Raw genomic sequence first — 52,491 nt, forward strand, 5'->3', positions numbered from 1 at the left:
GCTTCGGCACGTCGTCGATGCTTGAACGCCAAGGCCGACAGGTGTCAATAACGGCCTTCGACGGACTATTACCCTCTTTCCCCGGTGGAGAGAATGTAATCCGGTTCATTCTTCTTTTGGTCCGATGCCCCGGCCAGGTGGATGTAGCCAGTGATGCGAATCCCCAGCTGGTAGGAATCGCGCGACACGGTCATGAAATGCTGTTTAGCTTCGCCGATGCTTCTGCACTCCATTGAAGTATCGGGCACATGATCAGGGATCTTGATGGTGCAATGTGTCATGTGAATGTGCTCCTTGGTTGGTTAATGAAGTCGTGCGTTTCCCTCCATCGCGCAGGCGTAGAAAGGCCTGCGACCGTGGATCGCAATTTGGTTTTGGCGTGGTGCCGGGTGAGATCTGCGCGGGGCAGAAAGGCTGTTGGGCGAGTGGTCGCCCGATGAGAAAAAGAGAAGCTGAGACAGGTGGATCGGCCGCTGACTGATCCGGAACATGCTTGGATATAGCGGTCGAAAAAAAAGGTCGCACGAAGGCGACCTTTCTGGAATCAGCGGCTGTTAGGCCGGGGTTGCGGACAACTCCTCCAATTGCTTCAAACGAGCGTCGATTGCATCGAGCACCTGCTGCTTCTGCTTCAGATCTGGAAACAAGGCATGAGCCTTGGTCCGAGCTTTGCGCAGGCGATCGCCATCGGTCAGTCGGTTGATCTCGACGATGGCCACGTCAACGGTCGGACGCGCTGCAACTGCTTCAGGTGCCGGCTGTGCTGGCCCTTCATCGACCACGGGATCGGGCGCCTTTGGCGCCTCTTCTGCCGGTTGCGTCGCCTCGCTCGCTTGCGCGGGTGCGGGGGTGTCAATCGGTGCCAGCGGCGCCGTGTCTTCGACAGGCGTGGCTGGAACAGGATCCGCCTTCACCATCTCGGGCGTGGCCTGCTCTCTCGGCGGCTTGTCCTTTACTGGTCGCAGGAACCAGATCTGGTTCAGGCAGTCATCGACAGCAGCAGCCGGCGACGGGCCGACGCCGTAGGCCTGCCTGGTCTGCCGCAGCTCGCCATGGCCAACCCAGAGGTCCATGGCCACCATGACGGCGCGCCCATCGGGTGAGAACGATGCCTGGTGGGTATACCCCCACTCGCCATCGAACGCTCCGTACTTTCGCGTGAAGTTGCTGTGGTTAGATTCGCTTGGGGTGATCATTTGACTCTCCAAAAATTGTTGTAGATGCCGAGGGAGCTGCTGACGCCAAAACCGAGGTTGAGCAGCAGCAGGCCGAAGTAAGAATGAATCGCCGCAAAAGCAGCGAGGGACACGTTCGAGACCGCGAACAGCAACCACGCGTAGCGTGAATGCCTGGTCGTAGAGGCCAACAAGAAGGATCCGCTCAGGCCGAAAGCGGCGCCGAGCCATTCGAGATGCACAGGGTTCATGGCAGATCGCTCCGGCGCCAAGTAAGGGAAGGGGAAAAGCCGCACGAAGGCGGCTTGTGATTCAAGTGGTCAGTCCGGCAAGCGGGACCATCCAGCAGCAGCGGGAACCGGCGCTGAAATCGTGCGAGCAACGAAGCCGTAGGGTTTGGAAGCCCTGCGGATCAGATCGAGCTCTTCGGTAGCGGACACGAGGCGCGGGTTAATTGCGACCGGCGTGTTTTGGACAATTTGCATGCCTTGAACCAGTTTCGAGAACAGGTTTTGTGCGAACGCGATGATCATGGTTGACTCCGAGCCCAGTGGGCGAATGACCGGCAAGCCGATCGGTTGAACATGCTCGGAGATGGCAACCGCGAAAAAGTCCGTGGCTCGGGCCCGTTGCCGGCCGGTGCCAGGGCAAATCGTGGAGATATTGCGAGATCGTGGGGATATTGCGAGATCGGGCGATGGGCCGGGTCGGCTAAAGTAGGAATGCAATCAATCGTTCAACTTCGGCAATTTGGAGACCCCCCAGTGCAAGCTCAACGTCACGCTCACACACCCTCCCTGTCTCGATTGATGGCTCTGGCGGCCCTTTGCGCGCCGTTGGGCAGCGCCTACGCTTAGAAGGCAGGTGACTTCGTCGTTGGCGCTGGGGTGCTGCACTACGCGCCGCAGGACAAGAGCTCCACGCTGCGCTTCACTTCGCCGGTGGAGCGGGAGATTCCTGGCTCGGGTTCGAGTCTGCGCAGCTCAACCACGCTGGGCTTCAGTGGCCACTACTTCATCACCGACCAGGTCGCGATCGAGGGCGTGCTTGGCGTGCCGCCGCGTTTGAAGCTGTACGGCTCGGGCACGCTTGCTCCCCTTGGGCAGCTGGGCTCCGCGCGCCTGTACGGGCCAACGGTGCTGGCCAAGTACTTCTTTGGCGAGCCAGAGGACAAGCTGCGGTTCTCCGCCGGCGTAGGCCTGACCTACGCATACTTTGGCAACACTCGATTGAACGGTGGCTTGCAGCAGGCGCTGGGCGGTGCAATTGGGTTGCCACCAGGCGCGTCGACCACGTCGGCCAAGATCAACAACAAGTTCGGCCCGGTGTTGAACGTGGGCGTGAACTACGCGTTTACCAAGAACCTGGGAATGACGTTCTCGGTGTCGTACATCCCCATGAAGACGACGGCGACGATGACCACGCGCGTCAATGGCAATGCGGTTGCCGTCTCCAAGGCCAAGCTGACGCTCGACCCCATCGTGCCGTTCCTCTACCTGACCTACAAGTTCTGAACGCCCGCCGGCGCGGCCGCGGGCGGTGCTGCCCTAGTCCAGAACGGTGAGCTCGATGCTCTTTCCGGCGCGCCAGCAGTACTTCACAAGCGAATCGATCGAGAACAGCTCCAGCCTGTCGTTCAGGAGGTTGGAGACGCGAGGACGGCTGGTTTGCAGCTTTGCTGCAACCTCCTCGGTGGTGAGCCCGCTATCGCGGATCCAGGTGCACAGCTCTTTGGCGAGTGCGTCACGCACCGAGTCGACGGATGTGTAGGTGGCCATGGCTCAAATAAGAAAACCCCCTTACGCAAGAAGCGCAAGGGGGTTGTGATCAGTGCAGGGCGATAGCGAAGCGCTTGCCCGTTCTGAAAGCCATCGAGAACAGGTCACCGATGGAGAACTCGTTGAGGTGCTGACGCACCACTTTCGAAATCACCGAGAGATCGACACCGAGTTGGCTTGCGGCCGACTCATGCGTCAATTGGCGCTCGGTCATCCAGCTGGTGACAGCACCGGCGAGCTTTTCCTTTAAGGCGATCTCCTCACCGATGCGGCGATCAGCCTCCGCCAGCAGCTCTTCTGCTTCGTCCGGCGGAAAGCCGAATGTGGCGAAGATGTTGTCGGTCGGCAGCATGGCCTCCTGGCTGCTTGCTTTCGTCATTTGCGTCCTTTCGTTCGTTCGGCGTTGAGATCCGACAGTCTCTTGCGAGCGATGTCGATGTTGCGCTGAGGCGTCTGATTCGTCTTCTTTTGGAAGAAGTGCAGCGCGTAGATGGCCTCCGGATAGCTCTGGATATACATGGCGCGATACCAAGAATGGGCGTCTCGGACGCCCATCTGCAGGACCTTGGGCCCTACGGTCTCAAACCACTCGACGCGATCGGGGAGTTGACCCCACTGCACGCGTCGGAACTGCTCGCCGAAAGCCTTGCGGATGTCCACGGGCAAACTCATCAGCTCATCCCGTGCAGCGTCGCAGCAGAACTTCAACTCCTTCTTGGGTTTGACTGTATCAGTACTGGTACGCATAAGCAACGATGCCTCCATAGAAAAGGCCACTCAAAGAGTGGCCTGTGGGTTGAGCGAGCCAGTTCAGAAGAACGCGGTTTCGCTTGTCGACTGGGGTTTGGCGTCCATCTTGAAGCGCTGAACGATGCCGTCCAGCAGCTGGCGATGAAAGTCCAACTTCGATTGCGCCTTGGTGAGGTTGATCAGCTTGGCTTCCTTGATGCCCATGTCCATGAGCTTCTTCGCTGCCTCATCAGCACCGGCCTGGGCCTGCTTCCACAGACCCGGTATGGGACTAAGCAGCTGGTCTTGGTCGTCTTTGACGATGCAGTTGTGGTTCGCGAACATGCGGCCGTTGCGCTCGACAGGCGAGATCGTTGGTCGGATGATGAGCCACTGGCCAGGCTGCACGCTTGTGATGCGCTGGATCAGCTGCAGCGTCATCTCATGCGCCAGTTCGAGACTGATGACATGAGGATCTGAGCTGTTTTCCGAAAAGGCCAGCCGCATCTTGGGATACACGTTGCCACGCGCATCCTTCGTTTCGGCGTAAAAGACACCCGTCAAGCGCCCGGAGAACACTTCGACGATGCCATCGATGGCTTCCAGTGCTTCGCGTGCCAGGACCGTGGGCCCTTGCGGCTCGTCGAAGCTGTGGCCAGCCTTCCAGCGCTCATCCGTGGTCATTTTGCGAGCCGAGTTGAGTGCTTCGTTCGTGGCCCTGGCCATCGGGTCATTGCCCGTGTGTACCAAGCAGCCAGCGACGGGGTTGTAGGTTAAAAACATGTGAATCTCCTGCGAATGGATCGCACAGCGGCCGTGAGGCCAGGTTGAACATGCGTGGAAATGGCGGGCGTGGGAAATGCGCCGCCGGCGTGGCTCCGGTGTTCGCGCGCGCGAAACGGCCGCGCACCCCTACGGCCGACCTGGCCGAAAAAAATGGAGCCCTGCGTGAACAGGGCTCCATTGGGATCAGTCGCTGATGGCAGCTTCAACGGCCTTGACCGTGTAATCGACCAGGCTTGAGGTGGTCAAACAGCGCTCGGCCTTACCCTCGTAGTACAGCGAGTGGGCATCACCTAGTAGCAAGGTCACCACGTCGATGCCGAGTTCCGCCGCATCTTGATAGGCAGCGTCCAAAACGCCCGTGTCGTTGGTGTCACCGTCGGTGATGAGAACGACAAGGCGTCGCTGCTGCGTTAGCTGCGACGCTTCTGCAACCGCCTGGTACAGCGCTGCGCCGGCACTCGTCCCACCGCACGGGTATGGCACTAGCAGCTTTCGCCGATTCGTGCTCCAGTCCTCATCGGTCAGTTTGATCGACTTCGGGCTGTTGTTGAAAGCGAAAGCAGAGAACGGCACGCCGTACTCGTCCAGCAGATCAGCCAATCCGACGTAGAGTCCATTCGCCGCAGTTGCCCGCGAGGTTGGATCCTGGCGTGAGATCGGATCATTCATGGACGTGGAGAAGTCGCACATCAGCACCACGCCGGTGTCGATGCCTCGCGCATGCGACTTGTTGGTGAACACCCGCAAGTCGCAAGTGGGAACGCGATTCAAGTGCCGACTGCTCAGTCGCTTGCCCACCAGTCCAACATGGCGACCAGCGTGGGTCATGGTTTTGAGCACGTCGATGATGTCTTCCGAACGACTTGCGATTCGATTCGCAAGAGCCAAGGTTGCTGGCTGGGGAGGCAGCAACGTCGGCCATTCACCGCAAGTCGGATCGCTGACAGCCTTGCGGGTGTGCTTGGAATCGTTCATCTCTTGCGAGGCCGCCTCCGTGATTTCCACCACTGGCATTTCATCGTTCGACTGCTCCAGGAGCTTTCGAGCGGCTGACTGGATCTGCTCTCCGTCAGCGCATCCAGCGCCGGCGCCGCGGCCTTTGCTGGGTTTGCTGCCCTTGCCTTTGCCTTTGCCTTTGCCTTGGTCTTCGGGCTGACCATCGCCGGCGCCATCCCCATCACCACCCTGCTCTTCGGCAGATTCGGCCTCGCCTTTGCCCTTCGCTTTGGCTTTACCTTTGGCTTTGCCTTTGCCCTTCCCCGTCCCTTGGCTTTCGCTTTGGGCAGAGTCGGGCTCACCAGCTTCCCCGTTGGGTTCGCCGTCCGACGGTTGCGGTAGCTTGCCGACGGCCGCGGCTTCGACGAGCCGCTTGATCTGCAGGGTCAGCTCCAGCGTGTCCTGTGTGGACTGCGCCGAGGCGGACTTGGCTGCAATCGCGTAGATCTGCGTCCACAGCGGGCCAAAGGCCTGCTGGCAGAGCTTTTCATAGGCAGCTGCGCGCGAGCCCAGGTATTGAGCCTGGCCTGGCAGCAAGTTCGACCGACAGACGATGAGCAGTGCGTTGACGAGCATGGTTGCTCCGTCTTCAGGCTGGAGGTGTTGTGGCTCGGGCCCGAAGAAGTCTTCCGTGTCGACCAACACCCGAACAAGCTCGCTGAGGTTGTTTTTCGTGCCCGGCTTGCTGGCCATCGCCATCGTCTCGATGAAGATGTCCTCCAGGATGTTGTGAATGGCTGCGTCGAGGTTGGTGATCTTGTGATCGGCGAACTTCTGCACCCAAACCTTGAAGTCGGTGAACCGACCGTGGCCGAGAGCTTCATGGTCCATCATTCCGCGAACGATGATCTCGTCTTTGGGATCATTGGACAGTCCCCAGTGCTGGGGTATGCGAATGCACTTGCCATCGCAGCTTGCTGTGGAGACGGCCTCGAAGGCCACGTCCATGTGCACGCTGTTGGCGAGGATCTTCGCCAGGATTTTGAGGTTGCGCATTTTTTTCTCCAGTGTTCCGATCGGTGATCGGGGTTGAACATGGCTGGAGATGGCGCGGCGGAGAAACGCTTGCGCTGAGGGAGCGCATCCCTATAATCGAAAGCGGAGAGTTGAGGAGACTGTGCGAGGCCACTCCGCCTCGGTTGAACAGCCAGTCGCCGTCAATGATCTGAAGGGCCGCTCCATGAGCGGCCCTTTTTATTGGCCGAACCAAAAAGAAAACCACCGCCCGCGGATGCGGGAACGGTGGTGTGGATCAGAACCAGCCCTGCTCTTTGCCCGCAGCCAGGAACCGATCTCGCCAGTTCGGAGATCTGAGGTTGAACACGGGTACCTGGTGATGGGACGCGATCGAGATGGCCTGGCCAGTGCCGCCGGTCGCCCTTGTACGGGTCGCGTGTGACTCGCATCCGTCCTGTGTCCAGCACAACACGAACAGCGACGGCGTGGCCATCTCGTGGCCCAGGATCTGCATGGCGTTTCGCGCCATCAGGGCGCGTGCGCCGCGGCTCAATGACTGCGGTGCTGGGTGAAACTGATCGACGCTTGCCAGCGCGGCCGGCGGCGTCTTGAAGACCTGTGGACGGCCTTGGAAGCCATCCCAGGGCACGAAGATAACCTTGGCGTCAGCTCGGTCGACGCCGCTTTCAAAAGCGGTGTCAGCGCCAGGTGCTGCGCCGCTGCGCAGGACCAGGCCGCGATCGGCCAGCCAAGTCATCCCACGGCCAGCGCTTGCGGACCAGAACCGGAATGCAAATCAGCTTGCCTGTGGAAGGCAATGTAAAACAGACTCTCATGGCGTTCCTCGCAGGGATTGGGTTGTCGGCCCGCGCGCCGCGCGGGGTGGCTCGCAGGCAAATTGCTGGAGCAGGGATACGGTATATTTTTTTTGGAGCGATTCGCGCATCCATCCTGCGAAGGAAGGGCCGTCAGCAAAAGAAGGCACCCGCCATCGGTAGGGTTTCCTGGAGCGCCTACATAGTCTAAAGTTCTAATGGGCGCGCAAGCGCCCCGCGCCTCTCCTCCCTGAGCGCGGTTGGCTCGGCAACTTGGGCTCCCGAGTGGAGCCCTTTTTTTGGTGCGAGGTTCACGACAGGCTTGCCGCTCCCTTGCGCGCTTGAGCGACGGGTTGTAGCGGCATGTATTTGCCAGCAGAATAAGGGAATGCAGGAAGATCAAAAACAGGCTTGGCCGCCCGACAATTGCACCAGAGTAGACGACGGAAAAGTCAAATGCTCTAACTGCGGCCATGAATACCCGGAAGAACCGCCACACTGTGTGACCAATCACGTCCCCAAAGGAAGTGGCGCGGTCAATTGCCTATGCACTTGTCCGGAATGCGGCGTAAAGTGCGAGTGTGGACACGACACGCCAAAACCCCAACTTGTACCGCCGAGGGGCCGTGGGCCGGGCATGTAAACGATCAGCACCCGTACTGCTTGCGCCCATCGGGTAGCAAGCGATAGCGCCCCCCCTTCGGGCCGGTGATGCAGCCGCTGGCATCGGCCAGCAGCGGCTGCGGCGTGTGCCGGAAGTGCCACGGCGAGGTCTGCGCCGCCGGTGTGCTATCGGCCCACATGCCGACGCCGGCCTGGCGCGCCGCCAGCTCGGCGCGGGGAAACGCGGGGTCGGTCTGGTACTTGGTATAGGCCCAGGCCAGGCCGACCTTCACCATTTCCATGTTGGCGTCCATACCCCGGCACTCGACCTTGGCCACCATGCGGCCGTAGCGGTCGCTGGCGGTCTGCCGGATCGTGGCCTGCGCCTCATAGCAAAGCGCGGAAAGGTGTTCCTTGGCGCGGCGCCCGTAGGGCTGGCCGGACTCCGGCGCGTCGATCTCGGCCAGGCGCACCTTGACCTGGCTGAACGGGTGCGCCACGTCGTCCGTCGGGCAGCGCGCGGTCAAGGTATCTCCATCGGAGATCCCGACCACGAGACAAACCAGCACAACAGCAATCATCCAGTGATATTACGAGAGCATCATCGGAACCAGGGCAGGTTCCGCTAGGTTGACCTGGAAAAAAACCCGCACATGGCGGGTTAAGTCCTGTTGGCAGGCAGGATGCTGTTCACTTGCTCAGACACTCTTTCATGAACGCCTTGCGGTGGTCACCCTTTTTACCGGCTGCATCCGCATTGCAAGTCTTCATCTTTTCCCGCTGCGCCATGCGGCCATCGGATAGACAACCCTTCATGAAGTCTTTCCGCTCCTGTCCCTTCTTCCCGTCAGCAGCCACATTGCAAGACTTCATCACCTCCTGTTGCGTGTTCTTCGCTAAAGCAGGCACAGAGACGATCGCCGCAAGGCTCACCAGCAAGATTGATTGACGCATGAAGCTCTCCAAAAAAGTCCATTGGTGATGCGAAGCATCACCTCTATCCCACACGACACATCAATCGCCATGAGCATGGGCCCTGAGTAGCGCGCTAGGCTTGCGTGACATTACCTCAACCTATGCGCAGCTTCCATCACAAACCGCGGCAGCACTCGCGATGCTCTCAACGAAGCTGCGGAGATCGATATCAGCTTGGCTCCCTGCAGATTCTCAAGCCGAGCATCGAGTTGGGGGTCGGCTACGCCGTCTTCAGCGTCAGTCGCATTGCGGACGACAGCCATCAGCCAAGGCCCGACGGACATGGGAATATTCACCTGAAACGGAACAACCTGGGCGAAGACTTTGTTCAACGTTCGAAGGTACTGAACGCAAGTGGACAGTTGTGCCCACGGTGCCGCAAGGTGCAAACTCAACGCCGCGTGTGGCGCCATGACCGAAGAACACAGGTCATAAAACTGCTGCGTGTAGAGCGTTGCCGACGGCCCCCCCGAATCCGTCAAGTCCAGGATCACGACGTCGTACAGCGGCGATTCTTTGGGACGTTGTCGCAGCCAATTGACTGCATCATCGATGTACAGGCGCCACCGCGGGTCCTGGCCGTTCAGGACCCCTCCGTGCACATTAGGCAGGTGGCGGCGCGAGAGTTCGATAACGCCAGCGTCTATCTCGACGTGATCCAACGCCTCCACACTCGGCCACTTCAGCACTTCCTCGGCAGCACCTCCGTCGCCGCCTCCGATGAGCAGTACCCGCCGTGGGCAGGGGACGCTGGCCATGGCCATGTGCACCAACGGCTCATGATAGAGATGTTCATCCCTTTCACTGCACTGCATCGCGCCGTCGATGCGCAAGACTTTGCCGAACGATTCGGTTTGAATGATCTCGACCAGCTGGTAAGGGGTTTGCTGCCATTCGATGAGCGAGCCGAGCACCCCATACTGAAAATCTTCAGCCAGAGATTCCCTCCACCATGAGCGATCCTGAAACTGCGCGGGATTCCCTACCCGGTTCTGTCGAGAAACCTGCTTGCGATCTGACGCGCGTGGCCGGAACGAAGCGGTGAGCACTTGTACAAGTCGCGCTCCGCGGTCTGTGTTGTCTCGATCATGATTGCAAACATAGACGTCGACCGCCGCGAATCGCTCTGTTGGCCAGGTGTGCACGGATACATGCGACTCCGAAAGTGCAATGATCCCCGTCACACCGCCACCGTCAAACTGGTGGAAAACGGAGCCCAGTCTGGTCATACCCGCGTTGTCGCAGGCGGACTCGCACAAAGCCTTGAGATGTTCGGAGTCAAACAGAAGTTCAGAAGGGCACTGGCACTCGGCAAAGTCTAGGAGCCAATGCTGACCTTCTACAAGATCAAGGTGCGCCGTACCGCTCATACAGTGCCCGCAGAGCCAGACTGCGCATGCTCACGAATGAGCCTGGCGGTCGAATGCAAGGGTAACCTGAGGGCCGTCGAGCCCGGCAGCACGCCCAAGCACCGAAGGTGACGGTTGCAAATAAACCAAATCTCGTCGCGATCATTGGCAAAAATAAAGTAAGCATCCGACGTTTCAGACGGATTAAACATGCCCAAAGCTCGATAGGCAGTTTCGGTGTTAAAACCGCTCTGTAGAGGCAACGGTGTAGGCGCACCGCTCGGCAGCTGCTCCACTCGCATATAGATTCCGGTTTCCAGCGTTAGCAAGTTGTCAACCTTTCTGATCGCAATGTGCTCGGCAATGGGTGAACGGTAGCCGCGCTGTTAACGCGGCTTCAAGTCAGAAGCTTGACGCTCGGCGTCATCCGCGGCGGAGCAGAGCCGCTCTCCGGTGAGGCGAGCGACCTCTGGCGTCATCGTTAAAGATGTGCTGGCAGGCCCGTCCATCACCACCATACCTTCTTCAGCGCTGACCTCGCCAGCCTCGTTGTCGACGGAGGTCCCAGGCGCCGAGCCTCTCTCGAGCGAATTCGGTTCCTGCTCCATTTCGCATCCTCCATGAAAAGAGCTCCAACCAGGTGAGCTAGACGCTCGCCGGTAATGGAACGATGAAACCATTGTGCGGCGATTACCCTCCCAACACACCAACGTAGGTTAGTCTGCGAGATTATGGATAAGATCACAATACAGAAGCCCCAACTCGCCGATGTTCGACGTTCCCCCCACCGTGTCGAGGGTTGATCGTTCTTGGCACCGTTCGCTCTCAACCTCAACAACAGTTTCGAAGGATTCAAGAAATGGCTACATCCTCTGCGAATCGCGGCAAAACGAAGGCCGTACCGTCCAACGAAGCAGATGTTCTGCGCGGCTTAGGCAACGAACTTCAGCAGCAGGCAGATGGCAGCCACCCAGTTCTCACCACGCAGCAAGGCATCCCTGTTCCAGACAATCAGAATTCTCTGCGCGCTACGCCGCGCGGGCCCACGCTGCTGGAAGACTTCATTCTGCGCGAGAAGATCACGCACTTCGATCACGAGCGCATTCCCGAGCGCATCGTGCACGCGCGCGGCTCGGCCGCGCACGGCACCTTCGAGCTGACCGAGTCGCTGGCCGAATTCACCACCGCGCGCATCCTGACAGAAGTGGGCGTCAAGACGCCGGTGTTCACGCGCTTTTCCACAGTGGCCGGGGGCGCCGGCAGCGTCGACACACCGCGCGACGTGCGTGGCTTTGCCGTCAAGTTCTACACCCAGGAAGGCAACTGGGACCTGGTAGGCAACAACATCCCTGTGTTCTTCATCCAGGATGCGATGAAGTTCCCCGACCTGATCCACGCGGTGAAGATGGAGCCGGACCGCGGCTTTCCGCAGGCCGCTAGCGCGCACGCCACGTTCTGGGACTTCATCTCGCTGATGCCGGAGACGATGCACACATTGATATGGGCCATGAGCGACCGCGCCATCCCGCGCAGCCTGCGCATGATGGAAGGCTTCGGCATCCACAGTTTCCGGCTGATCAATGAGGCCGGCGAATCCACCTTCGTCAAGTTCCACTGGCGCCCGCGTCTGGGCGTGCAGTCCACGGTTTGGGATGAGGCCGCCAAGCTGCAAGGCGCCGACAACGACTTCCACCGGCGCGACCTGTTCGAGGCCATCGAGGCCGGCGCGTATCCCGAGTGGGATTTCGCCGTGCAGCTGTTCACCGAGGAGGAAGCGGCCGAATTCCCGTTCGACCATCTCGACCCGACCAAGCTGATCCCCGAAGAGCTGGTGCCGCTGCGCGTGATCGGCAAGATGACGCTCGACCGCTGGCCCGACAACCTGTTCGCCGAAACCGAGCAGGTCGCCTACTGCCCGGCCAACATCGTGCCCGGCATCGACTTCTCCAACGACCCGCTGCTGCAGGGCCGTCTGTTCAGCTACCTCGACACCCAATTGTCGCGCCTGGGCAGCCCCAACTTTACGCAGTTGCCGATCAACGCGCCGAAGTGTCCGTTTGCCCACAACCAGCGCGACGGCCATATGCAAATGCAGGTGCCACGGGGTCGCGTGGCGTATGAGCCGCAAAGCCTGACGCCCGAGGCGCCACGCGCATCGCTGGCGCTAGGCTATCGCAGCTTCGCCGCACAAGACGATGATGGCGCCAAGGGCCGCATCCGTGCCGAAAGCTTTGCCGATCACTACAGCCAGCCCCGCCAGTTCTGGATCAGCCAGAACGAAACCGAGCAGGCGCACATTGCCTCGTCCTACGTTTTCGAGTTGTCGAAAGTGGAGGTGGCGCACGTGCGCGAGGCCGTGGTGGGCCACCTGCGCCACATCGACGAAAACCTTGCCGAGCGCGTCGCCGATGGCTTGGGTATGCCTAAACTGCCGCCTGCCCCACCGAAAGCTGTGCAAACCCAGGAATTTCCGCCTTCCCCTGCGGTGGGCTTAATCCCCAAAATGAAGGACACGCTCGAAGGCCGTTGCATTGCAATTCTCGTCTCCGATGGCAGCGATGGCTCCACACTTGATCGTCTGCGCAACGCGGCTGAGAAGGAGGGGGCGATGGTCAAGGTGGTGGCGCCCAAGCTCTCGATCAGGCTCAAGGGTGGTCAGCGGCTGGACGTGGATGGTCAGCTGGCCGGCATGCCTTCTGTCCTTTTTGACGCCGTGGCCTCGATTCTGATGCCCGAGGAAGCCGACAAGCTGAAGCAGGACGCCGGCGCGGTTGGCTGGTTCTCTGACGCCTACGCGCACTTGAAGGCGATCGCAGCCTGCGGCGGCACGCGGCCAATCCTGGAGAAGGCGAACGTGGAGCCTGACGACGGCGTGGTGCCCATCGAAGACGTCGCTGGCTTCCTACGCGCAGCGAAGACGCGGCAATGGGGGCGCGAGCCTGGCGTACGCACGTTGGCTTGACCGGCACTGGAAAGCGAGATTACCGGCCCCATCTTCCAGAAGTCCTATCAGCTGATCTAAGGAGCGGGACGCACGCATTTCAGGGACGAAAGTTTTAAGGATTTCTCAAGCAGAGCCAATTTCCATGCATGGCATCCTCGTAGTGGCGCACGGTGCGCAAGATCCGAACTGGCACAAGCCAATCGAATTCATCGTTGACCGTATTCGCGAGTTGCGACCCGACTCCGTGGTTCGTGCCTGCTATATCGAGCACACCCATCCGAGTTTTCGCGAAGCCGTTCGCGACATGAGCGCCTGCACGTACATCAAGGTTTGCCCCCTTTTTTTTGGCGATGGCTCGCACATGAAACGGGATGTGGAAGCGATGCGATCGATTGCTCAGCGCGAGTTTGTCGAGATTGAATTTCAATTCGTCGAGTCGTTGGCCCGAGACGATAGGGTGGTTGACGCGCTGGCGGCCACCGCGGCGGATCAGTAAGGCATATGGACCTCAAGCAGAAGCTCTACATCCTCGCCGATGCGGCGAAGTACGACGCTTCTTGCGCCTCCAGTGCGGCGCCCAAACGGAACTCCAAGGATTCGGGCGGACTGGGCTCAATCGAGGGCAGTGGAATTTGCCACAGCTATGCACCTGACGGTCGTTGCATCTCCTTGCTGAAAATATTGCTGACGAACTGGTGCACTTACGATTGTCTGTATTGTGTCAATAGGGTCTCCAGCAACGTGGAGCGCGCGCGGTTCCGGGTCGAGGAGGTGGTCCAGTTAACACTGGATTTTTACCGCCGCAATGTGATCGAAGGTCTCTTTCTGAGCTCAGGGATCATTCAAAGTCCCGACTACACGATGGAGCAGGTGATCGAGGTAGCCCGTCAATTGCGGGAAGTTCATGGCTTCAAAGGCTATATCCACCTGAAAACGATCCCTGATGCCAGTGACGATCTAATCGAGCGGGCCGGCCGGTATGCAGATCGACTTAGCATCAACATTGAACTGCCGACGCCGGCGGCGATGTCGCAGCTAGCGCCGGAGAAAGACAGCGTCGGGATCAAGCGTTCCATGGCTCGCATCCGACTCAAGCTGGAGGACGCGAAGGAGCAACGTCAACAAGCGTCGAAGGTGGTGTCGATGCCGGACCGGCCTGCAGCGCGCGCCAAGCCGCCGCGCTTTGCGCCGGCGGGCCAGAGCACGCAGATGATCGTCGGCGCAGACAGCTCGGACGACCGATCAATTTTGACTACCAGCGTCGCGCTGTACCGCTCGTTCGGGCTCAAACGAGTGTATTACTCCGCCTTCAGTCCGATTCCGCACGCTAGCAGCCGTCTGCCGGCGCAGGCTGCCCCCTTGCTGCGGGAACACCGTCTGTACCAAGCGGACTGGCTGATGCGGTTCTATGGCTTCCAGGAAAGCGAAATAGTCACCGAAGGCGGAATGCTGAGCCTCGACCATGATCCCAAAATGGCCTGGGCGATTGCGCATCCGGAGCGCTTCCCGGTGGACCTCAATCGCGCGCCGCGCGATGAACTGCTGCGCGTGCCCGGTCTCGGTATCAAGACCGTGGGCAAGATTCTGGCGGCCCGCAGGGTCCGGCAACTCCGTCTGGACGATATGGCCTTTCTTCACGTGCCCCTGAAGAAGGTGCTGGGCTTCATCGTGCTCCCCGACTATCGACCGGCGCGTGTGGGCTACCGGTCGGCAGCAAGGCCTAGCCCATCCCTGGCCGCCAACAGCCAATCCTTCGCCAGCGCAGTGTCGCAACAGAGTTTTAATTTCGGTTGATGATTCCCGCAGAACTGCCGCATCCAGCAGCGCGGCATGACGCGCTGCGGCTCATGCAGACGTTCGCCCAACAATCCATTCCGTGGGACGCAGTAGATTGGTTCTGCGGCGACGACTATGCCGGTGCCGGGCTCGATGACGATCGATTGATCGCGCTCGAAGGCGTCTCAACGCGCTTTATCGAAACAGCCTCGCTTGCCTTGCTGCATTCGGACGAGGACCGGTTCATGCGCGTCCATGCGATGCTCGAACGTATCCGCAAAGACGGCCGTCACTGGAACGACGTGCTCCACCCCGAGCACGTGCATCTGCAAGCGCTGGCTCGCCAGGTTCGTCGCGACATGCATAAGATGAAGGCTTTCGTGCGTTTTACGCGCGTGGCGCGAAGCGGACACGAGGAGTACGTCGCCTGGTTCGAGCCGCGCCATTTCGTGACGCAGGCGACGGCAGGGTTCTTCCAGCGGCGATTCGCCACCATGAGATGGACCATCCTGACGCCCGTTGGCAGTGTCCGCTGGAACGGCGAAGAATTGATCGCGGGTCCGGCCGCCAACCGTGCTGACGCGCCGGCGACGGACTCTGGCGAAGCGCTCTGGTTGACTTATTACGAACGCATCTTCAACCCCGCACGCATTAAGCTCAATGCCATGCGCAAGGAGATGCCCGTGCACTATTGGAAGAATCTTCCGGAGGCCAGTCGTATTGGCCCCATGCTGGCCGCAGCGCCACGCCGCGTGCAAGAAATGGTGTCTCATCACGCCGACACCGAGCGAGCGAGCGCGGTCCGATCGGCGTCGAAACCCGCGGACAAGCTGGCCAGCCTTAATGTTCGTATCGGCCGATGCGACCGCTGTGATCTCGCACTCTACGCGACGCAGGCGGTTCCAGGCCAAGGCCCGTCCGGCGCAAAGATCATGCTGGTGGGTGAGCAGCCCGGCGACAAAGAGGATTTGACGGGGCAACCATTCATAGGACCTGCAGGACAACTACTCAGGGTGGCCCTCGATCAAATCGGGATTTCCATGGCCGACGTGTTTGTGACCAATGCGGTTAAGCATTTCAAGTACGAAATGCGGGGCAAGCGCCGTATCCACAAAACGCCGGGGCAACGTGAAGTCACGGAGTGCGCACAGTGGCTGAACGATGAGATTTCGATCGTGCGTCCTGAGGTCGTTATCGCGCTCGGTCGCACAGCGCAATCCGCCCTTGAACTGGTCCATCCCGTTAGGTCAACGCCTTGGCAGACTGAGGCAGGGGCACCGATCCACGTGGTCGCGCATCCCGCAGCGCTCCTACGCTCAGGTGAGGAGGTCGGCACAGCAGGCTTTTGTCGTTGGCGCGATCAACTGCGGCAGTGCATTGAGACAGGGCAAGCCAAGCCCGGATAGGCTTAACTAGTGCGCTCTACCTTGTCGTCGTTGGTACTGGATCGCGTGCCCTTGAGGTGCATCTCCACGTCACCAGCCTGATCGCCGACTTCAGCCACAGCGTCACGAAGCTGCATCTCCGTGACATTCAGGCGCTTGCACCAGTTGTCGAGGTTGGCTTGGTCGGCTAGGTTAATCCGATCCGACGCCGGCGGGGAGGACTCTTTGTGGACAGTCATTGCGATACCTTTCAAAGCAGGGGTGAGGGGAGTTGTAGTGCGGGGCAATCAAGACTCGAACAGAAGTGCGGTCACGTAGTAACTGCGCCAGATTCCAGCAGCAAGTCGCCCAATGATCCCCAGGTCTGAATGCGCTGGGCCGATACTTTGATCAGGCTGACCTCGGGATCCTCCGGTCCGTTGGGAAACCACTGTTCCAACTCACGGTGCCACATGGCCTTCTTTTGATCATCATCGGTCAGGATAGAGCCGGTCCCCCACACTGTGATATAGGCTTGGGACTTCATGTCCACGAAATCGAGAATCACGCGAGGGTCGGATTCGATATCGGAAATTTTGGTAGACGATGTCCTAGAGAAAAACCAGTTGTCGCCTTCGTATTCCACCTGACCGTTGTTGGACATCGGTCGAACGTGGGTGAGCTTTCCGCTGAATGTGTGCATCATGCAAAAGTCGATCTGGCTCATGGCCTTGGCCACCGACTTGAAACCCTTCATTTTCTTCATGTTTTTCTCCTGTGATGGAACTCGATAGACTGATTGCACGGGAGCTGGTGGCTCAGCTGCACTCGCGTTCGGAGGGCAGTAGCATCTGCCCTTCGGAGGTCGCTCGCGCCCTGTTTGACGAATGGCGCGATCTGATGCCAAAGATCAGGAAGGTCTCCGATCAGCTCGCGCACCAGGGCGTCCTCACTATCCAGGCCGCTGGAACGCCGGTCGCCTCAGCAGAGGCGCATCGCGGCCCTATACGCATCGCAAGAGGTGCGCAGTTTCCCCACAGCGACAGTTAGGCGTCAGTCTTGTCGGTCCTCTTCTTGGATCCGGATGTGCGAACCTGCTTGCGCGCAGCGCTCTTCGAGCGGCGAGCCGGGCTTCCTTCTTTCTTGCTCTGGGATGCAGGTGACTTAGGCTGCTGAACGGCGCTTTGCTTGGCGTCAATCATCTGCCTCAGGACGGTCTGCATGTTGGGCTGGGCGTGACGAAGCTCTTCGAACATCTCGTTTTCTTCTTCACACACGTGATGGGCGACGTATTCCTGGAGCACATGCACCATTGCGTCGTAGTGCTCGTCGTCCGGATGCCCGGCTTCGATGTCCGCGATCAGTCGCTTCAATGACTGATGTTCCACGTCGGCATGGTCCATGCACTCTTCAGCGTCCTCGGCGATCGCCTTGCGAGCAACCGGATAAAAATATTGTTCTTCGATGGAGGCGTGAACGGTGAGTTCGTGGCAGATCTGAGCGGCGATGGCGCCACGCGTGTCTGCATCGGCATCGAGGTCCATGAGCTTCTTGTATTCGCGAAACAACAGGCGAACCTTGTCGTGGTCCGCTGTCAGCATTTCGATCACCTGCTCAAGGGAATTGTTTTTCGGGGCGTCAGCCATGGTGGTCTTTCAGATTGTGGGTCGGCCAGAATGGGCCTTCGCGACTATCTCTGAAAACGGGGACAGCGGGCGTAGGAAGACACGGACGCTCGGCGTAGTGCAGCTGGCCTATCGGGGAATGTCGAGCTACATAGCCGTTGGCAACTGGTGCGCATGGAGACCTGATGTCCTCAGCGCACCAGCGGCTACCCTTCTCGTGCATTCGCTCCGATCGCGCCGATCAGGCCGCGGCGAACCATCGACGGCTGATGCGGTGTTCTCATCTGCCGGGTGGGATTCAACCGTCCCAGCAGCGGACTTAGATCGCCCGCGCGCCGCCCGATGAGGTTTCGGCTGGGCCCCTCGTGCTGCCACCGCCCCTCTACAGCCATGAACCGCGACTTCAAGATGGGATCCCGGAATTGATCGCGAACCTGACGAGACAGGATGACCTGGACGGTCCCGAATTCATCTTCCAACGAAACAAACATCGTTCCTTTGGCGGTTTCGGGTGCCTGCCTCAGCGTCACCAGCCCGGCAAAGCGTACCCATGCGCCATCGGGGCGTGACGACAGGTCGTTTGAGGACAGTAGCTGTCGGCGCGCCAGCAGCGGCCTGAGCAAAGCCAGAGGGTGACGTCGCAGCGTGAGTCCCTGAGTGGCATAGTCCCAGACGATTTCTTCACCCTCTGCAGCGGGCTGCAATTCGATCAGCGGCTCGTCGAACGCGGCATCGCGCATCAGCGGCGACGGCCTCTGGTAGGCACTGGCGTCCCAGACCTGTACACGGCGATGTCCGCTGAGGCTTCGGAGCGCATCCGCAGCGGCAAGTGTGCGCACGTCGACCGGATCAAGATCGGCACGGCGGGCAAGGTCCTCGACATCTCCGAACGGGGCCTGTCGCCGAGCTTCGGCAATGGCAGCCATGGCACGCGCTTTCAGCCCGCGGATCATTCGTAGCCCGAGGCGAACGGTCTGTCCGGCGTTGGCCGGATCATCCATCGTGCAGTCTGGTGCGCTGTGCATGACGTCGGGCGGCAACACCACGACGTTGTGGCGCTGGGCATCCTGAACCAGCTGGCTGGGAGTGTAGAAGCCCAGCGGCTGGCTGTTGAGCATGGCACATAAGAACTCGCCGGGGTAGTGACACTTGATCCAGCAACTCACATAGACCAGCAGTGCGAAGCTGGCCGCATGACTTTCTGGAAAACCGTACTCCGAGAAGCCCTTGATCTGGTCGAAGATTGAGTCTGCAAATTCACGGCTGTACCCGCGATTGACCATGCCGTAGACGATCTTGTCGTAGTAATGCTGGAGCCCGCCCTTGCGCTTCCATGCAGCCATTGATCGCCTCAGCTGATCGGCCTCGCCAGGCGTGAATCCTGCGGCCAGAATAGCGACCTGCATGACTTGCTCCTGGAACACCGGAACGCCAAGCGTCCTGCCCAAGGCCTCCCGCAGCGCTTCGCTTGGGAACATGACCGGCTCGCGGCCCATTCGCCGGTTCAGATACGGATGCACCATCCGGCCCTGGATCGGCCCCGGTCGAACGATCGCCACCTCGATCACGAGGTCGTAGAAGCACCGTGGCTTCAGCCGCGGCAGCATTTGCTGCTGTGCGCGGCTCTCGACCTGAAACACCCCGATCGTGTCCGCAGCGCACACCATGTCATAGGTCGTTTCGTCTTCTGCAGGGACATCCTGCATCGAGAAGGCATACCCCAAGCGTTCCCCGATCAGCGCGAGGGACTTGCGAATCGCGGTGAGCATGCCGAGCGCCAGCACGTCCACCTTCAACAGGCCCAAGGCGTCGATATCGTCCTTGTCCCACTGGATCACGGTTCGATCCGGCATTGATGCGTTTTCAATGGGCACGAGCTGCTCCAGTGGCCCTTTGGTCAGCACGAAGCCACCGGTGTGCTGAGACAGGTGCCTTGGAAACCCCAACAATGCATCCGTCAGCTCCATGAGCTGGTGGGTGCGCGGATCATCGAGGTCAAGGCCGGCGCCTGCGATCCGTTCGGGAATGATGCTGACGCCGTCCCACCAGCTGTGGTTGGCACACAGACGGTCGATCAGCTCCCCAGGATAGCCCAGCGCCTTGCCCACATCGCGAAGCGCGGACTTCGGTCGGTAGGTCACCACCGTGGCCGTGAGTGCGGCGCGGTGTCGGCCGTATTTCTGGTAGAGGTACTGAATCACCTCTTCCCGCCGTTCATGCTCGAAGTCGATATCGATATCGGGTGGCTCGTTCCTTTCCTTGCTGATGAACCGCTCAAACAACACACTCATCCGTGAGGGGTCGACCTCCGTGACATGCAGGCAATAGCACACGACGCTGTTGGCCGCGCTCCCACGACCTTGGCACAGGATTCCGTTCGAGCGGGCGAAGGCGACGATGTCGTGAACCGTCAGGAAGTAGTGCTCGTATCTCAACTCCTCAATCAAGCACAACTCGTGCTCGATCTGCTGGCTGATTCGAGCTGGGACACCATGTGGCCATCGCCGTCCGCAACCCTCGTAGGTCAGTTGTCGCAGGAAGGCCGAGGCTGTCATGCCATGCGGCACTACTTCAGCGGGGTATTCATAGCGGATTTCATCCAGGCTGTAAGTGCAGCGGCGCGCAACCTCCACCGATTCCTTCAGCAGATCTTCCGGGAAAATGCGCGCCAGGTGCACACGCGTGCGCAGGTGCGCTTCGGCATTGCCCAGCAAGCGGCTGCCGCACGACGCCAACGTGCAATTCAGTCGGACGGCGGTCAGTACGTCGTGCAATGGTTTGCGTGAGCGCACGTGGAATTGCACGTTGCCCACCGCCACTAACGCGACCCCCGTGCGCGCGGACAATCCCCTCAACGCGTGCAGCCAGGCCTGATCGTCGATTTCAGACAGCGCCTCCACGCCGATCCAGCAGCGCTTCGGGAAATGGGCGGCCAGCCACGCCACAAAGGACAGCGGCGGCGCCTGGCACATTTCGCGATCGGGACAGGCGATGGCAAGCAGGCCGGTCAGGACCGAGCCATTAATCGCGTCACGGCGGAGGGTGTAGGTGCCTTTCGGGCTTGAGCGCCTCAGCTTCGTGATGAACGTGCACAGGTTTGCGTAGCCCGCGCGATTCGTGGCCAAGAGCACCAGAGTCCACGGCAGTTCGTCATCTACGAGGAACTGCGCCCCGATGATGAGGTGAAGGCCACGGGCCTTGGCCTCCTGATGGGCACGCACTGCGCCGGCGACCGAGCACTCGTCCGTCAACGCCAGGGCTCTATAGCCAAGCGCATGCGCGCGCTCAACCAGCTCTTCCGGCCGACTTGCGCCCGTCAGGAAGCTGAAGTTGCTTCTGCAGCGCAATTCAGCGTAATCGGTGAGCGCTTCAGGCTTCACGAAAACACCCCGTGCAGGAACCAGTCCCCCTCCGCTGGACTTCTCAGCTCCCGATAGATCCAGAGATTCCCCGCGGATGGGCTGCGCGCCAGCCAATAGTCGCGGCGCTGCCACCCATCGCCACCCTGCCGATGGCAGTCCCACCAGCCGTTGTTCACCCTATGCGGACCCGCAAGGAGTTCGAGTGGACCTTGATACAGCGGGCGGTTGCCGCGAACCAGCAAGCGAAGGGGTTCGCGGAACATCCAGGTCGGCTGCGGCCACCGCGGCGGGATGTCGAGCGCCATCCGCGTCGTGCCTGAGTCCTCATCCCATCGCTGGAGGTGTCCCACCCGGGCATCGTCCTGGAGGGCGCTCACCAGGATCGACGAGGCACCCAGTCGGGCACGAATGACCTCGATGCATTGTTCGAACGCTTCGCCCTCCTTCACCTTGTCGGGGAAAAGGACGCCATCGGGGTGTGGAATAGCGTCGAGTTGCGCCGCGCCCAGCTTAACGGTATTGACCGGGCCTTTCAGCACCGTTCGATCCAGGTGTTCGCCCAGTAGCCGCATCAAGTACGCCGGGTCACGGGTCGCCGTCGCTGTGCGCACCACCAGTTCGCCTTCCGCTTCAACATCGCGCGCGCGCATCGTGTCGTACAGCCAGCCGAACGTGATAGCAGTCACGCCTGCCTGGCGCGCCGCCAGCCACCCACACAAGGCCAGGACCAAGCGCTTTGCAGCAAATAGCAGCGCGCCGGCGTTGTCGACGCGCTGCGGAAGCTCCAGCGACGTGGTGAAGCTGTCTGGAGGCAAGACCCATGAATGGGCCGCCTTCAATGTGCCATATGCGCGATCAAGGGCATCAAGAACCGTGCGACCAAACCGGCGTGAGAGTCCTGCTCGGGGGAGGGCCCTGAGGTGGCCGAGCGTGTAGCAACCCAACTGATTCAGGGTGGGAAGGACGGCATTTGTGTCGACCAAGCACTCGACCGGCAGGCCATCCAGCACCGATGCCAATGTCGCGGTGCGCGCTCCCCTCACATCTGCATGACTCAGGCAGAGTCCGGCAAATGGGTTGGGCCCCCAGCTGGCTTGCGCCAGATCGAAGGTGCAGGCTTCTTCGTCAAGCCGCTTTGAGAGCTTCCGGAACCCTCCCCACAGCCTCAGGCAGGACGATACTTCAGCGAACAGCGCATCGTTCGCCGAAAGCACGACCTTCGGCGTGTACTGCAGGGCCCACATCGCAGCCTGAGTCGCATGTTCACTCGCTGACCAGCTCGAAATGGGCTTCATTGGACGCCATACGCCCCACCACATCGCTTGTTACCTCCGTGGCGTGCATGGGCTCAACGGGTACCGCAGGCTTTATGCGCGCCACCAGATGATCAATCCCCCCTGAGACCGACTGCAACACCAGCGGCTCAGGTACGGGAGCGCCCCGTCTCTTATGAATGGAAACCTCGATCTGGTTGACTGCCTTCGGGCGCAGGACCAATCGAAGCGGACTGGCCGACGACTCGCGTGCGGCGAGCTCCGGCCTGAATACGAAAATCAGGCTACTGCTGGACTGTGCGCACACCTGGAGCCTGCGAATCTGATCGGCGCGGGCATGACTCATCCAGACCATCAGCAGCATCGCTGACGAGCACTTGACCAGTTGCTCCGCCACCCAGGCACGCTCGGCCGGCTTATTCGCAACGACCCAGTGCACCCGATCAACGGGCAGATCCATCCGCCTGAGGCCGGGCAAATAGGGCTCGTTCGGCGGACCGATCATCACGACACGCGGCGCATGGTCGGTAGAAAACGCCTTTGCCGCAGGCGACAACACGCTCCAATCCACCACCCCAAACTGCGGGGTCAGCAGCTCGATCACGTCCCCCACGGGCCAGCCACCGCCCGGCAACACCGCATCCAACGCTGCGAAGCCGCTCGAGACGACGTTGCTGCTCCGGGTGGCAACAGCATCCGCTGGCCACACAGCCGGCACCCGCTGCAGCAAATCCTGCAAAGGCCGATGGCTGGCTGGCGATGAGCTGTACATGCATACAGTATAGGTAACATCGGCGGGGGGTTCAACCGATGTAACACAGTCCTGCTGCTTAAGTCTGGCGGACCGTGCTCGAGTGCGAAACACTCCTACGAGCGCAGTGCTCGCACCGGGGTGTAATGCTTGTTTTGGAAGGAGAACACCATGGCCGACGCTGACAACCAACCGCGCAATGATCTTTCCGGCAGCAATGCTGGCAAGAAAATTCGTGAAATTGCGAAGGACACTCGCACCTGCATGTTCCATACAGACGTGACCAACTTTCCTGGCGACAGTAGACCGATGTCGCTGCAGGAAGCCGATGAAGACGGCACGTGCTGGTTCATCAGTTCTACGGACAGCGAAAAAAACAGGGATATCGCCAAGGACGATCGAGTTGTCTTGACCTTTCAGAACGAAGGCAAGATGTCTTACCTCTCTCTGTCGGGCACGGCAACCATCCACAAGGACAAAGGCACAATTGATAAGTACTGGACCGACTTCGCCAATGCGTGGTTCGACGGTAAGGACGATCCACGAGTATCCATTCTGAAAGTGGTGCCCAGGGCTGGCCACTACTGGGAGACAAAGAATGGAAAGATCGTCGCCTTTGCCAAAATGAGCTTTGCCGCCCTGACTGGCAGTGACGTGGATGACGGCGGCATCGACGGTGCATTGAAACCTCAATGACCGGAAGTCGACGGGTCACCACATTGGTGACCCGAGAAGCCAACCCGGATGCACGCTTCGTTCTGGCATGGGTTCAGCAAACCCTCAGGGCCGACAACAACCCTCTTATAGAGGCAGCGCTAGCGCATGCCAATCGGCGTGGGCTCCCGTTGCTCATCTATCACGGCCTTCGACAGGATTACCCACACGCGTCAGCCAGACTGCATCGGTACATCCTGGGCCTTTCTGCGGAAATGAGCAGGGCGCTGAACCAACGCGGTATACGCTGCATTCACTACGTAGAGCGGCCTGGACACCAGGTGCGTGGACTGGTCTACCGGCTGGCCCAGCATGCAGAGGCAGTTTTTACCGACGAGCATTTCGCCTTTGTACCGAGAGACCAGCTCGCCGCATTTGCACAACACTCGCCTTGCAGTGTGCATGCGGTCGACACCTCGAGACTTGTACCCACTCGCTACATCCCTGAAGGAATCAAGAGTACGCGCGGATTTAGAGCGGCCCACCAGGCGCTGCGCGCTGACTGGTTAGCAGAAACGATGACGGTTTGTACCCCGGTACGTGTAGGGGAGTCGCCTTATCACGGGGCGCTGCCTTTTACACCTGATGCACTTGAGTGCGCCACCGAATCCGAGTTAGACCAGCTAACTGCTTGCTGCCCGATCGACCAAACAGTACGCCCGACTCCTACCCACCCGCCTTCGAGAGCCATTGCATTAGATCGTTTGAACTATCTTGCACAACACGTGCACAAGTATCCTAGCACCCGGAACAACCCCGCAATTTCGCTTGGCACCTCCGAGCTTTCTCCCTACCTCCATTTCGGCGCAGTCGGCCCGAGCGAAGTGGTGAAAGCTATCCAAGACGGTCCCTCAAGCACATCGGAACAGTGGAAATTTCTTGACGAGATGCTCACTTGGCGGGAATGGGCACACTACTTGTGCAAGGAGAGGCCGCTGCTTTCGCATTTCTCAAGCATCGCTAGAGCCACCTTGGACACCCTGGATCGGCATCGAGAAGATGTCCGCACTGAAAGGCAGCCGCTTGATGCGTTGGTTCATGGCTGTACCCCTGATCCTGTGTGGAATGCAGCACAACGACAGTGGCTCGAAACAGGGTGGATGCACAACAACCTTCGCATGTACTGGGGGACTCAGCTGCTGCGCTTCACCGAATCACCCGAGCACGCCTGGGCCTTGGGGTGCTATCTGAACGATCGCTTTTCCTTAGACGGTCGCGACCCCGCTACGTACATGAATCTGCACTGGTGCATGCAATATGCGAAGTGGCCACGCGAGCAGCCCATCTACGGGTTCGTTCAACGAAGGTCTTCTTCCTCACTCCTAAAGCGTCCAGGCTTTCGTGAGTGGGTAGCCCAAGCCAATGCGTTGAACATTTCGCGAGTGAGGGTGCCCGAGTGGGATGAGATCTTGACCCTATATGCCTCTGAAACCCGCTAGCGCGGAGGTATTGGAGGATGCTATTGGGTGTGCATATGGCCTCATGCGACCGCACCATAGTTGGCTACTGTCGTTTGTGAAGGCGTTCATGCACAGGCCGCGGCAGGTGGGCTGTCCCGCAATATGCCTGTGACCACGTGCAGCTGCTTGATGCTGAACCTCAACATTGAGGCGACCCCAACGACACCCAATTCCTCAGAGCCGTCCTGGTAAGTAGTCACAAAATCAAGTCGTGAAAATTTCAGTGAAAGCGCTCTGCGCCTTTGGAGCGCGTAGCGGTGATTTGGACCATCGCTTCACACCTGCGCCAACTGCGCTCGATGGTGTGCGGGGCCACCAAATCATCGCTGCCAGGCGCGATGCAGACCACGCGTCAGAGGTCGCTTTGACCGGCCACTACGGCGACCTAATAATACGGGGTCGAGCAGACGGTGTGGGTCTCAGCCCACCTTGCGTTGAAGAAGTCAAGACGCACCGTGGCCCGATTCAACAGATCCCTCCGAACCAGACTTCTATGCATTGGGCACAGGCCAAGGTCTACGCCCACTTGCTGTGTAGTCAACACGTGCTATCTGCAGCCGACGTCCGGTTGCTGTACTTCGATCCATTCCGCGATCGGGAGACCCCTCTCACTCAGCACTGCAGTGCCGACAACCTTCGCAGGGAGTTCGAAGCTCTATGCGCGCGGTTCATGAATTGGGCAAAACAGGAAGCAGCACACCGTACTGCTTTGCTGCAGGCTTTGCATGAGCTCTCTTTTCCCTATGCGATGCGCGCTGGCCAACGAGAGCTTGCCAGGCAAGTGTTTATGGCCGCACGTAGGCGCATGGTATTGCTGGCGCAGGCCCCTACTGGAATTGGCAAGACTCTGGGCACGCTATTTCCGATGCTGAAAGCAATGGCCGAGGAGCATGTCGACAGAATTTTTTACCTTACCCAAAAAACCACCGGTAGAGCCCTGGCGCTAGATGCGCTGGACCGACTCAAGTCGAATCAGCCAGGCCTGCCACTCCGGGTTGTCGAACTGGTTGCCCGAGAAACGGCTTGTGTTCACCCTGAGTCCGCCTGTCACGGTGAGTCTTGTCCACGGGCAAAAGGCTTTTACGATCGTTTGCCTGCGGCGCGGCAGCAGGCGGTCCAGCAGGCTAGGACGGTTACCTTGCGTGGGTCCGCTGTGGCCCACATTGCCGAAATCCACAACATATGCCCGTACTACTTGACCCAAGAGCTTGTGCGATGGGCCGATGTGGTGGTGGCGGACGTTAACCACTGGTTCGACAGCAGTGCTGTGCTATACGCACTAACGCAAAGCGAAGACTGGCGTGTCGGGCTTCTGGTGGACGAGGCGCACAACCTGGTCGATCGGGCGCGTGGGATGTACTCAGCGTCACTGTCCAGCCGAGATCTTCAAGCCTTCCGCGGTCAGGTACCGCCGCCGCTCAAAGCGGCCGTGACGCGACTGCGCCAGCGGTGGAACGTACTGCAAGAGCGCCACTCGATCGGTTTCACCGAAATTGAGCCTGACGCTTGTTTCTCGGAAGCCCTGCAGCAATTTACCTCCCGTGTGACGGACTACTTGGCTGAGCATGCCGATCAAGTGTCCCAGGCTGTGTTTGACCTGTACTTTCCGGCTCTGCAGTTGACACGACTGGCGGAAACATTTGGCGACCACTCACTGTGCTACATCAACCGGCAGGGCGGTGCGTTGACCAAGGTAGCGACGGGGGAACTGGCCATCCGCAACGTAGTCCCCGCGCCATACACAACGCCGAGGCTGGCAGCGGCCGCAACGGTGGTTCTGTTCTCGGCCACCTTGCAGCCGCAGGCTTACTATGCTGACCTGCTGGGATTACCGAGCAATCATGTCTGGCTGGATGTGCCGTCGCCGTTCGACCCTCAACAGCTTCACATTCGGCTGGTGTCAGTTTCGACCCGATGGGGAGATCGTGCGAATTCAGTGGAGCCTATCACTGAGGTAATTGCTCGACAGTACGACGAGCGACAAGGCAACTATCTCGCGTTCTTCTCGAGCTTCCATTACCTAGGACAGGTTGTTGAGCATCTACGGCGGATGCGGCCCGACTTGCCCATTTGGGTGCAGGAGCCTGGGATGACAGAAGCAGCTCGCCGAGCCTTCATCGACCGATTCGAGCCTCAGGGAAGAGGAGTAGGGTTCGGTGTGCTCGGTGGAGCATTCGCTGAGGCCATGGACCTCCCGGGCTCGAGGTTGATCGGAGCGTTCATTGCGACCTTGGGTCTTCCGCCGGCGGAGCCGTTACAGCAGGCTATGCAGGGTCGCATCGATGCGCGCTGGCCTGGCAGAGGTTATGACTACATGAGTTTGGTGCCAGGCGTGCGCAAGGTGGTGCAAGCGGCAGGTCGCGTCATTCGAGGAGAGTTCGATGAGGGGGTGCTTTACCTCATCGATGATAGGTTCAAGAGCGTTGCTGCGAGGGGATTGCTGCCCGCGTGGTGGCGAACATCGGGTTCCAACCGGTAATTGTTCGGATGGCCGGGCGTCCCTCGGCGCCGCCTTGGTGCCTGAATTGGCCATGAGATAGCCGCTGTATCGCTGGTTGTGCCGTGGATCAGCGCAGTCTTCAAAGGTCACATCGAACGATCCTGCTTCAGCGTCGCGAACTCACGCCCAAAGCCCAGCCCCTTAAAATTGGTGTCGTGCACGATTCAGCGCAACTACCATCACGTGCAACCTCGATCAGCATCTGCCCGATATTGGTGGGATGATGTCTACGCTGGCCACAGACCATGATGTGCGCCGCCGTGAGTGCTTTGGTCCGCATTTCATTTGGATGGATCTTGGAAGGAATTGCCGGTTTTGGCACTGAAAGACTGCACCCCGCACGACGTCTGCATCCTAGGCGGCGGACTGGCCGGGCTGACGCTGGCATTGCAGTTGCGCCAGCGCATGCCTGATCTGCGCGTGCAGGTGCTGGAGCGGCGCAGCGGCGAAGCGCCACAAGCCACCCACAAGGTCGGCGAGTCGACGGTGGAAATCGGCGCCCACTATCTGGCCCACGTGCTGGGTCTGCGCGAGCATCTGGACACCCGGCACCTGCGCAAGTTCGGCTTCCGGTTCTTTTTCAACGACGGCGCGGCCGATCTCTCGGCCTGCCCCGAACTCGGTCCCAGCCAGCACCTGGCCGTGCCGACCTACCAGATCGACCGCGGCCGGCTGGAAAACCACCTGGCCGAACGCGCACGGGCGCATGGCGTGGCGCTGCTGTCCGGCGCCACCGCGACGGCCTGCGACCTGGACGCCAGCGGCGCTGCCCACCGCGTGAGCTGGCGCGACGATGAAGGCGGGCAACGTCTGACGCACGCGCGCTGGATCATCGACGCCACCGGCCGCGCGGGCCTGCTCAAGCGGCGGCTGCAGCTGGCGCGCGGCAACGGCCACGCGGCGTTCTCGGTCTGGTTTCGCATCGGCAGGCATCTGCAGCCCGACCGCTGGGCCGGCGCGGGCGGCGGCACCCCCGATCCGGCTTGGTTCACGCGCTGCGGCGTGGACCGGCGCTGGCTGTCGACCAACCACCTGTGCGGCTCGGGCTACTGGGTATGGCTGATTCCGCTCGCTTCGGGTTGCCACTCGATCGGCATCGTGGCCGATCCGGCGTTCCATGATTTCGAGGCCCTGAAAACCTACGATGGCGCGCTGGCCTGGCTGGCGCGGCATCAGCCCCAGTTGCATGTCGAGTTGCGGCAGCCCGGTAGCGCACCGCTGGACTTCGCGTTCCTGCGCAGTTTCTCGCACGACGCGCGCCAGGTCTTTTCCGAGCAGCGCTGGGCGCTGGCGGGCGAGGCCGGTCGTTTTCTGGACCCGTTCTATTCGCCGGGCAGCGACTTCATCGCCATCGGCAACGGCTACATCACGCGCCTGGTCGAGACCGACCGGGCCGGTGGCGACCTGCGGCGATCCGCGCGGCTGTATGAGCTGCTGTTTCGCAGCTTCTACGACAACATGCTGCCGATCTATCAGGGTCAGTACGCGCTGTTCGGCTCGCCCTGGGCGATGTCGCAGAAAGTGGTGTGGGACTACACCTATTACTGGAGCGTGCTGGCGCCGCTGTTCTTTCACGTCCGGCTGCACGACGAACGGCTGCTGGCCGACGCGGCCGCCGACCTGCAGGCCTGCGCCCAGCTCAACCAGGCCATGCAGCGCTGGCTGCGCGCCGCCGTCGATGTGCAAGGCACGGGGATGCCGCGCGTGCCGAAGTTCCACGACCATACCCGCATCGACTGGTTCCGACGCCTCAACGCCCGTCTGACGCAACCCGCCGACGGCCCCGACGTGCGCCGTCAGTTGGCCGAGGCGCCGCGAGCCATGGCGACGCTGGCGCGCGACATGCTGACTCTGCTGCCGGGAAAAGAACTGCCAGCTGAGGCGGTACCGCGCGCGCGCTTGGCTGCGTTGGTGACGCGTTGGACCTCGGAACGAGCGCTCTAAAACGCGGAAGGACGAGCTTCCAGTGGCAAGGTCATTATGAGCGCGTCACATTTTGCACGGCGTTCCCGACACTGACACAAATTCTCTCTTGATCGTGCGTATGGAAACTGAGCCCGAACGCCCACCCACCACAGACGAAGCGGCCGGCATGGCCTGGTGGAACTCGCAAACCGAGCTGGTGCGCGAGTTCTGGTTGCGGGTGGCCAATTCGGCGCGTGCTCCGGATGCCTGGGTGTGAGGTGGACATAGGTCTCCTTGAGTGGCGCACAGCGCCGGTTGAACATTCAAGGAGATGGTGTCGCGAACGGAATGCGCTGAATGGGTCCAATGCTGACCATGATTTCTCCAGTTGCCCGGCGGGCGGTTGAACATCACTGGAGATGGCGGCGCTGCAAAAGGCGCGGCGCGCAAGAATCCGCCGGCACCGCGATCGGGCTGGCGAGGCCGCTCAGCCTCTTGATCGCACAGCGTCAGTGCGAGAGGTGCGGCGCATTCAAAGTTGGGCCCTAACTTTGAAAAGAAGTCAGCCTAAATTTGGCTTCTGCCGTTCGTGTTTTCACACACTTCCAGCAGCCGGCGCAGGCCAAAAAAAAGCCCTCAGGTGAGGGCTTTTGTGGATCAGATGAGACTAGGTCTCGTCAGTTGACAGCCTGGTGGGCTGCAAAGAATCGCCGGACCAAGCTCGCGTGAAGCGTGCCCAGTTTCGGCGTGTTGCCATGGGGTCGATGTGGCGGAGCCTTGAACCAAGGTTCTGACCAATCGAGTTCCATCATCGACGCGAACTGAAATTTCGTGTCGAGCGTGAGCCCAGCTTGCTTGTAGGCCGCCGGATCCATCAGTCGCGTGATCGTCGCCTCGCCGGCGTACAAGTGATCCAGGCCTTGAGAGGTACCCGGAACAACGTGCACGACGGTGGTGTTGTCGCCGAACTCCTCCACCGAGATCACCAACGCTGGTCGGGCTTTTGGGCCTGGCCATTGCCGGGATTGGTTCTCGGGGAAGTTGCACCACACGATGTCACCAGGCTCTGGGGACTTCCAGGTGATCACGTCCCGAACAGGTGCTTGATCTTGCGAGGGGGACCTACCGGCCTCCTGCTTGTCTCGTTGGCTTCCTGCTGCAGCGCTTTGGTCTGCTCGGGGGTCAACGGGCCGTCGTCCGGCTCGTACATTGGGATGGTCTCCTGTGCCATTTTGGCGAGTGCCAGGTGAATGAGCGCGGTCTCGTTCAGGCCGGTGGCTTCCGCCATCTGCTTGACCGTTTCCCGCGTTACGCCGGTTGGCGTGTCCTGCTGCTTGAAGGCGAGAAGGATCTGTGATTTGGCCATGATCAGCTCCTGTATATATATTTGATATATACGCGAAACCGACGCGGGCCGCAACAACTTCTTGCATAGCCACTCCTACCGCCTTGAAGGCGCGTTGAACATGAAGGAGATGGCGGTGCCTGGATAAAACCGTCAAGCTGGCTGGAGCCAAGAAAAAGCCGCCAGTGAAGGCGGCTCGGATCGGTCATGCTGCAACAGCATCAGGCTCAGCAGCCGGCACCGCGGCGATCCAGGCCGGCACGCAAACCTGCTCGTTCGTGCCGCGCGTTGGCATGACGATGGCGAACGCTCGGCTGTCGATCAACATCATGCCGGGTGAATCGGTCCCGTTGTGCGAGAGATCGCTGCGTGACTTGAAGGGCGGCTTGGTGCCACGGTTGATGGCATCTCGCGCGGCGTAGACAGCAGCAAGATGATCAGGCTGAAAGTAACCTGCCTGCCCCGTCGTTCGCGCTGGAACAACGCGACGCCAATCGCGGTACTCGCCGGCAACCTCGAACGCGGACTTGTCGTTCACAGTGACCGTTCGCAGACCTTTGCGGTTGTGCTCACTCTTCTCGTTTTGGGTGACCGTGATGGCCACGAGGCCCTTGGCGGTCGGCGTGATTTTTGCGATGAGCTCGCGAGGCACGACGACTTGAGCCGACGGCATGGATTCCGCGCCGATGTGGTGTGCGAAGAGCGCGTGGCCGTCGGTCGTGACCAAGAACGCGCCTTGCGGGCCAGTTTCGATCAGCGCGCCGTTCACCCAGTCGCGGATGTCGGTCTTGCCCATGCACTGCACGGCCGCGGCGACGTATTTGGGTTCGATGAAAATTTTCATTGGATCTCCTGCTTGGGGCGTTGCCCCGGTTGAACATGCAGGAGATGGCGGACGGCGAAATACTGGGGAGTTGGTTCGAGTGGCCGAATCTGCGCAGTCGCGTCTCGACCACGCACAGTGCAGTCGCCGATCTAGATCGTGGTGGTTAGCTCAGCTCCCAAAATTCGTCGTCGGGCCCGCCATCATCTCTTTCGTAGTTCTCACGAAGAGGTAGCCCTTGTTCAGGTCAGTGAGCATGGACAGTAGCGAAAGACATAGCGTGCGCAGCTGCTGCGCGTCGGACGTTGCTTGCGGAGCCGTTGCAGCCTCCGCGCCTTCGTCCATGACGGGGATGTCGAAGTGCTTGGCCAGATCCGCGAATCGCGCCGGCACGGTCGGTGTGTATTGAGGGTCCGTGGCGAGGTTGTCGCCGTCCACAACGCACACATCGGCATGAGGGTCGGCTATGAAGGGGTCGTCTCAGAAAACGGAAAAGATCGTACGCTAAGACCTAGAGAGCGGCCGTAGCGGCCTGAACTTGCCCGCGCCGATCTTGGCGCTGCTGCGCCAGAGGTAATCGCCGGTCAGGTTGATGTGCTCCCAGCCCAGCGGCGACAGGTACTGCAACAGCGCGTCATCGACCGCATGGCCGTGGCCACGCAAGGCAAGCGCTGTGCGCTCCAGGTAGACGGTGTTCCACAACACGACAGCCGCCGTCACCAAGTTGAGGCCACTGGCCCGGTAGCGCTGCTGCTCAAAGCTGCGGTCGCGGATTTCACCCAGGCGGTTGAAGAACACGGCGCGGGCCAGCGCGTTGCGCGCCTCGCCCTTGTTCAGCCCGGCATGCACACGGCGGCGCAGCTCGACACTTTGCAGCCAATCCAGGATGAACAGCGTGCGCTCGATGCGCCCCAACTCGCGCAGTGCCACAGCCAGGCCATTCTGGCGAGGGTAGCTGCCGAGTTTTCGGAGCATCAGCGAGGCTGTCACCGTGCCCTGCTTGATCGAGGTGGCCAGCCGCAGGATTTCATCCCAATGGGCGCGGACATGTTTGATGTTGAGCGTGCCACCGATCATCGGCTTGAGTGCGTCATAGACGGTGTCGCCTTTCGGGATGTAGAGCTTAGTGTCGCCCAGGTCGCGGATGCGCGGCGCGAAACGGAAGCCCAGCAGGTGCATCAGCCCGAAGACGTGATCGGTGAAGCCCGCTGTATCGGTGTAGTGCTCCTCAATGCGCAGGTCGGATTCGTGGTACAGCAGGCCATCGAGCACGTAGGTCGAGTCACGCACGCCGACATTGACCACCTTGGTGTGGAACGGCGCGTACTGGTCGGAGATGTGGGTGTAAAAGGTCCGTCCTGGGCTACTGCCATATTTCGGGTTGATGTGCCCCGTGCTCTCGGCCTTGCTGCCGGTGCGGAAGTTCTGGCCGTCCGATGATGACGTGGTGCCGTCGCCCCAGTGCTCGGCGAAGGGATGCCGGACCTGCGCGTTCACCAATTCGGCCAGCGCCGTCGAATAGGTTTCGTCGCGGGTATGCCAGGCTTGCAGCCAGGCGAGCTTGGCGTAGGTCGTGCCGGGGCAGGACTCGGCCATCTTGGTCAGGCCCAGGTTGATCGCGTCGGCTAGGATCGTCGTCAGCAGCAGGTTCTTGTCCTTGGCCAAGTCGCCCGATTTCAGGTGTGTGAAGTGCCGGGTGAAGCCCGTCCACTCATCCACTTCGAGCAGCAGTTCGGTGATCTTGACGTGCGGCAGGATCATCGCCGTCTGGTCAATCAATGCTTGCGCGGTGTCGGGCACCGCCGCATCGAGCGGCGTGATCTTCAAGCCCGACTCGGTGATGATGGCGTCGGGCAGGTCGTTGGCCGCCGCCATGCGGTTGACCGTGGCAAGCTGCGTTTCCAGCAGCGTCAGCCGGTCGTGCAGGTATTGGTCGCAATCGGTGGCCACGGCCAGCGGCAATTCGCTGGATTGCTTGAGGCTGGCGAACTTCGCGGGCGGCACCAGATAGTCCTCGAAGTCCTTGAACTGGCGCGAACCCTGCACCCAGATGTCGCCCGAGCGCAGCGAGTTCTTGAGTTCCGACAGCGCACACAGCTCGTAATAGCGCCGGTCGATTCCGGCGTCGGTCATCACCAGCTTTTGCCAGCGCGGCTTGATGAAGCCGGTCGGCGCATCGGCGGGCACTTTGCGGGCGTTGTCGGTGTTCATGCAGCGCAGTACCTCGATTGCCTCCAGCACGTCCTTGGCGGCGGGTGCGGCCCGCAGCTTGAGAACGTCAAGGAAATCCGGCGCGTAGCGGCGCAAGGTGGCATAGCTCTCGCCGATGCGGTGCAGGAAATCAAAGTCATCGGGCTGGGCGAGCTTCTGCGCCTCGGTAACGCTCTCGGCGAAGGCATCCCAGGACAGGACGGCCTCGATGGCGGCGAACGGGTCGCAGCCTGATTGTTTGGCATCGATCAGCGCCTGGCCAATGCGCCCGTACAGCCGCACCTTGGCGTTGATCGCCTTGCCGGATGCCTGGAACTGTTGCCGATGCTTGTTTTTGGCCGCGTTGAACAGTTTGCCCAGAATGCGGTCGTGCAGGTCGATGATTTCGTCGGTGACGGTGGCCATACCCTCGATGGCCAGTGCCACGAGGGTGGCGTAGCGTCGTTGAGCCTCAAACTTGGCCAGGTCGGCAGGCGTCATCTGGCCGCCCTCGCGGGCAATCTTCAGCAGCCGGTTTTGGTGAACCAGCCGCTCGATGCCGGGTGGCAGGTCGAGCGCCTGCCACGCTTTGAGGCGTTCGATGTGTTCGAGCATGTGACGGGAGTTCGGCTTGGCGGGCGACTGGCGCAGCCAGGCCAGCCAGGTCGTTTTGCCGTTGTCGCGGCGCTTGAGCAAGTCGTCGAGACGGCGGCGATGTGCGCCCGACAGCGGTTCGGCCAGGGAATCGTAGATGCGTCGGTTGGCGCTGGTGATCGCTTCGGCACAGACACGCTCGACAACATCCAGCGTCGGCAAGATGATGTGTTGGTGCCGCAGGGCGTCGAGGACGCTGCTGGCCAGCACAATGCCCTTGTCGGTCTGCAAGGCCAAGTCGGTCGTGGCGAGGACTGCGTGGCGATAGTGCGCCAACCCGAACGGCTCCATGCCCAGGTACGCCCGCAGTTCGAGCAGATGCTCGCGCCGAGTTTCCTCCCGCTCGGCATACTGCGGCCAACATGCCGGATCGAGCCGCAATTGCCGCCCGATCCATTGCAGCAGCGGCATTTGCACCGTCGCGTCAGGCAGCAAGCCCTGACCGGGAAAGCGCAGCAAGCACAACTGCACCGCGACACCCAGGCGGTTGGCGTCACCGCGCCGCTGGCGAATCAGTGACCGGTCGGGCTCGCTGAACGTGTAGTGCCGGATGAGCTCGTCTTGGGTATCGGGCAACGCCAACAGGCTTTCGCGCTCGGCGGCGGAGAGGATCGAACGGCGGGGCATGCGGTTTCCTTATTCTTGAAAACGTCGGTTTGTGATAAGCCAGTCAAGGCAACCGGCGCGGGACGAGAAATCAAGGCTCTGCAGTTCTCGAAAACCTTTCTTGAAACCATATTCTCAATCCCTTATCATCTCAACGAGTTTCGATAACAAAACGGCGTCGGCATAGCAAATCCGCATGCAAGCGCACGACGCTGATGGCCAAGAAAAAACGAGCCGAATGAAATCCTTACTTCATCCCACCAGGGCCGTGGCCTTGGGCTTCCTCATCGCGATTTTTGTGGGCACATCACTCCTGATGCTCCCCTTGTCGCATGCCGAGGGTCAGGCAGCGCCATGGTTGGTGGCCTTCTTCACGGCTGTCTCGGCCGTTTGCGTGACCGGCCTGGTTGTTGTGGATACCGGCACCTACTGGTCGACCTTCGGTCAGTCCGTCATCATGGTCCTGTTCCAGATCGGCGGTTTCGGCATGATGACCGCAGCCACCTTGCTCGGATTGATGGTCAACCGCTCGTTGCGGCTGCGCACGAAGCTGATTACCCAGGTTGAAACCCATACGCTGGGTCTGGGCGACGTCTCCAGCGTGGCCAAGTTGGTGCTCGTGGTGACATTCGTCGCGGAATTGGTGGTCGCTGCGTTTCTGGCTCTCAGGCTGCACTTCGGGCATGACCTGCCATGGACAGAGGCCCTGTGGAGCGGGCTGTTTCATGCCGTTTCAGCGTTCAACAACGCGGGTTTTTCCATTCACCCGGACAGCTTGATGCGGTACGCCACCGACGCCTTGATTCTGTTGCCGGTCATGATGGCGATTGTTGTGGGGGGGATCGGGTTTCCGGTACTACATGACCTGCGGTTCAAAGTCCGGGATCCCCGTCACTGGTCGTTGCATACCAAGCTGACGCTGCTGGGCACCGGCATTCTGCTGATCACAGGTTTTGTCGCCGTGCTGATGTTCGAATGGACGAATCCCAAGACCCTTGGGGTGATGTCGATGCCAGAAAAATTGCTTTCAGCCGCTTTTGCCTCGGTATCAGCGCGAACAGCCGGATTCAACTCGATAGATATCGGCGCACTCACCCATGAGAGCTGGGCGCTGCACTACTTCTTGATGTTCGTTGGCGGCGGCAGCGCGGGAACGGCTGGGGGTGTCAAGGTCGGAACAGTCGCCATCCTGGCCCTGCTGGTCATTGCCGAGATTCGTGGGCACAGTGATAGCGAGGCTTTTGGGCGCCGGGTCGGCCCTTCGGCGCAACGTCAGGCGATCACGGTGCTCGTGCTCGGCAGCGCCATGGTCGTGCTCGGGACCCTGGTCATCCTGCGCACCACTGACTTCCCAACCGATCAGGTCATCTTCGAGGTCATCTCGGCGTTCGGCACGGTCGGTCTTTCCACAGGAATCACAGCCGAACTGCCTGCATCAGGTCAGCTCATGCTGACCTTGCTGATGTACTTCGGCAGAGTAGGAACCATCACTCTCGCTGCGTCGTTGGTATCGGGCGAGCGACGCATGCCTTACCGTTATGCTGAGGAGCATCCAATTGTTGGCTAAATTATTTACAGAGCAGTTCGCTTTTTCAAAAGGCGACAGTGTGGTGGTCATCGGTTTGGGGCGATTTGGCAGCGCAGTGGCCCAATCGCTCATGCGACTAGACCACGACGTCATGGGGATCGACAGAGACTCGGAGCCAGTCCAATACTGGGCGGACCTATTGACCCACGCAGTCCAGGCGGACTCGACCAACGTAAATGTCATGCGCCAACTCGGCGTTGCCGATTTTTCCCATGCCATCGTTGGCATCGGGACCGACCTCGCCGCCAGCCTGATGACCATCATGGCGCTCACCGAGTTGGGCATCAAAGACATCTGGGTCAAGGCGATGACGACAGAGCACGGGCAGATCGCCCAACGCATCGGTGCCCATCATGTGGTGTATCCAGAGGCGGACATGGGTGAGCGGGTGGCGCATCTCATCACCGGACGGCTGATGGACTTCATCGAGTTTGATGATGGGTTCGCCATTGCCAAGATTCACGCGCCGGCACCCACGCACAACCATGCACTTTCCGAGTCTGGTGTGCGCGAGAAATTCGGCGTAACGGTTGTGGGCGTCAAGCGAGCCCACGAAGACTTCCAGCACGCTACACCGAGCACGCGCGTCTTGCCTGGCGACATGTTGATCGTCTCGGGACCGACTTCGAAGATTGAGTTGCTTGCGGGCGGCAAAAAGAAGCAATGAAACCGTATCGCTTCTACCAACACGCACAACCGACTTAGAGACAGAATCTTTCAAAGGGAAGGCATGATGATCGCCAAAGATGCTGCGAGACGGCCACAATGCTAATTGGCTATGCCCGTGTTTCGACACAAGATCAGAATCTTGAGTTGCAACGGGATGCTTTGACCAAGGCCGGGTGCAAGAGGGTATTGGAGGACAAGGCGAGTGGTACGCGTGCCGACCGGCCGGGTCTGGCCAAGGCGCTGGAAATGCTGCGCGAAGGCGACACCCTGGTGGTCTGGAAATTGGATCGACTGGGGCGAAGCGTCAAGCAACTGGTCGATCTGGTCGGCGAGTTGCACAAGCAGGGTGTCCAGTTCAAGAGCCTGACGGACGCCATCGACACTGGCACGCCATCGGGCCGATTCTTCTTCCATGTCATGGCCAGTCTCGCCGAAATGGAGCGCGAGCTGATCGTCGAGCGAACCCGCGCCGGGCTGGCTGTCGCCCGCCAGCTTGGCCGCAAGGGCGGTCGCAAGCCCAAGATGACTGATAGCAAGATCGTGTCAGCCAAAAAGCTGCTGGCCAGCGGCGTTGCGCCCAAGGACGTAGCCAAGAACCTGGGCGTGTCCATTCCTACGCTGTACCGCTGGGTGCCAGCCTCAACGCGCGCTTAGCGTACGATTTTTTCCGTTTTCTGAGACGACCCCTATGAAGTCGGCGACACCGCCGATGACGTACACGAATACGCGGGGTTGATCTCTCAGGGACATGGCTTCTCCTGTTTCGATGCTGGGCATCGTGTTGAACATGAGAGAGATGTCCAGAGGAAGGAAAAGCCACCGTGGGTGGCTCTGGGGGTCAGGCTGCTAGCTTGTGGGCGTAGTACGCCGGCGCCTTGTCATCGAGCAAGGCGTCCAGCTCCTCCAGGCTGCGGCCCTGGGGTGTCAGCCAGGCCTGGACGTTCTCGGGTCTCAGCTGGACGATGCAGCGATCGTGGCCAGCTGCTGCAACCTCGGGGGGAGGCTCGTCGGTGATTGCGGCGAACGACCAGAGGTCGTCTTCATCTGAACCAGCCGGCGGCATCCAATGGGAGTACAGGCACGCTACGAGCATGTCTTGTGCTGGCTCTGGCTGGAACTCAAGCACCACGTTGCTGCCATCGCGCGAGACGTTCTCGTAGAAACGGGTCACGATCATGACGCCATGGGTCGCACCAAACTGCTGATTCCAAAATCCCCGCAAGTTGTCACGCCGGGCGTTGTACGTTCCTGGAAAACGAGTGTCGTAATTGACCGGCTTGCCGGCCGGCCGACACTGGTAGCGCATGGGCCTGACGATGGGCTCACCGTTTTCGAACATGAGCACCGGCGCCCACCAGCCCGGAAAAATTCTGCTGTCCCCGGCGCTCAGATCCTCGCGTTGGAGGCGCTTGAGCTTGGCCAGCGCCTGCTCAATTTTGGTGGTCGCAATCCGTTCATCGTCGGCGGCCTTTTTGGTCGGCTTGTTCTGCAATGAGCGCTGTGCGTCAGCCAGGCGCTGCCGCTGCTTGAACAGATCTTGCTCAGTCTCGACCTTCTGCGCCGCATCGAACTCCTCGATCAGCGCACGGATCTCGGCCAGGTCTTGAGCGTGCGACTTTGCGAACTGCGCGTCCATGGCCTTTGGCGTTCGCAGCACGGGCTTGGGCTTGCTCTTGCGGCGCAAGTACAGCTCGAAAAAGTCCTTGATGGACAGGCGTGACTTCGGAAACAGGTTTTGGAACGCCTTGAATTCCGCACGCACAGCAGCAGAAAAACACATCACATCCCCCTTGTGCCGGGCGTAAACTACTGTGATTATGCACAGTGTTACACCCATAGCAGACAAGCCTTGCATCTTGACATTGGTGCCGGCCAGCGTTCACGCGGGCTTTCCGTCGCCGGCCGAAGACCATGTGGGCAAGCCTCTGGATCTCAATGACTTGCTGGTCACCCATCCACAGGCCACGTTTATGCTCAGTGTCGCGGGTGACTCCATGGTCGAAGAAGGCATTGACGATCGGGACATCATCGTGGTCAACCGGGCGATCAAGCCACGTCATGGCCACATCGTTGTCGCCATTCTCGATGGCGAGTTTGCGGTCAAGAAACTGTACCAACGCGCGGGCCGCGTCAAGCTGCTCGCAGGCAATCCGACCTACCCACCCATCATCCCCGGTGATGGCCAATCGCTGGTGGTATGGGGTGTTGTCACCAGCAGCATCACGCGCTTTGCGATCTAGCATGTATGCGCTTCTCGACGCGAACAATTTTTACGCCTCCTGCGAGGCTGCGCTGCGGCCGTCCCTGATTGGGCGGCCCGTGTGCGTGCTCAGCAACAACGATGGTTGCGTTATCGCAAGGTCAGAAGCCTCAAAAGCCATGGGCGTGAAGATGGGACAGCCGTACTTTGAAGTGCGGCATCTCGAAGCTGAGGGCCTGGTGTTTCTGAGTCCGAACTTCACGCTGTATGGATCCATGTCCGATCGCGTCATGAGTTTGGCGGCCGCGCTGGGGCCCAGCATGGAGCGCTACAGCATCGACGAAGCCTTCGTCTCCCTGCACGGTGTGCGCGGTGACCAGACCAAGAGAGCGCGAGCCATTCGAGCCAGAATTTTGCAATGGACGGGCATTGCTTGCGGCGTTGGAATCGCTCAAACGAAGACTTTGAGCAAATTCGCAAACCACGTAGCGAAACAGGCCGATCGCAAGCCTGGGAGCTACCCGCGCGAACACGCTCAGGTGTGCAACCTGGGCGTCCTGTCGCGTGCAGACGTTGAGGAGTTGCTTGCTGCGACCGAGGTGGCTGAGGTGTGGGGTGTCGGCCGTCGCATCGGCGAGCAGCTGCGCGCCGACGGCGTGATGACGGCGCTGGATCTGGCTCGACTTGACCCAGCGATCGTGCGCAGGCGCTGGTCGGTCGTGCTGGAGCGCACGGTTCGTGAGCTCCAAGGCGAATCTTGCATCGAGCTGGAAGATGCGCCACCCGCCAAGCGCGAGATCGCCGTGACGCGCTCGTTTGGCCATCCCGTGACCGACGTTGAACCCTTGGTAGAAGCGGTCAGCACGTTTGCATCTCGGGCAGCTGAAAAGCTGCGCAAGCAGTCCAGCGTCGCCGGCCTGGTGCATGTGTTTGCTCACACTTCCCCTTTCCGACCAGGTCCTCGCTGGGCCCGATCGCTGTCGGTGCCGCTGCGCCGGCCAACAGCAGACACAGCCGAAATCACTGAGGCCGCTGTGATGGGTTTGCGCCTCATGTTTGAGCCCGGCTACATGCTGGCCAAGGCCGGGGTGATGCTGTGCGACTTGTCCAGCGAATTACATCAGCAGTGCGAGCTGGACCTGGAAGTGGAAGCACCTGTTCGTGATCGCAGCAAACTCATGAAGGCCATGGATCAGCTCAACACGCGGTACGGCCGGGGCACACTGCAGGTTGCTGCGATGGGTCAACAGAACCAGCTGCAGGCTTGGCAGATGCGCCAGGAGCGGAGGACACCGCACTACACGACAGACTGGCGGCAGATCCCGATCGCGCGGGCCTAGAGCGCTTCGCCAAAAGAAAAACCCCGGCAGCAAAAAGCTGCGCGGGGTTGGTTGTTCAGTGGTCGTCGACCGGCGGTTCAATCGTGTCGGTGCGGTACTCGGCCAAGAGCTCAACGGCTTCATCACCATGCGCGGCCAGCACATGGACCGAGCCTGTCGTTGCGGTTTCCCAAAGGGCCAACAGATCGTCCACTTCGATGACTTCACTTTCGATGTAGTAACTCTCGTGCTTGCGCATGTCAGATGCCCAAAAGGAGCCCGAAGAGGCGATCACCAAGGCACCACCTTGCAAGCGGTACTCGTCCGTTTCAGGACCCCACCAGCCACCGAACGAAATTGAGGCTTCTGCGAGTGCCAGGGACTGAATCGCCTCTCGAACGGATTTGATTTTTTCGATCAGATCCACATCGACATCGAACGAGCAATAGGGCGGCGGATCGCCTAAATCCAACGTCGCATGCGCCGGGGTGAGCACGGTGAACTTGTGCTCCTTCCACTCTGGGTTGAACTCCGACCGCCCGCAGTTTCGGCACAAACAGCTTTCGTTGTAGATCTCCGAACCTGCACGCCACTCGCCTGCTGCTCCGTCGAACTCCAGCGAGCCATCGGCCACCAATTGGTTGCTGCCGCAATGCGGGCAGACTGGTCTTTCCTTTTTCATGGTCACTCCTGATCCATGGTTGAACATGGTCAGAGATAGTGGCCAGCGAAAACCGCTTCTCGACGGCGCGAAATGGCCGCTTCAGGCTCGCGGATGCCTTAGCGGATGGGCGTACATCCCGTCGCCAATTGGGTCATCGCCCCAGTTGATGAACGCGTCAAGATTGGCTGCGAGAGGGTGGCCACCCACCTCGCCAGGTTTAGCTTCATCTTTGTCAGCGTAGCCTTTGGCACCGGACTCGTCACAGTAGAGGAATACCTTGCCCATAGCCAGCTCGTTCAGTTTTCCGGTTGCCTGGTGTTGCTCCATACAGCCTTCATGTGCTCCATCCACTCAGGGCCGACGCGACCCACGGCGTACACGATCGAATCGCCTGGACACAGTTCGCGCATACGGCCACTGGCCAGGGCGACATACAGCCGTTCGCCTGTCGAGAGCACGCCAACGCGTTCGTAGTTGCCATCCCATGCTTCACGCGCAATCTCGTCCAGTCTCAAGAGTTCGTTGCTCATCGTCGTTCCAATCGTTGGTTTGGGTCTGGCCGCCTCATGCTTGCGCGGCATACCAGTTCTCAATTCGCAGGCCCGCCACGCGGCTGAACTCACGCACGTTTGCCGTCACCAGCGTGAGGTTCAGCGACAGCGCGTGCGCCGCGATCAGGCCGTCGTAGGCGCCGATCATTTGGCCATCGCGCGCCAGGTAGGCGCGCAAGTGGCCGAGCTCGCTCGCTGCTGTGCGGTCCCAGGGCTTCACAACCGCCACCTCCAGGAACGCATGAACCAGCTCCGCCAGGCGCGCGGCAGCGGGCTTCTTGGCCAGGCCGTAGAGGTGTTCGGCCGCGGTGACGGCCGAGATGCACCAGCCTCCCGGCGGCAAGTCGGTGAGCCTGTCTTTGATGACCAGGTCGCCGCGCAGTGCGGCACTGGTGACGTTGGTGTCGAGCATATAGAGCAGGCTCACCGAGTGCCCTCACCTTCTGCTGTGCCAGGTCCCTCTGTCCAGGCCTCGAACGGATCGCGAGGGACTTCGGTGGGTTGATCGCGTTCGATTAGGAAGTCGTCCAGCCCTTCGGCGCGCAGCTCGTCGCGCATGCTCTCGCGCAGCGCTAAGAAACTCGCCCAGCTTTTTCGCACGACCGGCGAGAGGACCACATCGCCGCTGCGCGGGTCGCGGTGGATCAGCACTTCCGAGCCTTCAAAGCGGAACTCGGCCGGCAGGCGCACGGCCTGGCTTCCGCCGGTGACAAACAGGCGCGCGGTTTTGGTGGGCGGATGGGTGCGTGTGCTCATGAGGCGCTTCCTGTGCCCACGGGTGGGCATCGTAGGCAGAGGTGTGAAGTATCTACGTTCGTAGATACATTGACAAGATGAGCGCGAAAAAAAGCCACCCGAAGGTGGCTGTGGATCAAATCAAAGCATGCCAGCACCCATTAGAGGATGGCCTGCAGGCCTTTGTCGGCAATGATGTTCAGCAGCTTGAGTGCTGGACCCGTTGGATGGGTTTCGCCTTGCTCCCACTTACGCACCGTCGATGCGGTTGTATGCAGGTGCAGGGCAAAGACCGGCTGGCTGAACTTCAAGTCCTCTCGAAGGCGCTTGATGTCTGCGGCATCCAATTCCCGCACCGGCGGCGGGCAGATAGCATCGAACTCGCGCATCGTCACCTTGTCAATCGCGCCAATCTCCACGAGTGCGGCCAGGTCGCCACGCAGTGACTCAATGATCTTGCTCACAATGCACCTCCGCTAAAAAACCCGACTCCAAGGCCTTCGACAAGCCCTCGCGGGTCAACTCCAGAAACGCCTTACCGGCAAATTGCAGCGCTTTCCTCTCCTCCTGCGTGATGTTCGCCTTGTCGCTTTTGGGGAACCCATGCAGGAACACGTATCGATCGCCCATCCTGGCCGACAGCAGCGTGCGATAGCCACCGCTTTTGCCACCACCTGACCGAGCTACACGCTTTTTGTAGAGAAAGCCTCCCAAGTCGGCGTCGATCAGGCCCATCGCCATTTCCTTGACCGCGTTGCATAGCGCGGCATCCGGCAATTTCTCACCTGCCTGCCAACGCGCAAAGTCCTTCCGCTTGAAAACGCTCGTCATTTCGAATTTGAAGTATACCCGTAACGGGCATACTTCGTCTTATCTAGTGGGTTATCCATGGAATTTCCTTTGGGCAGTGCCCTGGTTGAACATGACCAGAGATGCCGCGAAGAGGAAAAAGCCACCCGAAGGTAGCTGGTCAGTGCACTGAGACAGGGTGTTGTTGAACCAGGAAACATTTCAACGCCAGCGCACTGCGAGGGGCGCTCTCTGCGCAGCCATTTGCACCGCTTCTGAGAAAGTTTGCCCGACTTCTTAGAACCTACATGTGCTGTAGGTTCTCAAAAGACTAGCGAATCATGACAAGAAGGATCAACAGGATTTGCACGATCTTTGAGAAAACAGATCTCGACTCTTCTCATGTTTATGCAAATTTCCTACAGGTCGTTTGCTATTGGGTGAAATCCAGCTTGCACATGCGTTGTCAAGGCATCGCTTTTGCGGGTGCGGAACGCCATTGAACATTGCCGGACAGTCAACGCTAGTAGTTGATCTGTCTAACTCCTTTTTCTGGCACGCCAATCGGTCATGGTTGGGCGCGCCACTTGACCTTGGTTTGTGTCAATTTTTCGCCACTGAATGTTGGTTTGTGTTTCTGCCACTACGTCCCCCAACCTGCCCGGCCTTTCCCAACCGCCTCGTGCTAGAGAAGTAGGAATAGCGGGCGCAGGACCTAGGCCTTGCGCCGACATGCAATATCACCGCTCACGTCACGCATGGTCCACCTCCTGGCCGCGCAGGCTGTCGTAACGCGCCGTGTTGGCCAGCGGCGGCGTGGCCATGTGCACAGTTGAATCGCTGAAAACTGAATTGCCGCCAGTAGCCACCTAACTCCTTGTCCGGCCTCGGCTTTTTAGGCGCTCCGGATAAACCAAGCGTATTGTCATCAAAAAACAGCACGGATGATAAGATAAGTTATCAACCCATGTAAAAGAGCTTGACGGGCGCACATCCCCTGGTGGAAGATGGCCTGGCGGGCGCAAAAGCGCACGCAGGGAGACACACCATGGACACCACCGAAGACCTCGCCGCCCTCCTCTCGCAGCACACCAACAGCGAGCAGATCTACCACCACCCCGACGTGGCCAGCTTTTGCTACACCGAAGGCGCCAAGGCGTTCTTCCAGCACGCCGGCGCCGGCGCGGCCTGGCTGCGCGATCTGCTGGCCACCAACGCGCGCGTGCGCGACGGCGTCATGGCAGCGCCCTACCCTTGCAAGGTCCTGATGATCGTGACCGACTCACGCAGCCGCGCCGACGCCGGCCAGAGCCTGGGCAGCGGCCAGCGCTCGGCGCTGATCACCGTCAGCGAGGAGCTGGAGTGGGACTACATGTGCGATGACGAGCACGCCGGCCTGGGCGTGCCGTCCTCGGTGTTCTTCGGCGCGGAGATCGATGACACCGACTGCCCGGTGGGCGCCTGGACGTTCTACCTGGCGAGCACCGACGGCCGCAAGGGCATGATCCTCGCGCTGGCCAGCGAAGTCGCCTAAAACCGATTCGCGCGCGCGAAACGGGATCTTGGGCCGCGGCGGCGGGCCATCCACAGCGCTTCGGCGCTTTTTTTTTGGGAGATGAGCCATGGCGCGGGAGCGGCGAAAGTTCCAGGTCGGACGCAGCGAAAACCGCAAGCTGCACCGTGGCCACTTCGCGTTCATGCGCGCCCTGGTTGAAGGCCTGGAGGTCAAGCCTTCTTGGAAGCGCTATCTGGAGTTCGAGGGCAACGTCGCCGACGAGCGGGTGATCCGCAGCACGATCGCCTGGATCCGCGGGGAGTTCGCGGCCGCTGCGCGCCGCGAGATGAAACCCAGCTCAGTCCGCCTGGTCCGGCTGGCTATTCCGCCGGATACGCCATCGACGGCGGCCGCCTCTGCGGCACCCGCCAAGGAACGCCCTACGCTGGAGGCGTTCGCAGAAGCCTACGGCATGGAGGACTTCAGCGAGCGCGAGCAGCTGGAACGCTACATCGAGGTCTTCGGCCAAGAGTCGACCGAAGAGCCCAAAGAAACCCGCAGGCAAAAGCGACGCGCCAGCCTGATCAAGCGCCAGTTGCTGGCCCTGGACTGGCTGGAAGCGCTGGTCAGCCAGAACCCCAAACCGGGCGATGGCGTGGAGGCCTGGTTTGCACCTGCCATGGCCAGCCACCTCAAGAAGGCCGGCCTGCACACCCTCTTCCTGCTCGCCGAGCGCATCAACGGCGTGGGCTCGCGCTGGTGGACCATCGCACCGGGCATTGGCGAGCTCAAGGGTGAACGCGTCACCGATTGGATGCGCCTGCACCAGGCCGAGACAGGTCTGGTCATCGGTGCGCACACCGAGATCCGGCGATCGGAGCTCGCACCGGCACAGCTGGCGGAGGTGGTCAAACCCGCCACCGACCTGGTCCCCCTGGAAAAGTTCAAGGTCCCAACCGAGCTGGACGGCAGTCAAGGCGCTTTCCGAGCTGAGCGCAGTCTGCTGGCGGCCCGCAACGACTACGAGGCGATCACGGCTTGGCTGGCTACGAAGCAGGAACAGCCCAACACCCAGCGCGCCTACCGGCGTGAGGCCGAGCGCCTGTTGCTGTGGACGGTGCTGGAGCGCGGCAAGGCCATGTCCTCGCTCACGACCGAAGATGCCATGGCGTTTATGGCGTTCTTGAAGGAACCCCCTGCCCGCTGGTGCGCGCCAAGGCACCTGCAGCGCTGGTCGCCGCTGTGGCGACCGCTCGAAGGCCCGCTCAAGGCTCCGGCGCGGCAACAGGCACAGCGAATCCTGAGTGGCCTGTTCAACTTCCTCATGAAGCAGAGCTACATGATCGGCAACCCCTTCTCGGGGGTGACACCGCCCAAGGTCCCGGTGCGGCCGCTGGGCTCTGGCCGGACCCTCACGCGCGATCAGTGGGCCGCACTTGAAGCCGTGGCGGCCGAGGATCAAAGCCTGCTCGGCCGCCGGCGCGCGCGGGCGCTGCACTGGCTGTACGCGACCGGCCTTCGCACTGCGGAGCTGTGCGCGGCCAAGTGTGGGGACCTGGAGGCCGTCGACTACATCGACGCCACCGGCGCCCAGCGCGTCGGCTGGATCCTGAACGTGATCGGCAAGGGCACGAAGCACCGCGGCGTCGTGGTGCCCTCTTCCCTGGTCGACGAGCTCCAGCAGCACTTGGCCCAGTACGACAGAGCCTCCGTCACCGATGAGACCAACCAGGACCTGGCGATCCTGGCCGATCTGGACAACGAAGACCAGACCAAGGCCCAGGCAGGCTGGACGCCGTCCGGGCTCTACAAGGCGATGAAGCGGGTGATGCAAAGCGCAGCGGCCACCATGGACGGGCCCAACGCCGAGCGCTTGATGGCGGCCAGCACGCACTGGCTGCGCCACAGCCACGCCTCGCATGGCCTCAACAGCGGCGCCGTCTCGATGATGGTCGCCCGCCAGAACATGGGCCACGCGTCCCTCAACACCCTCAGTGAGTACCTGACCACAGAGCGCGACGTGGCCATTCGCGAGATCGAGAAATTCGCCGGCGGGGACTGAAGAAATCGGGCAAGGTGGCCAGCCGAATCAAGGGGATGGGTTGGGCTACGCCGGGCGCGGTGCGTAGCCGCGTTGAACTCGCCGGCGGGAGATCTGGGCCAGCACGGTGGCCAACGATTGCTCAGCCACGACCTTCTCCTGCGACCCGCCCAGCTTGCTCCCGATCCCGCCCCAGTGGCAAAGCACGACGGCCGCGCCGAACAGATCTCGGCACACCCGCACCTCGTAATAGCGCGCCTTCTCCTCGTGCTCCCAGCGCAGCGGGTAACGAGTGAGGTCATGAAGTTGCGAGGAGTCCTGCATGGAGGTCCTTTCGGTGTAGAACCGTTCTACACGCCAATCAACTGTTGCTGCGCGCTGCAGGAGCAGGTGTAGAACGGTTCTACACCCTACTTTCGAGACAAAAATTCCTCGATCAATCGGCTCAGGTCTTTCAACTTGCTATGTGGCAATGCCTCTGCCGTAAACGAAACCATCGTATTTCCCTTGGCGTCAGAGCGAATTACGGCAGCGGGTTTGCCATCCCTTTTAAGAGTGATGTCCTCGGTGCGCTTGCCAGAGGATGGCGAAGCTGCAGTGCCCATCAGCAAATCCAGGACGGCTTTGGGCGATCGGTCCGGGCCAAGCTCTTTCGCTTTCGAGGCACGCGCGGTGAGTGTCACTCGGTCCGTCTCGTAGAGTTCTGCCAGCGGCTTCGCCCAGCGGACTTGCAGGTCCAACGGCGACACAAAGGCATCGATGACGATTTTTGGCAGCCGTGCAATAGATAGCACTTTCCCAATCTGCGTAAAGTGCACACCAACAAAATCAGCCAGCTTGCGATGTGAAGGGAAAAGGCCTGAGTCAAGAGCTTGCAAGTACATCTTGCCCTGTTCCCATGGACTTAAATCCTTGCGGCTGCGGTTCTCGCGATCCATCTGAACAAAGAGCTCAACCTCGTCGATGTTGTCCACGAGGGCAAGCACAGGTAGGCCCTGCTCAAGGCACGCGCGGTGCCGCCGGTGTCCAAACACGATCTCGTACTGCACCTCGCCGTCAGGCTTGATCGGTCGAACCTTGATGGGCTGGACGTTGCCTCCTGCGGAGGCGATCTCGTCCTTAAATTCAGCGAATTCCTGCGTGGAGAAGTTGGCTTCGTCGCGGTTGGCCCACTTGCTCCAAGTCACGGTTTTGGGATCAAGCAATCGTGTCGCCTTGGCATCGCCCCAAGCCGCCAACTCATCCTGGAGCTCAGCCGCCCGAGCCGCTGCCGTTTCAAGCTCCGCGACTTTGTCCTTCAATTCGTTGTTTTCGCGGGTGATATCTGAGCGTTGATCAGCTGCGCGCGACATCATCATCCCCGGTGCTGTCTTAGGACGCGGCAGAGACGATTCAACCATCTCGGGTGAAGCCGAAGGAAGCGCCCCGAAGTCGATTTTCTTGGCTTTGTCTTTTAGGCTCATTTCACTGCTCCAACTCGGCCAACTGCAGGGCCCAAATAGCCTGGATCTGTTGCTCTACAAGCTCACACATCCGATCGTAGGCATCGCGTGCGCGCGATAACGTCTTCGCGTTGATCGAGCCGCGGGGGAGGTCGTACACCGTCCCGAATTCGGCGGTGGCCGTGGCCGTCGCCGATGTCTTTGGAATCTCGATCGGTAGGACCTTGTCGCCGTAGGCTTCAAGGATCCACTGGCGAACGACGCTGCTGGCCGCATCAGACGTTTCAACCCTAGCCAAAAGCACGTCGATGAATTCAAACGTCTTGACGGCATTTCGATTCTTGACGAGCTGTTTGCTCAAATCAGAAAACAGCTCCCAGAACTGCGCGCTCGACGCGAAGTCCAGCGCAGATGGTGGCAGCGGAATGATGACGCCGTCGCCGGCCATCAAGGCATTCAAAGTGGTGTACGACATGGTCGGGGGCGTATCCAAGATGATCACGTCGTACTCGGATCGAAGCGCATCTAGGCCTCGATCGAGCACCAGCCAAAACTCGAAGCTGGGGTCCTTCATCTGCTGGGCCGGAAGAGCAAATTCCGCATCGAAAAGCATCGGGCAAGCGGCGATCAGGTCAATGCCTGGCCAATAGGTGCTTTGTGGGGCGTAGCTCAGGTTTGGTTCGTGGCCAGCGAACAGAGGCCAGGCGGACTTCTCTGGGTCTACCTCTGAATCGGGCATGACGCCGAATAGGGTGGTGGCCGATCCTTGTGCATCGAGGTCGACCAAGAGTACTTTGTGCGAGAGGGAAGCTAGCCGCTGCGCCAGGGTCATGGCAGTGACGGTTTTGCCTACGCCGCCCTTGAGGGAAGCGACGGTGATGGTGGCCGCTGCTGCGCCGGCGGGCCGCAGGTGATGCGGCCTAAACTCTCGCACCCATTCCCTGGCTTCCGCCATGGTCCACTCGCGGCGGTTCCCGTTCATTTCGCCGGCGGGCAGATCACCACGGCTAAGTCGGTAGGTGATCTTCGATTTGTCGACTTCGCACAGCTGGGCCAGCTCCAGGGCGGTGACCTTCGGCGCCACCTTGCGAGCGGTCGGGTGCAGCATCGCAGATCGGATGCGCTCCATGATGGTCGAGATTCGCGCCGCTTGAGCCAGCACATCCGGGATGCCCTGACGTTTAATTGATTGCTTGATGTCCACGCGTCACCTGTTCTGAAAAAAGAAGGATTGTGCGATTATGACCCGGTATGGCGATAAATCGCAAAATTATCAAAAGACGCTTAGAAAACGCGTGCTGGCCTCGGTTCGCAGCCCGTATTTATGCGATTTGAGGTCACAGGTCTCCGAGATTAAAGAAGAGTCTTGATACCTTCTAAGAGATTTACGCCTGGGGATAAGTCAGAAAACACTAGTGAAATCAATGAGTTGCGTTCGCGTTGGCGAGGCCAAGCGTCCAGCTTTTCACCGGAAGCGTCCAAGAATTCACCGGATGCGTCCAGCGTTGCACCGGCAAACGTCCAACTTCTCACCGCTTAGCACCTGGAGTGTCCCGCGCCCCGTGATCGCACAGATATGAGGCAATTTGGTGTGATTTCAGCGCTCACGCGGCCAGAAGATGGCCCCGTTAGACCGGATCAGGGCGTACTGTCCAGCTTTTCACCGGCAAAGTCTTGGCGGGTTCCGTAGGGCGAAGCGTCAAGCGTCCAGCTTTTCACCGGCAAATTTTGGGCGAATTCCGTAGGGCAAAGCGTCAAGTGTCCAGGTTTTCACCGGGTGGGCATCATTGGATGGGTTCAGATTCGAAGTGTCCAAACTAGAATTGGACATAGAATGAACCATGAGCACATCGAGTCCAGCACCTTTGCCGGATGCAACCGTCGGGGGCACTGAGCTGCGGAAGCCACACGAGATGATCGTGATGGTCCCGCGGTCGCACAGGATCAGCCTGACGGCTCGCAAGATCTACAACGTCCTGCTGCAGGTCGCCCAAGACCGGCTGGCTTCGATGGAGTCGATGCCGGCGGCCGATCACATGTTTGAGGCGCCATTGGCCGCAGTGATTCGCACGGCCGGTGCAAAAGAAGAAGGGCGAACAACTGCGAAGCGGTACTTGCGTGAGATGAGCACGCTGGAGGTGGATTGGGAATCGACGGCACCAGGCGACGGCGTGAAGTGGCGCGGCTTCACGATGCTCTCCGAGGTTGCGCTGGAGCAGCGGAACGGAGACAACTGGGTGGCGTGGTCGTACCCGCCAACCATCATGAGCGCATTGCGGGACCCTCAGCGGTGGGCACGGTTGGAGCTTGATGTCCTGACCAGCTTGGGGAGCTACGCCGCAATCGCGCTGTACGAGATCTGTGCCAGGTATCGAGACAATCCCAGCGGCCTGACCAGTCGAAAACCTGTGCTTTGGTGGGTTGACGCGATCAGCCCGGTGCCGGCCGGGACAGAGAGGCGCGAGTGGCGAAAGATCAAGAGTGAACGGGTGAAGCCGGCGATCGATGAGATCAACTCTGAAACGGATCTGGAGGTAGAGCTCATTGAGCACAGGCAGGGCCGATCGGTTGTGGAGGTGCAGTTCGCCGTCCGGAAGAAGAAGGTGCCGGTGAAGCGAGCACCTGAAGCGATTGACGTGAGCACCGTGGTTCGTGCCGAGTCCCTTGGCATCAGAGAGGCCAAGCTCGAAGCGCTGATCAAAGAGTTCGGCGAACCGGCAGTGCGGGTCCAACTGGAAGTGCTGGAACAACGGACCGGGAACACCCGCTTGCGCGGGGTGGAGAACGGCTACTCGTACCTTCGATCATTGCTGAGAAACGGTGTTTTGGGCGAAGCCGATGCCTTGGAGTTGCCGGAGCAGGGGGCACCGGAGGTCACGCAGCGCGCAGCAGCGGCTGCCGCAGTTGCGCCACCAGCTTCGCCCTCAGATCCGCCGTGGTTGATTGAGCGTCGGGCGGTGATCCGCAAGGAGATCGAGGCCCTGTCAGACACACAGCGCAAGGGTCTCGTAGATGCCGTGGTGCAGCAGCTCCAATCACAGGGCTTGATGACCGCGGTGCTGTCACGGCGAGTCGCCAGCGGAGATGTTCTGCACGGCATGTTCGGTGCTTGGGTGGTTCGCAGCTACGCGACACAGATGTACGGTCCGGACTGGGACAAGCGCCAGCCCGACGACGAGGAGGGCGCCCAAGATGAATGATCGCGTGACGTGCGAGGCGGTGATGGCCGCTTTCGTGGAGACAGACCAGCTCGGCAACCAGCAGCTGTTCGACGAGGTTGCCAAGCAGCTGGGAATTCCTGATGAAGTCCGGCACGCAAGCGCGCCGGTGGGCAGGGCAGGCAAGCGCTACAAGCTCTTCGAGCGGCAGTGCAGGTGGCACCAACAATCGCTGCGCCAGGACGTTAGAACGGGGGCACGGAATGAATGATCGGAAGAAATCGGCTACGGAGAGCCTGGATCTATTCCCTGGGGTCTCCTCGTTTTCAGTGCAATAAGTGACGGTACGAAAAGCTAGCACTGGCGCGGAGGTGGTGTTGGTAG

Annotated in this window: 54 protein-coding genes and 2 pseudogenes; 20 read left to right on the plus strand and 36 right to left on the minus strand. The window is 60.4% G+C overall.

What is annotated here, in order from left to right; genetic code table 11:
- Positions 1–68: 68 nt before the first annotated feature.
- From FVQ98_RS17070 to FVQ98_RS17085, 4 genes are all read right to left on the minus strand, one after another.
- On the minus strand, positions 69–281 hold the full coding sequence (locus tag FVQ98_RS17070; RefSeq protein ID WP_147914663.1) for a hypothetical protein: 213 nt from the start codon (positions 279–281) through the stop codon (positions 69–71).
- A gap of 273 nt (positions 282–554) precedes the next feature.
- On the minus strand, positions 555–1,196 hold the full coding sequence (locus tag FVQ98_RS17075; protein ID WP_147914664.1) for a hypothetical protein: 642 nt from the start codon (positions 1,194–1,196) through the stop codon (positions 555–557).
- Entirely contained in the window at positions 1,193–1,426 is a 234-nt protein-coding gene (locus FVQ98_RS17080) for a hypothetical protein (RefSeq protein ID WP_036595182.1), read from the minus strand. The genes FVQ98_RS17075 and FVQ98_RS17080 overlap by 4 nt, the downstream gene beginning before the upstream one ends.
- 69 nt (positions 1,427–1,495) lie before the next feature.
- Entirely contained in the window at positions 1,496–1,708 is a 213-nt protein-coding gene (locus tag FVQ98_RS17085; protein WP_028603781.1) for a hypothetical protein, read from the minus strand.
- A 336-nt stretch (positions 1,709–2,044) separates the two neighbouring features.
- Here FVQ98_RS17085 and FVQ98_RS17090 point away from each other — a divergent pair.
- A pseudogene (locus FVQ98_RS17090) lies at positions 2,045–2,689 on the plus strand (OmpW/AlkL family protein); the annotation flags it as partial.
- A gap of 33 nt (positions 2,690–2,722) precedes the next feature.
- Here the strand turns inward: FVQ98_RS17090 and FVQ98_RS17095 are convergent.
- From FVQ98_RS17095 to FVQ98_RS17145, 10 genes are all read right to left on the minus strand, one after another.
- Complete coding sequence (locus FVQ98_RS17095; protein WP_028603779.1) at positions 2,723–2,953, minus strand: helix-turn-helix domain-containing protein; 231 nt, start codon at positions 2,951–2,953, stop codon at positions 2,723–2,725.
- 49 nt (positions 2,954–3,002) lie between these two features.
- Complete coding sequence (locus FVQ98_RS17100; RefSeq protein WP_147914665.1) at positions 3,003–3,332, minus strand: helix-turn-helix domain-containing protein; 330 nt, start codon at positions 3,330–3,332, stop codon at positions 3,003–3,005.
- Positions 3,329–3,718 (minus strand): type II toxin-antitoxin system RelE/ParE family toxin, encoded by a 390-nt coding sequence (locus tag FVQ98_RS17105; RefSeq protein WP_051236990.1) that lies wholly within the window; start codon positions 3,716–3,718, stop codon positions 3,329–3,331. Before FVQ98_RS17105 ends, FVQ98_RS17100 begins: the two co-directional genes overlap by 4 nt.
- Before the next feature lie 45 nt (positions 3,719–3,763).
- Positions 3,764–4,465 (minus strand): hypothetical protein, encoded by a 702-nt coding sequence (locus FVQ98_RS17110; protein ID WP_028603776.1) that lies wholly within the window; start codon positions 4,463–4,465, stop codon positions 3,764–3,766.
- Positions 4,466–4,651: 186 nt separating this feature from the next.
- On the minus strand, positions 4,652–6,460 hold the full coding sequence (locus FVQ98_RS17115) for a vWA domain-containing protein (RefSeq protein ID WP_147914667.1): 1,809 nt from the start codon (positions 6,458–6,460) through the stop codon (positions 4,652–4,654).
- 256 nt (positions 6,461–6,716) lie between these two features.
- Positions 6,717–7,178, minus strand: a complete 462-nt coding sequence (locus tag FVQ98_RS17120) for a hypothetical protein (protein ID WP_147914668.1) — start codon at positions 7,176–7,178, stop codon at positions 6,717–6,719.
- Positions 7,179–7,883: 705 nt separating this feature from the next.
- Entirely contained in the window at positions 7,884–8,366 is a 483-nt protein-coding gene (locus tag FVQ98_RS17125; protein WP_222707621.1) for a thermonuclease family protein, read from the minus strand.
- 163 nt (positions 8,367–8,529) lie between these two features.
- Positions 8,530–8,793: a PsiF family protein gene (locus FVQ98_RS17130; protein ID WP_147914670.1), complete on the minus strand. Its 264-nt coding sequence runs from the start codon at positions 8,791–8,793 to the stop codon at positions 8,530–8,532.
- A gap of 110 nt (positions 8,794–8,903) precedes the next feature.
- Positions 8,904–10,184: an adenosylmethionine decarboxylase gene (speD, locus tag FVQ98_RS17135; protein WP_147914671.1), complete on the minus strand. Its 1,281-nt coding sequence runs from the start codon at positions 10,182–10,184 to the stop codon at positions 8,904–8,906.
- 365 nt (positions 10,185–10,549) lie between these two features.
- On the minus strand, positions 10,550–10,771 hold the full coding sequence (locus FVQ98_RS17145; protein WP_147914673.1) for a hypothetical protein: 222 nt from the start codon (positions 10,769–10,771) through the stop codon (positions 10,550–10,552).
- A 251-nt stretch (positions 10,772–11,022) separates the two neighbouring features.
- Between FVQ98_RS17145 and FVQ98_RS17150 the strand changes: the two genes are divergently transcribed.
- From FVQ98_RS17150 to FVQ98_RS17165, 4 genes are all read left to right on the plus strand, one after another.
- The gene (locus FVQ98_RS17150) at positions 11,023–13,125 is read left to right on the plus strand and encodes a catalase (protein ID WP_147914674.1); all 2,103 of its coding nucleotides are present in this window, start codon (positions 11,023–11,025) and stop codon (positions 13,123–13,125) included.
- Between the two features lie 124 nt (positions 13,126–13,249).
- Positions 13,250–13,603 carry a sirohydrochlorin chelatase gene (locus tag FVQ98_RS17155; RefSeq protein WP_147914675.1) on the plus strand — a complete coding sequence of 118 codons (354 nt, stop codon included), beginning with the start codon at positions 13,250–13,252 and terminating at the stop codon, positions 13,601–13,603.
- Between the two features lie 5 nt (positions 13,604–13,608).
- Positions 13,609–14,901: a putative DNA modification/repair radical SAM protein gene (locus tag FVQ98_RS17160; RefSeq protein WP_147914676.1), complete on the plus strand. Its 1,293-nt coding sequence runs from the start codon at positions 13,609–13,611 to the stop codon at positions 14,899–14,901.
- On the plus strand, positions 14,901–16,289 hold the full coding sequence (locus FVQ98_RS17165) for a UdgX family uracil-DNA binding protein (RefSeq protein WP_147914677.1): 1,389 nt from the start codon (positions 14,901–14,903) through the stop codon (positions 16,287–16,289). Before FVQ98_RS17160 ends, FVQ98_RS17165 begins: the two co-directional genes overlap by 1 nt.
- Positions 16,290–16,291: 2 nt before the next feature.
- Here the strand turns inward: FVQ98_RS17165 and FVQ98_RS17170 are convergent, their stop codons facing one another.
- Both FVQ98_RS17170 and FVQ98_RS17175 read right to left on the minus strand, forming a co-directional pair.
- A complete protein-coding gene (locus FVQ98_RS17170; protein WP_147914678.1) occupies positions 16,292–16,507 on the minus strand; it encodes a DUF3606 domain-containing protein in 216 nt (71 codons plus the stop codon).
- Between the two features lie 71 nt (positions 16,508–16,578).
- Positions 16,579–17,013: a pyridoxamine 5'-phosphate oxidase family protein gene (locus FVQ98_RS17175; protein WP_147914679.1), complete on the minus strand. Its 435-nt coding sequence runs from the start codon at positions 17,011–17,013 to the stop codon at positions 16,579–16,581.
- Positions 17,014–17,027: 14 nt separating this feature from the next.
- Between FVQ98_RS17175 and FVQ98_RS20340 the strand changes: the two genes are divergently transcribed.
- Positions 17,028–17,297 (plus strand): DUF3253 domain-containing protein, encoded by a 270-nt coding sequence (locus FVQ98_RS20340; protein WP_147914680.1) that lies wholly within the window; start codon positions 17,028–17,030, stop codon positions 17,295–17,297.
- On the opposite strand, the gene FVQ98_RS17185 is transcribed toward FVQ98_RS20340, so the two are convergent.
- The 4 genes from FVQ98_RS17185 to imuA all read right to left on the minus strand — a co-directional run bounded on the left by FVQ98_RS17185 (position 17,294) and on the right by imuA (position 23,247).
- A complete protein-coding gene (locus tag FVQ98_RS17185) occupies positions 17,294–17,893 on the minus strand; it encodes a hemerythrin domain-containing protein (protein WP_147914681.1) in 600 nt (199 codons plus the stop codon). The genes FVQ98_RS20340 and FVQ98_RS17185 overlap by 4 nt on opposite strands.
- A gap of 185 nt (positions 17,894–18,078) precedes the next feature.
- The gene (locus FVQ98_RS17190) at positions 18,079–21,252 is read right to left on the minus strand and encodes an error-prone DNA polymerase (protein ID WP_147914682.1); all 3,174 of its coding nucleotides are present in this window, start codon (positions 21,250–21,252) and stop codon (positions 18,079–18,081) included.
- Positions 21,249–22,478: a Y-family DNA polymerase gene (locus FVQ98_RS17195; RefSeq protein WP_147914683.1), complete on the minus strand. Its 1,230-nt coding sequence runs from the start codon at positions 22,476–22,478 to the stop codon at positions 21,249–21,251. Before FVQ98_RS17195 ends, FVQ98_RS17190 begins: the two co-directional genes overlap by 4 nt.
- 19 nt (positions 22,479–22,497) lie before the next feature.
- Positions 22,498–23,247: a translesion DNA synthesis-associated protein ImuA gene (gene imuA / locus FVQ98_RS17200; RefSeq protein WP_222707622.1), complete on the minus strand. Its 750-nt coding sequence runs from the start codon at positions 23,245–23,247 to the stop codon at positions 22,498–22,500.
- Positions 23,248–23,430: 183 nt separating this feature from the next.
- Between imuA and FVQ98_RS17205 the strand changes: the two genes are divergently transcribed.
- From FVQ98_RS17205 to FVQ98_RS19755, 5 genes and pseudogenes are all read left to right on the plus strand, one after another.
- Positions 23,431–23,955, plus strand: coding sequence for a pyridoxamine 5'-phosphate oxidase family protein (locus FVQ98_RS17205; RefSeq protein WP_147914685.1), 525 nt, complete (start codon positions 23,431–23,433; stop codon positions 23,953–23,955).
- Positions 23,952–24,464 (plus strand): annotated as a pseudogene (locus FVQ98_RS20345) (deoxyribodipyrimidine photo-lyase); the annotation flags it as partial. The gene FVQ98_RS17205 and the pseudogene FVQ98_RS20345, both read left to right, overlap by 4 nt.
- Before the next feature lie 1,180 nt (positions 24,465–25,644).
- Positions 25,645–27,912: an ATP-dependent DNA helicase gene (locus tag FVQ98_RS17215; RefSeq protein ID WP_147914687.1), complete on the plus strand. Its 2,268-nt coding sequence runs from the start codon at positions 25,645–25,647 to the stop codon at positions 27,910–27,912.
- Positions 27,913–28,248: 336 nt separating this feature from the next.
- On the plus strand, positions 28,249–29,877 hold the full coding sequence (locus FVQ98_RS17220; protein WP_187265784.1) for an NAD(P)/FAD-dependent oxidoreductase: 1,629 nt from the start codon (positions 28,249–28,251) through the stop codon (positions 29,875–29,877).
- A gap of 100 nt (positions 29,878–29,977) precedes the next feature.
- Positions 29,978–30,115 (plus strand): hypothetical protein, encoded by a 138-nt coding sequence (locus FVQ98_RS19755; RefSeq protein WP_187265785.1) that lies wholly within the window; start codon positions 29,978–29,980, stop codon positions 30,113–30,115.
- 400 nt (positions 30,116–30,515) lie between these two features.
- On the opposite strand, the gene FVQ98_RS19760 is transcribed toward FVQ98_RS19755, so the two are convergent.
- The 5 genes from FVQ98_RS19760 to FVQ98_RS17240 form a co-directional block, all read right to left on the minus strand.
- On the minus strand, positions 30,516–30,926 hold the full coding sequence (locus FVQ98_RS19760) for a type II toxin-antitoxin system PemK/MazF family toxin (RefSeq protein WP_187265786.1): 411 nt from the start codon (positions 30,924–30,926) through the stop codon (positions 30,516–30,518).
- Positions 30,923–31,204: a hypothetical protein gene (locus FVQ98_RS19765; protein ID WP_187265787.1), complete on the minus strand. Its 282-nt coding sequence runs from the start codon at positions 31,202–31,204 to the stop codon at positions 30,923–30,925. Before FVQ98_RS19765 ends, FVQ98_RS19760 begins: the two co-directional genes overlap by 4 nt.
- Before the next feature lie 184 nt (positions 31,205–31,388).
- A complete protein-coding gene (locus tag FVQ98_RS17230) occupies positions 31,389–32,027 on the minus strand; it encodes a hypothetical protein (protein WP_147914690.1) in 639 nt (212 codons plus the stop codon).
- A 150-nt stretch (positions 32,028–32,177) separates the two neighbouring features.
- A complete protein-coding gene (locus FVQ98_RS17235; RefSeq protein ID WP_147914691.1) occupies positions 32,178–32,444 on the minus strand; it encodes a hypothetical protein in 267 nt (88 codons plus the stop codon).
- Between the two features lie 66 nt (positions 32,445–32,510).
- Positions 32,511–35,477, minus strand: coding sequence for a Tn3 family transposase (locus FVQ98_RS17240; RefSeq protein ID WP_147914692.1), 2,967 nt, complete (start codon positions 35,475–35,477; stop codon positions 32,511–32,513).
- A 175-nt stretch (positions 35,478–35,652) separates the two neighbouring features.
- Between FVQ98_RS17240 and FVQ98_RS17245 the strand changes: the two genes are divergently transcribed.
- The 3 genes from FVQ98_RS17245 (at position 35,653) to FVQ98_RS17255 (ending at position 38,367) form a co-directional block, all read left to right on the plus strand.
- Positions 35,653–37,023: a TrkH family potassium uptake protein gene (locus FVQ98_RS17245; RefSeq protein ID WP_255507837.1), complete on the plus strand. Its 1,371-nt coding sequence runs from the start codon at positions 35,653–35,655 to the stop codon at positions 37,021–37,023.
- Complete coding sequence (locus FVQ98_RS17250; RefSeq protein ID WP_187265788.1) at positions 37,013–37,711, plus strand: potassium channel family protein; 699 nt, start codon at positions 37,013–37,015, stop codon at positions 37,709–37,711. Before FVQ98_RS17245 ends, FVQ98_RS17250 begins: the two co-directional genes overlap by 11 nt.
- 98 nt (positions 37,712–37,809) lie before the next feature.
- Complete coding sequence (locus FVQ98_RS17255; protein ID WP_147914694.1) at positions 37,810–38,367, plus strand: recombinase family protein; 558 nt, start codon at positions 37,810–37,812, stop codon at positions 38,365–38,367.
- A 184-nt stretch (positions 38,368–38,551) separates the two neighbouring features.
- Here FVQ98_RS17255 and FVQ98_RS17260 read toward each other — a convergent pair whose 3' ends face one another.
- On the minus strand, positions 38,552–39,493 hold the full coding sequence (locus tag FVQ98_RS17260; protein WP_147914695.1) for an SOS response-associated peptidase family protein: 942 nt from the start codon (positions 39,491–39,493) through the stop codon (positions 38,552–38,554).
- Between the two features lie 37 nt (positions 39,494–39,530).
- On the opposite strand from FVQ98_RS17260, the gene FVQ98_RS17265 reads away from it, so the two are divergent.
- Positions 39,531–39,953: a LexA family protein gene (locus FVQ98_RS17265; protein WP_036595172.1), complete on the plus strand. Its 423-nt coding sequence runs from the start codon at positions 39,531–39,533 to the stop codon at positions 39,951–39,953.
- A gap of 1 nt (position 39,954) precedes the next feature.
- Positions 39,955–41,253, plus strand: coding sequence for a Y-family DNA polymerase (locus tag FVQ98_RS17270; RefSeq protein WP_028603762.1), 1,299 nt, complete (start codon positions 39,955–39,957; stop codon positions 41,251–41,253).
- A gap of 55 nt (positions 41,254–41,308) precedes the next feature.
- Here the strand turns inward: FVQ98_RS17270 and FVQ98_RS17275 are convergent, their stop codons facing one another.
- The 7 genes from FVQ98_RS17275 to FVQ98_RS17305 form a co-directional block, all read right to left on the minus strand.
- On the minus strand, positions 41,309–41,914 hold the full coding sequence (locus FVQ98_RS17275) for a hypothetical protein (RefSeq protein ID WP_147914696.1): 606 nt from the start codon (positions 41,912–41,914) through the stop codon (positions 41,309–41,311).
- Between the two features lie 81 nt (positions 41,915–41,995).
- The gene (locus FVQ98_RS17280) at positions 41,996–42,223 is read right to left on the minus strand and encodes a hypothetical protein (protein ID WP_147914697.1); all 228 of its coding nucleotides are present in this window, start codon (positions 42,221–42,223) and stop codon (positions 41,996–41,998) included.
- Entirely contained in the window at positions 42,193–42,426 is a 234-nt protein-coding gene (locus FVQ98_RS17285) for a hypothetical protein (protein ID WP_147914698.1), read from the minus strand. Before FVQ98_RS17285 ends, FVQ98_RS17280 begins: the two co-directional genes overlap by 31 nt.
- A 34-nt stretch (positions 42,427–42,460) precedes the next feature.
- On the minus strand, positions 42,461–42,859 hold the full coding sequence (locus FVQ98_RS17290; RefSeq protein WP_147914708.1) for a type II toxin-antitoxin system VapC family toxin: 399 nt from the start codon (positions 42,857–42,859) through the stop codon (positions 42,461–42,463).
- Between the two features lie 11 nt (positions 42,860–42,870).
- Entirely contained in the window at positions 42,871–43,203 is a 333-nt protein-coding gene (locus FVQ98_RS17295; protein WP_147914699.1) for an antitoxin, read from the minus strand.
- 140 nt (positions 43,204–43,343) lie between these two features.
- Complete coding sequence (locus tag FVQ98_RS17300; RefSeq protein WP_028603766.1) at positions 43,344–43,646, minus strand: helix-turn-helix domain-containing protein; 303 nt, start codon at positions 43,644–43,646, stop codon at positions 43,344–43,346.
- Complete coding sequence (locus tag FVQ98_RS17305; RefSeq protein WP_147914700.1) at positions 43,630–44,013, minus strand: type II toxin-antitoxin system RelE/ParE family toxin; 384 nt, start codon at positions 44,011–44,013, stop codon at positions 43,630–43,632. Before FVQ98_RS17305 ends, FVQ98_RS17300 begins: the two co-directional genes overlap by 17 nt.
- Before the next feature lie 1,006 nt (positions 44,014–45,019).
- Between FVQ98_RS17305 and FVQ98_RS17310 the strand changes: the two genes are divergently transcribed.
- On the plus strand, positions 45,020–45,505 hold the full coding sequence (locus FVQ98_RS17310; RefSeq protein ID WP_147914701.1) for a DUF6876 family protein: 486 nt from the start codon (positions 45,020–45,022) through the stop codon (positions 45,503–45,505).
- Positions 45,506–45,593: 88 nt separating this feature from the next.
- The gene (locus FVQ98_RS17315) at positions 45,594–47,528 is read left to right on the plus strand and encodes a phage integrase family protein (RefSeq protein ID WP_147914702.1); all 1,935 of its coding nucleotides are present in this window, start codon (positions 45,594–45,596) and stop codon (positions 47,526–47,528) included.
- A gap of 45 nt (positions 47,529–47,573) precedes the next feature.
- Here the strand turns inward: FVQ98_RS17315 and FVQ98_RS17320 are convergent, their stop codons facing one another.
- The 3 genes from FVQ98_RS17320 to FVQ98_RS17330 form a co-directional block, all read right to left on the minus strand.
- Complete coding sequence (locus tag FVQ98_RS17320; protein ID WP_147914703.1) at positions 47,574–47,831, minus strand: WGR domain-containing protein; 258 nt, start codon at positions 47,829–47,831, stop codon at positions 47,574–47,576.
- A gap of 86 nt (positions 47,832–47,917) precedes the next feature.
- On the minus strand, positions 47,918–48,970 hold the full coding sequence (locus tag FVQ98_RS17325; RefSeq protein ID WP_147914704.1) for a ParB/RepB/Spo0J family partition protein: 1,053 nt from the start codon (positions 48,968–48,970) through the stop codon (positions 47,918–47,920).
- Between the two features lies 1 nt (position 48,971).
- Positions 48,972–50,153, minus strand: a complete 1,182-nt coding sequence (locus FVQ98_RS17330; RefSeq protein WP_255507838.1) for a ParA family protein — start codon at positions 50,151–50,153, stop codon at positions 48,972–48,974.
- A gap of 709 nt (positions 50,154–50,862) precedes the next feature.
- On the opposite strand from FVQ98_RS17330, the gene FVQ98_RS17335 reads away from it, so the two are divergent.
- Both FVQ98_RS17335 and FVQ98_RS17340 read left to right on the plus strand, forming a co-directional pair.
- Positions 50,863–52,149, plus strand: coding sequence for a replication initiation protein (locus tag FVQ98_RS17335; RefSeq protein WP_187265789.1), 1,287 nt, complete (start codon positions 50,863–50,865; stop codon positions 52,147–52,149).
- Positions 52,142–52,378 (plus strand): hypothetical protein, encoded by a 237-nt coding sequence (locus FVQ98_RS17340; RefSeq protein WP_147914706.1) that lies wholly within the window; start codon positions 52,142–52,144, stop codon positions 52,376–52,378. The genes FVQ98_RS17335 and FVQ98_RS17340 overlap by 8 nt, the downstream gene beginning before the upstream one ends.
- Positions 52,379–52,491: the final 113 nt, after the last annotated feature.

The sequence above is a fragment of the Ottowia flava genome, from assembly GCF_008017535.1.
Taxonomy (GTDB): domain Bacteria; phylum Pseudomonadota; class Gammaproteobacteria; order Burkholderiales; family Burkholderiaceae_C; genus Ottowia; species Ottowia flava.

What these genes read in the sequence shown, in the direction of transcription:
- FVQ98_RS17280 (WP_147914697.1), bottom strand. Translation starts at nt 42,223, where the DNA reads ATGGAGCAACACCAGGCAACCGGAAAACTGAACGAGCTGGCTATGGGC.
- FVQ98_RS17075 (WP_147914664.1), bottom strand. Translation starts at nt 1,196, where the DNA reads ATGATCACCCCAAGCGAATCTAACCACAGCAACTTCACGCGAAAGTAC.
- FVQ98_RS17270 (WP_028603762.1), top strand. Translation starts at nt 39,955, where the DNA reads ATGTATGCGCTTCTCGACGCGAACAATTTTTACGCCTCCTGCGAGGCT.
- FVQ98_RS17150 (WP_147914674.1), top strand. Translation starts at nt 11,023, where the DNA reads ATGGCTACATCCTCTGCGAATCGCGGCAAAACGAAGGCCGTACCGTCC.
- FVQ98_RS17295 (WP_147914699.1), bottom strand. Translation starts at nt 43,203, where the DNA reads ATGAGCACACGCACCCATCCGCCCACCAAAACCGCGCGCCTGTTTGTC.
- FVQ98_RS17290 (WP_147914708.1), bottom strand. Translation starts at nt 42,859, where the DNA reads ATGCTCGACACCAACGTCACCAGTGCCGCACTGCGCGGCGACCTGGTC.
- FVQ98_RS17240 (WP_147914692.1), bottom strand. Translation starts at nt 35,477, where the DNA reads ATGCCCCGCCGTTCGATCCTCTCCGCCGCCGAGCGCGAAAGCCTGTTG.
- FVQ98_RS17155 (WP_147914675.1), top strand. Translation starts at nt 13,250, where the DNA reads ATGCATGGCATCCTCGTAGTGGCGCACGGTGCGCAAGATCCGAACTGG.
- FVQ98_RS17285 (WP_147914698.1), bottom strand. Translation starts at nt 42,426, where the DNA reads ATGAGCAACGAACTCTTGAGACTGGACGAGATTGCGCGTGAAGCATGG.
- FVQ98_RS17115 (WP_147914667.1), bottom strand. Translation starts at nt 6,460, where the DNA reads ATGCGCAACCTCAAAATCCTGGCGAAGATCCTCGCCAACAGCGTGCAC.
- speD (WP_147914671.1), bottom strand. Translation starts at nt 10,184, where the DNA reads ATGAGCGGTACGGCGCACCTTGATCTTGTAGAAGGTCAGCATTGGCTC.
- FVQ98_RS17325 (WP_147914704.1), bottom strand. Translation starts at nt 48,970, where the DNA reads ATGAGCCTAAAAGACAAAGCCAAGAAAATCGACTTCGGGGCGCTTCCT.
- FVQ98_RS19765 (WP_187265787.1), bottom strand. Translation starts at nt 31,204, where the DNA reads ATGGCCAAATCACAGATCCTTCTCGCCTTCAAGCAGCAGGACACGCCA.
- FVQ98_RS17275 (WP_147914696.1), bottom strand. Translation starts at nt 41,914, where the DNA reads ATGAAAAAGGAAAGACCAGTCTGCCCGCATTGCGGCAGCAACCAATTG.
- FVQ98_RS17255 (WP_147914694.1), top strand. Translation starts at nt 37,810, where the DNA reads ATGCTAATTGGCTATGCCCGTGTTTCGACACAAGATCAGAATCTTGAG.
- FVQ98_RS17120 (WP_147914668.1), bottom strand. Translation starts at nt 7,178, where the DNA reads ATGACTTGGCTGGCCGATCGCGGCCTGGTCCTGCGCAGCGGCGCAGCA.
- FVQ98_RS17315 (WP_147914702.1), top strand. Translation starts at nt 45,594, where the DNA reads ATGGCGCGGGAGCGGCGAAAGTTCCAGGTCGGACGCAGCGAAAACCGC.
- FVQ98_RS17305 (WP_147914700.1), bottom strand. Translation starts at nt 44,013, where the DNA reads ATGACGAGCGTTTTCAAGCGGAAGGACTTTGCGCGTTGGCAGGCAGGT.
- FVQ98_RS17165 (WP_147914677.1), top strand. Translation starts at nt 14,901, where the DNA reads ATGATTCCCGCAGAACTGCCGCATCCAGCAGCGCGGCATGACGCGCTG.
- FVQ98_RS17340 (WP_147914706.1), top strand. Translation starts at nt 52,142, where the DNA reads ATGAATGATCGCGTGACGTGCGAGGCGGTGATGGCCGCTTTCGTGGAG.
- FVQ98_RS17105 (WP_051236990.1), bottom strand. Translation starts at nt 3,718, where the DNA reads ATGGAGGCATCGTTGCTTATGCGTACCAGTACTGATACAGTCAAACCC.
- FVQ98_RS20340 (WP_147914680.1), top strand. Translation starts at nt 17,028, where the DNA reads ATGGAACTCGATAGACTGATTGCACGGGAGCTGGTGGCTCAGCTGCAC.
- FVQ98_RS17070 (WP_147914663.1), bottom strand. Translation starts at nt 281, where the DNA reads ATGACACATTGCACCATCAAGATCCCTGATCATGTGCCCGATACTTCA.
- FVQ98_RS17265 (WP_036595172.1), top strand. Translation starts at nt 39,531, where the DNA reads ATGCACAGTGTTACACCCATAGCAGACAAGCCTTGCATCTTGACATTG.
- FVQ98_RS19755 (WP_187265785.1), top strand. Translation starts at nt 29,978, where the DNA reads ATGGAAACTGAGCCCGAACGCCCACCCACCACAGACGAAGCGGCCGGC.
- FVQ98_RS17310 (WP_147914701.1), top strand. Translation starts at nt 45,020, where the DNA reads ATGGACACCACCGAAGACCTCGCCGCCCTCCTCTCGCAGCACACCAAC.
- FVQ98_RS17100 (WP_147914665.1), bottom strand. Translation starts at nt 3,332, where the DNA reads ATGACGAAAGCAAGCAGCCAGGAGGCCATGCTGCCGACCGACAACATC.
- FVQ98_RS17335 (WP_187265789.1), top strand. Translation starts at nt 50,863, where the DNA reads ATGATCGTGATGGTCCCGCGGTCGCACAGGATCAGCCTGACGGCTCGC.
- FVQ98_RS17145 (WP_147914673.1), bottom strand. Translation starts at nt 10,771, where the DNA reads ATGGAGCAGGAACCGAATTCGCTCGAGAGAGGCTCGGCGCCTGGGACC.
- FVQ98_RS17175 (WP_147914679.1), bottom strand. Translation starts at nt 17,013, where the DNA reads ATGAAGAAAATGAAGGGTTTCAAGTCGGTGGCCAAGGCCATGAGCCAG.
- FVQ98_RS17160 (WP_147914676.1), top strand. Translation starts at nt 13,609, where the DNA reads ATGGACCTCAAGCAGAAGCTCTACATCCTCGCCGATGCGGCGAAGTAC.
- FVQ98_RS17260 (WP_147914695.1), bottom strand. Translation starts at nt 39,493, where the DNA reads ATGTGTTTTTCTGCTGCTGTGCGTGCGGAATTCAAGGCGTTCCAAAAC.
- FVQ98_RS17085 (WP_028603781.1), bottom strand. Translation starts at nt 1,708, where the DNA reads ATGATCATCGCGTTCGCACAAAACCTGTTCTCGAAACTGGTTCAAGGC.
- FVQ98_RS17170 (WP_147914678.1), bottom strand. Translation starts at nt 16,507, where the DNA reads ATGACTGTCCACAAAGAGTCCTCCCCGCCGGCGTCGGATCGGATTAAC.
- FVQ98_RS17195 (WP_147914683.1), bottom strand. Translation starts at nt 22,478, where the DNA reads ATGTGGGCCCTGCAGTACACGCCGAAGGTCGTGCTTTCGGCGAACGAT.
- FVQ98_RS17080 (WP_036595182.1), bottom strand. Translation starts at nt 1,426, where the DNA reads ATGAACCCTGTGCATCTCGAATGGCTCGGCGCCGCTTTCGGCCTGAGC.
- FVQ98_RS17205 (WP_147914685.1), top strand. Translation starts at nt 23,431, where the DNA reads ATGGCCGACGCTGACAACCAACCGCGCAATGATCTTTCCGGCAGCAAT.
- FVQ98_RS17110 (WP_028603776.1), bottom strand. Translation starts at nt 4,465, where the DNA reads ATGTTTTTAACCTACAACCCCGTCGCTGGCTGCTTGGTACACACGGGC.
- FVQ98_RS17095 (WP_028603779.1), bottom strand. Translation starts at nt 2,953, where the DNA reads ATGGCCACCTACACATCCGTCGACTCGGTGCGTGACGCACTCGCCAAA.
- FVQ98_RS17230 (WP_147914690.1), bottom strand. Translation starts at nt 32,027, where the DNA reads ATGAAAATTTTCATCGAACCCAAATACGTCGCCGCGGCCGTGCAGTGC.
- FVQ98_RS17320 (WP_147914703.1), bottom strand. Translation starts at nt 47,831, where the DNA reads ATGCAGGACTCCTCGCAACTTCATGACCTCACTCGTTACCCGCTGCGC.
- FVQ98_RS17185 (WP_147914681.1), bottom strand. Translation starts at nt 17,893, where the DNA reads ATGGCTGACGCCCCGAAAAACAATTCCCTTGAGCAGGTGATCGAAATG.
- FVQ98_RS17130 (WP_147914670.1), bottom strand. Translation starts at nt 8,793, where the DNA reads ATGCGTCAATCAATCTTGCTGGTGAGCCTTGCGGCGATCGTCTCTGTG.
- FVQ98_RS17245 (WP_255507837.1), top strand. Translation starts at nt 35,653, where the DNA reads ATGCAAGCGCACGACGCTGATGGCCAAGAAAAAACGAGCCGAATGAAA.